The organism is Nocardioides pini, from assembly GCF_026712185.1.
GTDB classification, from domain to species: domain Bacteria; phylum Actinomycetota; class Actinomycetes; order Propionibacteriales; family Nocardioidaceae; genus Nocardioides; species Nocardioides pini.
Window position 1 is genome coordinate 678,985 of sequence record NZ_JAPPUX010000004.1, and the last position, 48,110, is coordinate 727,094.

Sequence of the window (48,110 nt, forward strand, 5' to 3'; positions counted from 1 at the left end):
GATCGCGAAGCCGGCGCGGTCCAGCGCCTTGGACACCGCGGCCAGCTGGGTGACGACGTCCTCGCAGTCGCGGCCCTCCTCCAGCAGGCGGAGCACACCGGCGAGCTGACCCTGCGCGCGCTTGATGCGGTTGACGACGGGCGTCATCTGGTCGGGATCGAGCTGCATCCAGTCCTCCTCGGGGCCGGTCCGGGGCGGCGGGCACCGCGATCACCAGCATACCCCCCGGGGTGTTTTGCGTTCTCCCCGGATACCCCCTAGGGTATTCACAGACGCCAGCACAGCGAGCACGAGAGGATCGCCATGACCCACCCGACGACCGACCTGACGGTCCTCGTGATCGACACCCCGACGCTCGGCGACCGCAGCTACCTCGTGCACGACGGCGAGGTCGCGTTCGTGGTCGACCCCCAGCGCGACATCGACCGCGTCCTGGCCCTCCTCGACGAGCACGGCGTGCGACTCACGCACGTCTTCGAGACCCACATCCACAACGACTACGTCACCGGCGGCCTCGCCCTCGCCGAGCGCACCGGTGCCCAGTACCTCGTCAACGGCGAGGACGACGTCTCCTTCTCCCGCACCCCCGTAGCGAACGGAGACGTCGTCGAGGTGGGTGGACGTATGCGCGTCACTGCGCTGGCGACCCCCGGCCACACGTTCACCCACCTCTCCTACGTGATCACCGACGCCGCGGCCGACGGCGACCAGCAGGTCGGCGTCTTCTCGGGCGGATCACTGCTCTACGGGGCGACCGGTCGCCCGGACCTGCTCGGGCCCGAGCACACCCACGACCTCGTGCACCACCAGCACGCGTCGGCACACCGGCTCGCCGACCTCCTCCCCGACGAGGCGGAGGTCTATCCCACCCACGGCTTCGGCTCCTTCTGCTCCGCGACCCAGTCCGACGCGTCGTCGTCGACGATCGGCCGCGAGAAGCAGTCCAACCCCGTCCTCACCCAGGACGAGCAGACCTACGTCGAGGAGCTGCTGGCCGGGCTCGGCCCCTGGCCGGCCTACTACGCCCACATGGCCCCGGCCAACGCCGCCGGCCCCTCCGAGCCCGACCTGTCACCTCCCGCCGTCGCCGACGCGACCGAGCTGCGGCGCCGCATCGAGGCCGGCGAGTGGGTCGTCGACCTGCGCAACCGCACGGCCTTCGCCGCCGGGCACGCCCCGGGGACGCTCAACTTCGGACTCGACGGCGGCTTCGCCACCTACCTGGGCTGGCTCATCTCCTGGGGCACCCCGCTGACGCTGCTCGGCGAGACCGCCGATGACGTCGCCGAAGCCCAGCGCGAGCTGGTCCGCATCGGCATCGACCGCCCCGCAGCACACGCCACCGGCGGGCCCGAGGACTGGAGCGACCGCCCGCTCAGCTCCTTCGCCACCGCGACCTTCGCCGACCTCGCCCAGGTGCGGCACCACCGCGAGGTCGTCGTCCTCGACGTACGACGCGCCGACGAGCACGACGCCGCTCGCATCGCCGGTGCCGTCAACATCCCGCTCCACGAGCTGTGGGACCGCCTGGCCGAGGTGCCGGCCGGCGAGGTCTGGGTGCACTGCGCCGGTGGCTACCGCGCGTCCGTCGCCGCCTCCGTGCTCGACGCGGCCGGTCGCTCCCTCGTCGCCATCGACGACTCCTTCGACAACGCCGAGCCGGTGGGTCTCCACCTCGTGGGGCCGGCGGCGTGATCGAGATCGTCCTCGCCGTCGTGGCCGGCGCGCTCATCGGGCTCAGCCTCGGGGCGCTCGGTGGCGGTGGCTCGATCCTGGCCGTCCCGGTGCTGCTCGCCCTCGGCCAGTCAGCCACCCAGGCCACGACCGGCTCGCTGGTCGTCGTCGGGGTCACCTCGCTCGCCGGGGCCGTCACCGCGCGGCGTGCGGGCACCGTGCTGCTGGCGCGAGGGGCCGCCTTCGGCGCCGTCGCCATCGGCGGTGCCGTCGCCGGTGCGCACCTGTCCGCGACGGTGCCCGAACCGGTCCTGCTGGCCGCCTTCTCCGCCCTGATGCTCCTCGTCGCCGGCCTGATGGCGGCGCGGCAGCTGCGGAGCCGACGCGCGGCCGGTCCCTTGGACCCGGCCGTCGAGCGTCCCGGGCTCGACGACCCGATCATCACCTTCAGCCCCACCTTCATGTGCCAGTGCCCGCGCGCGCTCAAGGTCGTGGTGACCGCGACCGTCGTGGGCCTGCTGACCGGCTTCCTCGGCGTCGGTGGCGGCTTCCTCGTCGTGCCCGCGTTGGTCCTCGCTCTGGCCCTGCCGATGCGCTACGCCGCCGGCACCTCGCTGGTCGTCATCACCATCACCAGCGCGGCCGCTCTCGCCACCCGGGCCGGAGCGGGCATCGCCCCGGACTGGGGCCTCGTCGTCGCCCTCACGCTGACCTCCATCGTCGGCTCCGTCGTCGGCGCGCGGGTCGCGGCGCGGGCCGACACCGCGCGCCTGTCCGCCGCGTTCACCGGGCTGGTCCTCGCCGTGGCGGCGTACGTCGCGGTGCAGGCGTTGCCCGCCCTCGTCTGATTCCCTCCCACCACCCACTGCAACAGAAGGAGCCCTCCATGTGCCGACCGACCACCTGCAAGACCTGCGGCAAGACCACCTGGGCCGGCTGCGGCCAGCACGTCGCCCAGGTCAAGGCCGGCGTGCCCGCCCAGCAGTGGTGCAACGGCCAGCACAGCGCGGCCGAGAAGGAGGCCAGCGGCTCCAGCGGCGGCCTCCTGTCCCGGCTGTTCGGCCGCTGACGCTCACGGGTGGTACGCCGCCCGGTGCGGTCGCGGCGTCGCGAGCAGCACCGGGCACACGGCCTCCCTGAGCACGCCGCGGGCGACCGGGCCGATGTGCGACCCGATGGGCACCAGCGGGTCGTGGCGACCGATCACGAGCAGCTCGGCCTCGGCAGATGCCTGCACCAGCACGTCGGCGGCCCGGCCCTGCTCGACCACCACCTCGGCCTCGGTGGCGGCGGAGAGGTCGCCGACCCGGTCGAGAGCGGCGCAGACATCGGCCCGGGCGCTGTTCGACCACCGTCGGACGTCCTCGGCGGCGAACGTGCCCTCGTAGGCCTGCGGGAGCTGCCACGAGTGGACGAGCCGCAGCCCGGCGCCGCGGCCGTGGGCCTCGGCGAGCGCGGCACGCAGCACCTCGTCGGAGCGGTCCGGCACGTCGATGCCGGCGACGACCACGTGCTGCCGCCCGTCCGGCCGCCACCCGCTCGGCACGGCGACCACCGGCACCCGCAGGTGCGCGGCCACCCCGCCGGCGACGGTGCGGTTCACGATCCGTGACAGGCGGGTCAGGTGCCGGTGCTCCAGCACCACCATCCGCGCGGACCGGCCGACCTCGACGAGCGCGCCCACCGGGGTGCCCCGGACGAGGTCGTGGGTGACGGGGACCGCGCCGTCGACCAGCTCGTCGGCGATCTTGACCGCCTCGGCGATCCGGCCGGCGCCCCAGGCCTCCATGTCGACCGACGGCAGCAGGACGTGGTCGGCCGCCATCGGGGTCAGGTCGACGGCGTGCACCAGGTGCAGCCCGCACCCGGCACGGACGGCCTCGGCCGCCGCGAAGGCGAGCGCCGACTCCACCTCTTCTGGTCCGACCCCGACCACGATCCGGGGTCCGTGTGCGGTGGTGCGCTGCTCGCTCATGACGTCCTCCTCGGCTGGACCTGCACCTCCACTCTTCGCCTGGGGAGACGTCGTACGAAGGGTCGTTGGACCCCGCGAGGGACGGCAAAGGGCCCTGCTCCGGCGCCGTCGTCCGGGGCAGGCTGGAGGTGAGCCCGAGGAGGTCGAGATGCGCGCACTGCGCCTGAACCAGTGGAAGAGCGAGCCCGTGCTCGAGGAGGTCCCGGTCCCCGAGCCCGGGCCGGGAGAGGTCCTGGTGCAGGTGGGCGCCGCGGGGGCGTGCCACTCCGACCTGCACCTGATGCACGAGTTCGAGCCGGGCACCCTGCCCTACGACCCGCCGTTCACCCTCGGGCACGAGAACGCCGGCTGGGTGCACACCCTGGGCCAGGGGGTCACCGGTCTCGACGTCGGTCAGCCGGTGGCCGTCGTCGGCGCGTGGGGCTGCGGCACCTGTGACCACTGCCTCGACGGCCTCGAGACGTACTGCGAACGCCCCGACCTCGCCCCGGTGCCCGGTGGCGGTGGCGGGCTGGGCCTCGATGGCGGCATGGCCGACTTCATGCTCGTGCCGTCCGTACGCCACCTGGTGCCCCTCCCCGACGGCCTCGAGGTCGTCGACGCGGCCCCGCTGACCGACGCGGCGCTCACGCCCTACCACGCCGTACGCCGCTCGCTGGGCAAGCTGGGTCCCGGCACGACCGCGGTCGTGATCGGCGTCGGCGGCCTGGGCCACCTCGGCCTGCAGGTCCTCCGGGCGCTGACCGCGGCGCGGGTCATCGCGGTCGACGGACGCGAGAGCGCCCGGGACCAGGCCTCGGACCTCGGTGCCGACCTGGTCCTCGACCCCGGACCCGACACGGTGGAGCGCATCCGGGAGGCCACCGGGGGCCGTGGCGCCGACGTGGTGCTGGACTTCGTCGGCTCCGACGAGACCCTGGCCACTGCGGCCGCCAGCGTGCGGCAGGTCGGCGACATCACCATCGTGGGGATCGCCGGCGGCACCCTGCCGGTCTCGTTCTTCGGCGTCCCCTACGAGGCCAGCGTCCAGACGACCTACTGGGGCAATCGGCGCGAGCTCGTCGAGGTGCTCGACCTCGCGAGCCGCGGCCTCCTCCACGCCGCGACGACGATCTACCCGCTCGAGGACGCCGTCTCCGCCTACCAGGACCTGGCCCACGGCGAGGTCACCGGGCGGGCGGTGGTCGTGCCCAACGACACGTTCACCCCGTGACGCCGGTGTCGCACCGGGGCCGACGGCCGCGAGGGTCTACGTTGGCTCGGTGAACCCGGCCAGGAACAGCTATGACGTGGTGGTCGTCGGCGGCGGCCACAACGCCCTCGTGAGCGCCGCCTACCTCGCCCGTGCCGGGCTCTCCGTGGTGGTCCTCGAGCGCCTCCCCCACACCGGCGGTGCCGCGGTGTCGGTCGAGCCCTTCGCCGGGCAGCCCGCCCGGCTGTCCCGCTACTCCTACCTCGTCAGCCTGATGCCCGAGCAGCTGATGGCCGACCTGGACCTCGACGTCCGGCTCGCGTCGCGCACCACCGCGTCGTACACGCCCTGGACGCGCGGCGGTCGCCTCGGCGGGCTGCTGGTGGAGAGGCCGGAGGGTGAGGCGACGCGGGCGTCGTTCCACGACCTCACCGGCAGCGATGACGAGTACGCCGCCTGGGAGGCGTTCTACGGCGAGGTCGGCCGGCTCGCGGAGGCCGTGGCGCCGACGCTGATGCGGCCGCTCCCCCTCGAGCGCGACGTGCGCGCCCTGGTCGACGAGCGCACCTGGACCGACGTCGTCGAGGAGCCGCTCGGCCGCGCGATCACCCGTCGCTTCGCCGACGACACCGTGCGCGGCGTCGTCGCGACCGACGCCCTCATCGGCACCTTCGCCTCGATGGACGACCCCTCGCTCGTGCAGAACCGGTGCTTCCTCTACCACCTGATCGGCAACGGCACCGGGGAGTGGCGGGTGCCGATCGGGGGCATGGGAGCGGTCACCGACGCACTCGCCCGGGCAGCAGTCGACGCGGGGGCGGAGATCGTCACGGGGGCCGGGGTCGGCGCCATCAGGCCGGGGCCGGACGGTGCCGAGGTCGTCTGGCACGACGGCGAGCGCGAGCACTCGGTGACCGGCCGCCGCGTGCTGTCGGGCGTCGCGCCCTGGGTGCTCCGGATCCTGCTCGGCGAGGGCGAGGACCCGGACACCAAGCCGGCCGGCTCGCAGCTCAAGATCAACTTCCTGCTCGACCGGCTCCCCGCGCTGCGCTCGGGCGCCGACCCCGCCGTCGCCTTCGCCGGCACCCTCCACCTCGCCGAGGACTACTCGACCATCGAGCGGGCGTACGCCGCCGCGGCCGGCGGTGCGGTGCCCGACCCGGTGCCGGGCGAGGTCTACTGCCACAGCCTCACCGACCCCTCGATCCTCGGCGACCGTGCCGGTTCGGCCCACACGCTGACCTACTTCGGCCTCCACACGCCGGCCGGGCTCTTCGACGCCGACCCCGGCGCGAAGGACGTCGCGGTCCAGCGCGCGCTGGCCTCGCTCGACGCGGTCCTCGCCGAGCCGCTCGCCGACTGCCTCGCCACCGACGCCGACGGCCGGCCCTGCATCGAGGCGAAGATCCCGCAGGACGTCGAGAAGGACCTGGCGATGCCGGGCGGCCACATCTTCCACGGCGACCTCGACTGGCCGTGGGCGCCCAACCGGTCGCGCCTCGAGACCCCGGCCCAGCAGTGGGGGGTCCAGACCGACCACGACGCGGTGCTGCTGTGCGGCTCCGGGGCGCGGCGCGGCGGCGCGGTCTCAGGTCTCGGCGGCCACAACGCGGCGCAGGCCGTGCTGGCCGAGGTCTAGCAGCCGCGCCGGCGGCACCTCGATTTCGCCTGCCGATCACGAAGCGGTAGAGTTCTACTCGCTTCACCGCACGCGCCATTAGCTCAATTGGCAGAGCAGCTGACTCTTAATCAGCGGGTTCGGGGTTCGAGTCCCTGATGGCGTACAGAAGAGAAGGGCCGGTCCTCACGGACCGGCCCTTCGTCGTTCTCCCGCAGGGTCTGCTACGTGAACAGGCTGACTCCGCCGGGGCCGACGAGCAGCCCGACGATGATGAGCACGATGCCCCAGAGCACCTGACCCCTGATCAACGAGACGATGCCGGACACCACGAGGATGACGGCGAGGATCCACAGCAGTAACGCCATTGCATGCTCCCTTCGGTTGAACCCTCAACCTAGCCTTCACGGTTGCGGGAGCGGTAGCCACACACACCCGCATGGGCGTGTCGCGAGCCCTCAGGTCCGGTCCTCCTCCCGCAGCCGCGGCGGCGTGAACCCCTCGGGGTTGAAGCCGGTCTTGTCGGCGTAGAAGTCGCGCAGCACGTCCATGGCCGCGCCCACGTCGCCCGTCGGGTGGAAGGTCGGGCCCCAGCCGACGGTCCGCGACGGCACGTCGAGGAAGGCCAGGGTGATCGGGAGACCGGTCTGGCGGGCGATGCGGTAGAAGCCCGACTTCCAGTAGTCACCGCGCGAACGCGTGCCCTCGGCCGCGATGCCGATCAGCCACGGATCGCCGCCGTCGGCCTCGGCCAGCAGCTCCTTGATGGTCGCCGCCGGGTTCTTTCGGTCCAGCTCGACGGCGCCCGTGCGGCGCAGCAGCCAGCCCAGCGGTCCGACGAAGAGCTCCTTCTTGACCAGCAGCCGGATCGTGATGCCGTAGCGCCAGGCCAGGAGCATGGTGAGGACCCAGTCCCAGTTGGACGTGTGGGGCGCGCCGACCAGGACGCCGCGCTGGGGCACCTCGCCGACGGCCCGCCACCGCGCTGCCCCGAGGAGGACGCGGGCGAGTGTGCGCCGCACTCCCCCGCCGCGCGGCGCCGGTGCCGGCTCGGCCGCGGGCGCGGGGGCCCGGGTCGCCGCCCGCTCGCGGCCGGCCTTCAGCTCGCGGTCGAGGTCCCACAGGTAGTGGTCGAAGTCGACCTCCATGGTGTGCCGCGGGGAGGCGTAGAACTGCTTCGTGTCCCGCCGGTGCTCAGCCGCCATCTGGCGTCGTACGACGTCGCCCGCGGGCGGCACGTAGCGACCGGCCAGCGTCTCGGCGACCCACGCCGACTGCGCCTCGGCGATCGGCATCACCGCACCGATGGCCTGCACGAGGCCGATGAAGTAGAGGCCGGGGAGGTCGGGGTGGACCGTGCGCTTCCACAGCGGCAGGTCGTTGTCCTGCGCCGACACGAGCTCGGGCTTGAAGAACGGGAACGTCACGCGGTAGCCGGTGGCCCAGACGATGAGGTCCGCCGGCGCCGTGGTGCCGTCGACGAAGACGACCCGGTCACCGTCGAGCCGCTCGATCCCCGGCCGTGCTGTCACCGCGCCGGCGTCGAGGCGCTCGCGGATCTGGTCGGACTGCACGGGGTGCGACTGACCGGGCTTGTGCGCCGGCGCCGGCAGGCCGTACTTCGTCATGCTGCCGGCGTACGTCGCCCCGATGCGCAGCCGGGCGGCGGTCACCCACCAGGGCAGCCAGCCCGGCAGGGCGACCTGGTCGCTGGGCTTGCCGAGGAGGAACTTCCGCAGCACCCACTCGGTGCGGCGCACGGACCACGTCGTCGTGCGCGCCACGCGGGACGACTCGACCGCGATGTCCATCGCCGAGTTGCCGGCGCCGACCACGACGACGTCGCGACCGGCGAGCTGGTCACCGGAGCGGTAGTCGTGGGCGTGGATCTGCTCGCCGTCGAAGGTGCCCGGGTAGGCCGGCTCGGGCCAGCGCGGGTCCCAGTGGTGGCCGTTGGCGACGAGCACCGCGTCGTAGGTGCGGGTCTCGGTGCCGTCGGGACCGGTGATCCGCACGTCCCAGCGGCCGTCCGCGGCACGGGAGACGTCCTCCACCGTGGTGTCGAAGGTGATGGTGTGGCGGAAGCCGAAGTGGTCGACGTACTGCTCGAAGTAGGCGCGCACCTGGTCGTGCCGGGCGTAGGGAGGGTAGTCCGCGGGCATCGGGAAGTCGGAGTAGGCCATCCGCGGGCAGGACGTGTTGATCTCGAGGGTGTCGTAGCAGGCGGACTGGCCGTTGGAGTTGTCGAGGACCCACGTCCCCCCGATGTCGCTGCCCTTCTCGAAGCAGTCGAAACCGATGCCGGCGAGGTAGAGCTGCTTGGCGGCCGCGATGCCCGAGGACCCGGCGCCGATCACGCAGGCGCGGGGCAACGACTCGTCGACGGGCACCGGTGAGGTCACCGCCGGCGCGCGGTCCGACTGCTTGACGAGGTAGGCCATGGGCGAAGCCTAGGACCGACCCCCAGCACCGACCTCCGCGGCCGGTCTCAGAGGTAGAGGCCGGTGGATCCGCCCTCGAGACGCTCGGCGGCGACGGCGTGCACGTCGCGCTCCCGCATGACGACGTAGACCTCGCCCTGGACCTCGACCTCGGCCTTGTCCTCGGGGTCGAAGAGGACCCGGTCGCCCACCTCGACCGCGCGGGCGTGCGGGCCGACCGCGATCACCCGCGACCAGGCGAGGCGGCGGGCGCCCATGGCCGCGGTGGCGGGGATGACGATGCCCCCGCTCGAACGGCGCTCGCCCGCCTCCTGGTCGACCTCGACGAGAAGGCGGTCGTGCAGCATCTTGATCGGGGCAGACCCGGGGTCAGCACCCCCGGTCGCCCTGCTGCTGGCGGACACGCTCAGCCCGCGACCTTGCGGACGAGGGCGAACAGGACGACGGCTCCGACGACGGCACCGGCCGCCTTGAGGATGTTGTCCGTGCGGGGGGCACCCGTGTCGAGGTCGACGAAGCGGGACTTCACGACCGTCACCTGCCGGCCGACGATCGTCTTGGGGTGGGCGCGGTAGGCGAGCTGGTCGATCGTCGAGGCGAGCCGCTCGCGCGTCTCCTCGATCTCGCGCTCGAGCGCGCTCATGTCCTGGGTCACCCGGGAAGGCTATCAATGCGCCGTGGGTCGAAACCCCAGGGCAGCTCGAGCCTGTGGGCGGCCATCAGCTCGTCGTCGGTGAGGACGTCGAAGGTCGGCCGGTCGGCGACGAGGACCCCCTCGCTGAGCACGACGCTGCGCGGGCAGAGCTCCAGCGCGTAGGGCAGGTCGTGGGTGACCATCAGCACCGTGACGTCGAGGCTGCGGAGGATCTCGGCGAGCTCGCGTCGCGAAGCGGGGTCGAGGTTGGACGACGGCTCGTCGAGCACCAGGACCTCCGGCTCCATCGCCAGCACGGTGGCGACCGCCACCCGGCGGCGCTGGCCGTAGGAGAGGTGGTGCGGCGGGCGGTCGACGTAGTCGGCCATCCCGACCCGCTCGAGCGCATCCATCACGCGGCGCTCCAGCGCCGGCCCCCTGAGCCCCAGGTTGGCGGGACCGAAGGCGACGTCCTGGCGGACGGTGCCGAGGAACAGCTGGTCGTCGGGGTCCTGGAAGACGATGCCGACGCGGCGGCGGATCTCGCGGAGGTGCTCCTTGGCGACCGGGAGGCCACTGACCGCGACGGATCCGCGGCCCGCGGTGAGGATGCCGTTGAGGTGGAGCACCAGCGTGGTCTTGCCGGCCCCGTTGGGCCCGAGCAGCGCCACCCGCTCGCCTCGGTGCACGTGGAGGTCGACCCCGAACAGCGCCTGGTGCCCGTCGGGGTAGGCGAACGCGAGGCCGCGCACGTCCAGCACGGGTGTGCTCATCGGGTCTCCCCCGTCTGCGGCAGGCGGCCGTCGTAGCCCCGCGACAGCATGGCGAGGTGGACGCGCTCGCCGCGCTCGTAGGACCGGATGAACAGGGCGCCGAGCGAGCGGGCCAGCACCGGCCAGTGCCGCGGCGAGCGCGGGTCGCAGCCGCGCGAGCGCAGCGCCGTCAACATCCGGCCGAGCTCGGCCGTGACCACGTCGAGGTAGCGGATCATGAAGCCCATGATCTGCACGACCAGGTCGGGCGTGCGCAGCCGCTGGAGCCCGCGCAGGAGGTCCTGCGGCTCGGTGGTGGCGGCCAGCGTGAGCGAGGCGAGGACGCCGATGGTGCCCTTGACGAGCAGGGCGACGCCCGCGACCAGGCCGGGCTCGGACACGCTCACCCCCAGCACCTCGGTGCGAGGTCCGTGGGCGATGAACGGCATCAGCACCGCGAAGACGACGAACGGCACCTCCACGACCATGCGCGGCAGCAGGTAGCGCAGCGGCACACGCGAGAGCGCGACGACGCCCAGCAGGACGGCGGCCTCGAGGGCGAGGAGCGGGTACGCCTGGCGTGGCGTCGCGACGACCACCAGCATGAACCCCACAAGGGCCAGGACCTTGAGGTGCGCGGGCGCGCGGTGCACCGGGCTGTGGCCGTGGAAGTGGAGCCGGTGCCCATGGCCGGCCCCCATCAGGCCTCCGACTGGTGGACGTGCTCGGGCTGGGAGTGCTCGGGCTGGGAGTGCTCGGGCTGGGAGTGCTCCGCGCGGGCGTCGTGCGGCTGGCGGCGTCGTACGACCCAGAACAGGCCGGTGCTGAGCACGAGCATCACGACGACGCCGATCACCCCGGCGAGGCCGCCGCTGATGCGGGCGTCGTCGACGCCGGAGGTCTCGTAGTCGGCCAGCGGGCTGTCGGCCGTCGCGGAGTCCTCGGCGGCGTCGATGAAGCCGGTCTGCTCGGCGACGTACTCGAGGCCGTCGGGGTGCGAGCTGGCGTAGTAGCTGGCGACGCCTGCGACGAGCAGGCTGACGACGAGGGCGACGGCGAAGAGGCGTCGGGTGCTCAACGGACCGCTCCCGTGCGCACCTCGAGCTCGCGCTCGAAGAGGAGGGGCCGGGCGCCGTGGACGAGGTCGGGCCGCGTGGCCACCACGGTGGCGACGACCAGGCCCGTGACGACCGCCTCACCGATGCCGATCACGGTGTGCCACCCGAGCATCGCGGTCAGGACGGCGCCGAGGTCGACCGAGACGTTGCCGCCGACCGAGAAGAGCGCGGTGAAGACGAGGGCAGCGACGGGGACGCTGATCAGGGCGCCGACCGCGGCAGCGGGAGCCACCATGCTCAATCGCCTGGGCAGCACCCGGCGCAGGGCGACGAAGACGGTCCAGCCCACGGCGACGGTGACGATGCCGATCAGGGTGATGTTGGTGCCGAGCGCGGTGATCCCGCCGTCGGCCATCAGCAGGGCCTGCACGACGAGCACGACGGACACGCAGAGGACCGCAGTCCACGGACCGACGAGGACGGCGGCGAGCGCTCCGCCCATCAGGTGTCCGCTCGTGCCCGCACCCACGGGGAAGTTGATCATCTGCGCGGCGAAGACGAAGGTCGCCACCAGGCCGGCCGCGGGCGCCGTACGGTCGTCGAGCTCGCGACGCGCGCCGCGCAACGACAGGGCCACCGCGGCCACCGCCACTGCCCCCGTGGCCGCCGAGGTGGGGGCGTCGAGGAAGCCGTCGGGCACGTGCACGTGGTCGCTCCTGCTCGCGGGTGGGCTGGTTGGATGTCTGGTGGCCGGCGCGGATCCCCCGATGCCGTGCCGGCACGCCTTCGACCTTATTGCAAACCTCTTGCAACAACCAACCGGACCGCCGTCCGGACCAACCGCGCACAGGAGTCCCCATGTCCGACCGCCTCGCCGCCGGCGACACCGCCCCCGACTTCACCCTGACCAGCGACACCGAGGAGCAGGTCTCCCTCGCGGACCTGCGCGGCAAGAAGGTGATCGTCTACTTCTACCCCGCCGCGATGACACCGGGGTGCACCACGCAGGCCTGCGACTTCTCCGAGTCCCTGGACTCGCTGCGCGGCGCGGGCTACGAGGTGCTCGGCGTCTCCAAGGACAAGCCGGCCAAGCTCGCGAAGTTCCGTGAGCGCGACGCGCTCACCCTCACCCTGTTGTCCGACGAGGACCTCGCCGTGCACCGGGCCTACGGCGCGTACGGCACCAAGAAGCTCTACGGCAAGGAGGTCGAGGGCGTGATCCGCTCGACCTTCGTGATCGGCGAGGACGGCACCGTCGAGCTCGCGCAGTACAACGTCAAGGCCACCGGCCACGTCGCCAAGCTGCGTCGGGACCTGGGCCTCGACTGACTGTCGTACCCCTTGCCTAGCGTCCCGCCATGGGCACGCGACGCAAGTACACCGAGGAGATCCTCACCGCGGCGGTGCGCGAGTCGACCTCGATCGCGGGCGTGTTGAGGCACCTCGGACTGAGACCGACTGGCGGCGCGCACGCCCACATCAGCCGGACGGTCAAGGCGTTCGGAATCGACACCTCGCACTTCCGTCTGTATTCACCGGCATCTCACTCCAACCGTCGATTGCTCCCAGAGCAGGTCCTCGTGCGCCTTCCGGCTGCCCGCCAGCGCACCCGGCCTCCATTGCTGACCCGAGCCCTCATCGAGTCCGGAGTTCCGTACGCGTGCGCCGCCTGTGGGTGTGACGGCACGTGGCTGGGCATGCCGCTGACCCTGGAGGTGGACCACATCGATGGTGACTACCTGAACAACTTGCAGTCGAACCTTCGCTTCCTCTGCCCCAACTGTCACCGGCAGACGGACAACTTCGCCGGCCGGAGCAAGGGCAAGTACTCCGGGCACGTCACTGCTGCGAGGGCCAGGAAGGCCACTTCGTAGACTCTCGACCTCACCGCCGAAGTGGTGGAACGGCAGACACGCGGCGCTTAGGACGCCGTGCCTCAGGGCGTGCGGGTTCGAATCCCGCCTTCGGCACCCACTGAGAAGTTGCTCGCAGCACCTACGAGCGGACTTCGACCTAAGTACACGTCTGCCGCCCATCCCTCCCCCTGTGACGCCCGTCACCACTAGGGTCCGCGCATGGATTCCGCGCTGACCACCGTCGGACTGCCGCTCGCCCTCGCCATCATCATGTTCGGCCTCGGGCTGGACCTGACGGTGGGCGACTTCAGGCGCGTGGGCACGGCGCCGAAGGCCGTGGTCGTCGCGCTCGCCTGCCAGATCCTGCTGCTGCCGGCGATCTGCTTCGGGCTGGTGGTGCTCTTCGACCTCCCCGCCCTGCTCGGCATCGGCATGCTGCTGCTCGCCGCCTCGCCGGGCGGCACGACCGCCAACCTGTTCAGCCACCTCTTCCGCGGCGACGTCGCCCTCAACATCACGCTCACGGCGATCAACACCGTCATCGCCGTCGTCACGCTGCCGCTCATCACCGGGCTCGCCATCGCCTGGTACGACCGGCAGGACGACGTGTCGATGCCGCTCGTGGAGATCGTCAAGGTGTTCGCCCTGATCCTGCTGCCCGTCGGCATCGGCATGCTGGTCAACGCCCGGGCCCCCGGCTTCGCCCGGCGGATGGACAAGCCGGTCCGGATCGGCTCGGCGGTGATCCTCGCCGTGCTGGTGCTGGGCATCCTCCTCGACCAGCGCGAGAACGTCGCCGACTACCTCGCCGACGTCGGCCTCATCACGGCTCTCTTCTGCGCGATCAGCCTCGTCGTCGGCTACTACGTGCCCAAGGCGGCCGGGGTCACCGGCCCGCAGGCGATCGCCTCCTCGATGGAGGTCGGGGTCCACAACGCGACCCTGGCGATCTTCGTGGCGGTCGAGGTGCTCGACGAGGTCGAGATCTCGGTGCCGGCGGCGGTCTACTCGCTCGTGATGTTCCTCTTCGCCGCGCTGTGGGGTGCGTGGGTCAGCAGGCAGGTCGGCGCCCGCGAGGACGTGTCAGTCGGCTGACAGGTCCGCCGCGACCTGCGGCGCCAGGGCGCGCAGCGCTCGGCCGCGGTGCGAGATCCGGTCCTTCTCCCCCGGCTCGAGCTCGGCGGAGGTCAGGTCCTCGGCGTCGTGCTCGACCGCGACGAACACCACGTCGTACCCGAACCCGCCGCTGCCGCGCACCTCGCGGATGATGCGCCCGTCCATCCGCCCCTCGACGACGTGCTCGCGCCCGTCGGGCATCACCCACGCCACGGCGCAGGCGAAGTGCGCGCCGCGGCGCTCGTCCGGCACGTCGTGCAGCTGGTCGAGCAGGAGCTCGTTGTTGCGCTGGTCGCTCTTCGGCTGCCCCGACCACCGGGCCGACAGCACCCCCGGCATCCCGTTGAGCGCGTCGACGCACAGCCCGCTGTCGTCCGCCACCGACGGCAGCCCCGTGGCCGCGACGCCGGCGCGCGCCTTGAGCAGGGCGTTGCCCTCGAAGGTCGGCTGGTCCTCGACCGGCTCGACGTAGCCCTCCACGTCGGCGATGCCGAGCACCTCGATGCCCGGCACGTGCTCGGCGAGGATGCGTTGCATCTCGAGGACCTTCTTGGTGTTGCCCGAGGCGAGGAGGATCTTCACCGCGCCAGCGCCTCCTGCTGCAGGCGCGTCAGGTCGGCGCAGCCCTTCTCGGCCAGGGACAGCAGCGCGTCGAGCTCGGTGCGGTCGAACGCGGCGCCCTCGGCCGTTCCCTGCACCTCGACGAACTTCCCGTCACCCGTCATCACGACGTTCATGTCCGTCTCGGCCCGCACGTCCTCGACGTAGGGCAGGTCGAGGCGCGGCGCGCCGTCGATGATGCCGACGCTCACCGCCGCGACCGAGCCCGTCAGCGGCTCGCCCGTGAGCGCCCCGCTCGAGCGCAGGTGCGCGACGGCGTCGGCCAGGGCGACGTACGCCCCGGTGATGGCGGCAGTGCGGGTGCCGCCGTCGGCCTGCAGGACGTCGCAGTCCAGGACGATCGTGTTCTCCCCGAGCGCCTTGTAGTCGATGACGGCGCGCAGCGAGCGGCCGATCAACCGCGAGATCTCGTGGGTCCGGCCACCGATGCGGCCCTTGACCGACTCGCGGTCCGAGCGGGTGTTGGTCGCCGCCGGGAGCATGGCGTACTCCGCGGTGACCCACCCCAGGCCCGAGCCCTTGCGCCAGCGCGGCACGCCCTCCGAGGCGGAGGCGGCGCAGAGCACGCGGGTCCCACCGAACTCGACGAGCACCGACCCGGCGGCGTGGTCGAGCCAGTTGCGGGTGATCGTGATCGGGCGGAGCTCGTCGTCGGCGCGGCCGTCGGCCCGAGGAGCCGGAGTCGGGGCAGAAGTCATGGGCACGACCCTAGACGTGGCTGAGGCGGGTCCGGTCACCCCCGTGTGTCACCGGACCCGCCTCGAAGCCCCTTCCCCAGCGGGACCGTCCACTCGTGCGCGGCCCCACGCCGCGCAGCTCCCTCCACGCGGTTGGTGACACCACCGTGCGCCTGCTGGCAGGCCTTGCGCATCAGTCCTCGGGCCATGGCCGTGCGACCAAAGTAGGAATTCGCCTCGTTACCCTGAGCGCCGTGGACCCGCGACCCGACACCCAGCCGGAGCTGACGTGGGTCTCGCACGCGTGGCGCTACGCGCTGTGCGTCCTGTTCTCGGCGGTGGTCTGGCAGACCGCCGCGGCGGCGGAGTGGCGCGACCACCGCCTGCTCTTCGTCGTCGAGGTCGTGCTGGGCGTCGCCGCGTTCGTGCTGGTGCACTTCCGGCGCCGGGCGCCCAAGCGGGTGGCCCTGGTGATCGCCGCGATGAGCGCCTTCTCCGGGATCGCGGCCGGTCCGGCGACCCTCGCCGCGGTCTCCGTCGCGACCCGGCGACGCTGGAGCGAGGTGGTGCTGGTCGGCACCGCCAACTTCGCGGCCGCCATGACCTGGACGTCGATCGCGCCGATCGAGGACAGCGACTTCCTGGTCACCACGCTGGTCAACCTCGTCGTCAACGCCGGGATGATGGGCTGGGGCCTCTACATCGGCTCGCGGCGCGAGCTGCTCTGGAACCTCCGCAACCGCGCCGAGCGCGCCGAGCTCGAGCAGGAGCTGCGGCTGACCCAGGCCCGCTCGACCGAGCGCGCCCGCATCGCCGGGGAGATGCACGACGTCGTCGCCCACCGCATCACGCAGGTGTCCATGCAGGCGGGGGCGCTGGCGTTCCGCGAGGACCTCGACGGCGACCGCCTCCGCGAGGGGCTCGGACAGATCCAGCGCCAGGCCAACGACGCCCTCCACGAGCTGCGCGGCGTGCTCGGGGTGCTGCGCGAGGACGACCCGAGCCCGCCCACGGCGCGACCGCAGCCGACGTACGACGACATCTCGGCGCTGGTCGACGAGGCGCGGTCGCTCGGCCTCGACATCGACTGGACCGACCACGTCGACGGTGAGGCGTCGGTGCCGCCCGCGACGGGTCGCACGGTCTACCGGATCGTGCAGGAGGCCATCACCAACGTCCGCAAGCACGCGCCCGGCGCCGGGATGCAGATCCGGTCCTCGGGCGACGAGCACGGCGGCATCACCGTCGTGATCAGCAACCCGCTGCGCGACCGGCCGAGCGCCGCTCCCGGGGCCGGGCTCGGTCTGGTCGGGCTGCGCGAGCGCACCGAGCTGCGGGGCGGCCGGCTGCGCCAGCGCACGGAGGGGTCGAGGTTCGTGCTGGAGGCTTGGCTACCGTGGACCGCGTGATCCGCGTGCTGCTCGTCGACGACGACCCGCTGGTCCGTTCCGCGCTGACCCTGATGCTCGGCGGGCAGCCCGACATCGAGGTGGTGGGCGAGGCCCCCAACGGCGAGGCCGGCCTCGCCCAGGTCGCGGAGCACCGGCCCGACGTCGTGCTGATGGACATCCGGATGCCGGTGATGGACGGTCTCGAGGCCACGCGCGTCCTGCACTCGCGCCCGTCCCCGCCGGCCGTCGTGGTGCTCACCACGTTCGACGCCGACGACCACGTGCTGCGGGCGGTGGCGTCGGGCGCCGACGGGTTCCTCCTCAAGGACACCCCGCCCGGGGACATCGTCAGCGCGATCCGCACCGTCGCGGCGGGCGACGCGATGCTGTCGCCGTCGGCGACCCGCAGCCTGGTCTCGCGGCTGCGCAACACCTCGCCGACCGACCGCAGCACGACCGCGGCCGACCGGCTGACCGTCCTCACCGAGCGCGAGCTCGAGGTCGCGGTGTGCGTCGGGCGCGGGCTCAGCAACTCCGAGATCGCCTCGGAGCTCTACCTCTCGATCCCCACCGTGAAGTCGCACGTCTCCCGGCTGCTGACCAAGCTCGACGCCAGCAACCGCGTGCAGGTGGCGATGGTCGTGCACGACGCGGGCCTGGTCTGACCGGCCCTGCGCCGGCCGGAGCGGCCCGCCTAGACGTCGTACGTCGCGCCGGCGCGGGCCAGCTCGACCGGACCCGACCACTCCGCACGGGCCTCGGCCTCCGCGTCGGCCGGCTCGTGCCACGGCGGGACGTGGGTCAGGACCAGGCGCCCGGCTCCGGCCCGCGACGCCGTGCGCCCGCAGTCGGCGCCGGTCATGTGGAGCTCGGGGGGGTTGTCGTCGCCGCTGCGGAACGACGCCTCCGCCAGCAGCAGGTCGGCCCCGACGGCCACCTCGTCGAGCTGCGGGCACGGACCCGTGTCCCCGGAGTAGACGAGCGTCCGGCCTCCGGCCGTGACCCGCAGCGCGTAGGCGGCGACCGGGTGGACCACCCGCCGCGCCTCGACGTGGAACGGGCCGACCTGCACGACCCCGCCGTCGTCGCCGTAGCTGCGGAAGTCGAACTCCTCGGTCATGCCGGGCTCGAGCGGCAGGTCGTAGGCCCGCGCCATCCGCTCGGCGGTGCCGGCCGGCCCCCAGACTGGGATCCGCGGCTGGGCACCCGTGGGGTGGTACTTGCGCATGACGTAGTAGCCGCAGAGGTCGAGGCAGTGGTCGGCGTGGAGGTGGCTGAGGAGGACTGCGTCGATCCCGAGGGGGTCGGCGTAGTGGTGCAGCTGACCGAGCGCGCCGTTGCCGAGGTCGAGCAGGATCCGCCACGTGCGGCCATGCTCCTCGGCCTCGAGGAGGTAGCAGCTCGCGGGCGACTCGGGGCCGGGGTAGGACCCCGAGCACCCGACGACCGTCATCCGCATCGGGTGGCTCATGCGCGGCCCCCGGCGAACTGCGTCGCCCCGAGCAGCTCCGAGCCGAGGAAGCGGCGCCCGATCGTGGCGAAGTCGTCGGGGCTGCCGGTGGTGGAGAAGGTGTAGGTGGGCTCGCCGTCGGGGCGCATCAGGCCGGTGCCGGCCAGCATCTTGTAGACGTCCTTCGCGCACTCCTCGGCCGAGCTGACCAGGGTGACCTGGTCGCCCATCACGTAGGAGATGACGCCGGTGAGCAGCGGGTAGTGGGTGCACCCGAGGATCAGGGTGTCGACCCCGGCCTCGGCCAGCGGGTCGAGGTACTCGTGGGCGGCGGCCAGCAGCTCCTCGCCCCCGGTGACGCCCTGCTCGACGAAGTCGACGAAGCGCGGGCAGGCCCGGATGTGCAGGTCGAGGTGCGGCGCGGCGGCGAAGGCGTCGTCGTACGCCATCGAGCTGGCGGTGGCGCGCGTGCAGATCACCCCGACCCGCTGGTTGCGCGTCGCCGCGGCGGCACGCCGGGCTGCGGGGAGGATCACCTCGACGACGGGGACGTCGTAGCGCTCGCGGGCGTCGCGAAGCATCGCGGCGCTGGCGGAGTTGCAGGCGATGACGAGCGCCTTCACGCCGCGCTCGTAGAGGTGGTCGAGGCACTCGAGGGCGTACTCGCGGACCTCGCCGATCGGCTTCTGGCCGTAGGGCTGGCGTGCGGTGTCGCCGAGGTAGACGACCGACTCGTGCGGGAGCTGGTCGATGACGGAGCGCGCGACGGTCAGCCCACCGAAGCCGGAGTCGAAGATGCCGATCGGGGCGTCGGCGGTCTCTCTCGGCATGGACGTCGGCACAGGCAGCAGGCTAGGCGGTCGGGTGGTCGCGGGTCACGCGGTCGCGTGCGTCGGCCCCGTCACACCGCCCTCGCCGGGTTAGGGTCGCCGCGTGACCATGCGTACCGCGCTCGCCTCCCTGCTCGCCTGCTCCGCGATCGGACTGTGCCCCGCCTCCGCGCCGGCCCAGGTGCCGTCCGGCGACCCGCTGCCGGGCGCCTCGCGCGTCTCGGCCGACAACCCCATCGACTCCGTCGTGGCCATCTCCGTCGACGGGCTCAACACCGACGCCCTCGCCAGGCTCGGCGCCGCGCGCACCCCCCACCTGCACGACCTCATGGAGTCGGGCGCGTCGACCCTCAACGCGCGCACCGAGCACGAGCTGACGATCACCCTGCCCAACCACACCGGGATGGTGACCGGTCGGCGCATCGAGGCCGCGACGGGTGGCCACGGCGTGACCTGGAACGACGACCGGCGCCGCCCGGCGACCGTCCAGGCGGCGGCCGGGCAGCGCGTCGAGTCGGTCTTCACGCAGGTCAGCGCCGCCGGCGGGTCGACCGCCCTCTTCGCCAGCAAGACCAAGTTCTCCCTCTGGAAGCGCAGCTGGCCCCTCTCGATCGACACCACCCGCATCCAGCTCGACAACGCGCGCCTGGCCCGCTCGGTGCGCCGCGACCTCCGCGACCAGGAGCGCGCGTTCCGGTTCGTCCACCTGTCGCTCCCCGACGCCGCCGGGCACGAGTACGGCTTCATGTCGCCGCGCTACCTGAAGGCGGTCCAGCAGGTCGACACCCTCGTCGGGTCGATCGTCGACGCGGTCCGCAACGACCCCGGGCTCGTCGGCCGGACCGCGATCATCCTCACCAGCGACCACGGCGGCCTCGGCGCGGACCACTCGGACGCGCGGCGCCTGGCCAACTACCGCGTCGCCTTCATGGTGGCCGGACCCGGCATCCCGGCCGGTGCGGACCTCTACGCCCTCAACGCCGACGACTACCGCGACCCGGGCACGCGGCGCACGACCTACGGCCAGTCCCCGCAGCCGGTCCGCAACGGCGACCTGGCCAACCTCGCCCTCGACCTCCTCGACCTCGCTGCCGTCCCGGGAAGTGAGCACAACTCCGGCCTCGACCTCGACGTCTCACCTCCGCCTGCCTGACCCACCGCCCGGACGCCCGGACGCCCTGCCGAGGAGACACATGCCGCTGTTGAAGAAGATCTCCGTCGCGACCGCCCTCGCCGTCGCGGCGTCGACCGTGGTGCTCTCCCCCGCAGCCGGGCGGGCGCCCGCGCCGGCCGAGCGGGCCACCGCAGACGTCGGCTGGCCGCCGGCCCCGCCGACCCAGCTGGTCATCGACACGGCCGGCGCGGCGATCGGGCGCGACGACTACGTCCCCGGCACCGTCACCCTCGACGGGGTCACCCGGGTGACCGAGGTGCGCGGGCGCGGCAACTCGACGTGGGGCTGGGCGAAGAAGCCCTACAAGCTCAAGCTGGAGGAGGACGCCGCCCTCGTCGGCCCCGGGGCGTACGACGAGTGGGTCCTCCTCGCCGGCTACGCCGACCGCAGCTCGCTGCGGACCGCCGCGGCGTTCGCCGTCGCAGCCCAGACCCGGCTCCGGTGGACGCCGCACTTCCGCTTCGTCGAGGTGGTCCTCAACGGCCAGTCGCAGGGCCTCTACCTGCTCACCGAGCAGGTCGAGGAGGGCGAGGGACGCGTCGACCTCCCCGACGACGGCTACCTCCTGGAGGTCAACCAGCGCTACCTCCGCGACGACGAGCCCGGCTTCCGCACGCGTCGCGGGACGCCCGTGGCCTTCAAGGACCCCGACGAGGTCACCAAGAAGCAGCGACGCGAGGTCAAGCGCGCGGTGACGCGCTTCGAGAACGTGCTCTACGGCCCCGGCTTCGACGACCCCGAGACCGGCTACGCGGCGTACGTCGACGTCCGCAAGCTCATCGACTGGTACCTCGTCGAGGAGCTGTTCGCCAACCAGGACTCCAACTTCCAGTCGAGCGTGCATCTAAGCTGGGTGCCAGGCAAGCGGTTCGTCTTCGGGCCCGTCTGGGACTTCGACCTCAGCGCCGGCAGCCGGTGGAAGGCCTCCTCGCGACCGGACACCTGGCTCACCCGCGTGGGGCGCCACTGGGTCGCCCGGATGCTGGAGGACCCGGCCTTCTCCGCGCGGGTGAAGAGCCGCTGGGCGCGGCTGAAGCCGATCGCGCGGCAGGTGGTCTCCGAGATCCCGTCCGCGGCGGCGACGCTGGCGCCCCTCGCCGAGGCCGACTGGGCGCAGTGGCACGCGTCGGGCGACCTCGAGTGGACGCACCACGGCCGCGACCGCCAGGGCGAGGTGGACTTCCTCGCGGACTGGCTCACCCAGCGGATCCAGTGGCTGAGCAGCAACGAGGTGCGGCTCGGTGGCCTCCGTCAGCGCACCGAGGAGCGCGCCCGCACGGTGTGGGTGCCCGTCCGGCTGCAGTCGCCCGCGAGCGCGGCCGTCGACGTGTCCTGGACCGTGCAGGGCGGCACCGCCACCGCGGGCGAGGACTTCGTCGCCGGCACCGGCCAGGTGACCTTCGCCGCCGGGCAGGCCGAGCGCTACGTCCCGGTCCAGGTCCTCGACGACCGGGTGACCGAGGGACGCGAGACGGTCCTGGTCAGCATCACCGGCGCGTCGAGCAACGTCGTCGTCGGCTCCCCGTCGACCACCACCGTGGCCATCGCCGCCAACAAGCGGTGACGGTCAGCGTCGCCTGACGGCCGCGGCCTCGCGGGGCAGCGGCCACGGGTTGAACCGGCACCCGCCGGTGCCCTTGGACTGCTGCATCATCACCGGCGCCCGGCCGCGTCCGTGGCACGAGGCGTGACCACGCCCCAGCCAGTGGCCGGTCTCGTGGTTGACGACCAGGTGCCGGTAGTCCCGCAGCGACCGCCCGGCCCGGTTCCAGGCCGGCGACGCCCTCGTCCACCGCAGCTGGTTGATCACGACGTGCCGCCCGACGCGGCACGACCACTGCACCGAGCACCCGGACGAGAACGACGGCAGGGTGCCGGCCGCGGCGAGCACGAGAGTGAAGTCGCCGCCCCGCCGCACCCGGCGGAACTGCACGCCGGCCGCGCGCCAGCCGCGCGGGTGGTCGAAGGTCTGCTGGGCCTGGCGCCGGAACACCTTCATCGACGCCGTCACCCGCCCCCGGGTGGTGACGGAGTAGGTGACGCGCCGGGTCACCGGGACGGCGTACGCCTCCACGGTCGGCTGCGTCGGCGTGGGGGTCGCGCGCCGGTGGTCGCCGGCGTCCTCCCCCGTCGCGTGCGACGGGGCGGCCGCCAGTGTCACGACGAGCGCGACCAGTGCGACCAGGAGTCGCAGGAGGAGTCGCACGAGGAGTCGCACGGGGCGGGGCGCTCGGTCCACCGCACCAGCCTAGGACGAAGGGCGGCCCCTAGGCCCAGAGCTGCCCGTCGAGCCTGTCCTCCGCCTCGTCGATCGTGCCTTCGTAGGCTCCGGTCGAGAGGTACTTCCACCCGCCGTCGCACACGACGAACGCGATGTCGGCGCGCTCGCCCGCCTTGACCGCCTTGGCGGCCTGCCCGAGCGCGGCGTGCAGGATCGCGCCGGTCGAGATGCCGGCGAAGATCCCCTCGAGCTCGAGCAGCTCACGCACCCGGCGGACGGCGTCACGCGGGCCGACGCTGAAGCGCGAGTCGATGAGCGAGGCGTCGTAGAGCTCGGGCACGAAGCCCTCGTCGAGGTTGCGCAGGCCGTAGACCAGCTCGCCGTAGCGCGGCTCCGCGGCCACGATCCGCACGTCGGGCTTCGCGCCGCGGAAGAAGCGCGAGACGCCCATCAGCGTGCCGGTCGTGCCGAGCCCGGCGACGAAGTGGGTGATGCCGGGGAGGTCGGCGAGGATCTCCGGGCCGGTGCCCTCCTCGTGCGCGAGGGCGTTGGCCTCGTTGCCGTACTGGTAGAGCATCACCCAGTCGGGGTGCTCCCCCGCGACCTGCTTGGCGACGCGCACCGCCTCGTTGGAGCCGCCGGCGGCGGGCGAGGAGAGGATCTCGGCGCCCCACATCCGCAGCAGCTGGCGGCGTTCCTCGGAGGTGTTCTCCGGCATCACGCAGACGATGCGGTAGCCCTTGAGCTTGGCGGCCATCGCCAGCGAGATGCCGGTGTTGCCGCTGGTCGGCTCGAGGATGGTGCACCCCGGCCGGAGGACGCCGTCCTTCTCGGCCTGCTCGATCATCCGCAGGGCCGGGCGGTCCTTGATGGAGCCCGTCGGGTTGCGGTCCTCGAGCTTGGCCCAGAGGCGTACGTCCGGGCTCGGCGATAGTCGCGGCAGCCCGACCAGCGGGGTGGTGCCGACGGAGGCGAGCAGGTCGTCGTAGCGCGTCACGGGATCAGGCCGGGGCTCACCCGCCGGCGACGGCGGGGAGGACGACGACCTGGTCGCCGTCGGCGAGCTCGGCGTCGAGGCCGCCGATGAAGCGGACGTCCTCGTCGTTGATGTAGACGTTGACGAATCGGCGCAGGTCGATCGACCCGGACTTGTCCTCGACGAGGCGGTCCTTGATCCCGGGGTGGTTGCCCTCGAGGTCGTCGATCAGGGCGGACAGGGTGCCGCCCGCGCCCTCGACGGCCTTGGCGCCGTCGGTGTAGGTGCGCAGGATGGTGGGGATCCGGACCTCGATGGCCATCAGGGGGTGCTCGCTTCCTCGGTCTGCTGGGGGTTCGTCAGGGGGACGATCGTGACCTCTTCCTCGGTCACGACTCCGTCGATGATTCTGTATGACCTGAACTCCACCGGGCCCTCGCTATTCCCGTGCTCCCGTGTGCTCACCAGCACGTAGTGGGCGTTGGGCTCGCTCGCGAGGCCGATGTCGGTGCGGCTCGGGTAGGCCTCGGTGGCCGTGTGGGAGTGGTAGACGACCACCGGCTCCTCGTCGCGCGCGTCCATCTCCTTGTAGAGCCGCAGCAGCTCGGTCGAGTCGAACTCGTAGAACGTCGGGCTGCCGGCGGCGTTCACCATCGGGATGAAGCGCTCGGGACGATCGCTGCCCTCGGGGCCCGCGACGACGCCGCACGCCTCGTCGGGGTGGTCGCGCTTGGCGTGCGCCACGATGGCGTGGAAGATCTCCTGGGCGATGGTCAGCACCCGTCAAGGGTAGGCAGACCCTCGATGCGACCCGGACACGTCTCACCACATAGTCTTGACGTCGAGAGACTTTGGAGGGGAGACACATGTCGACGTCGCAGGCGCAGGCACCACTGACCCGTCGCGGCATCCCCCTCGAGCGCGACCTGCGCGTCCTGGCCCTCGGCTCGTTCGCGAACCGGTTCGGCGCCGGCGCGGTGATGACGACCAGCGCCCTCTACTTCACCCGCCAGGTGGGCTTCTCGGCCGCCGAGGTGGCCTTCGCCCTCGCGGTCGCGGCGGTTGTCGGCATCGTCGTGCAGGTCCCGGCCGGCCACCTCGGCGACAGCCACGGCCCGCGCCGGGTGCTCACGTGGTGCATGGTCGGCGCCGCGCTGACGAGCGCGCTGCCCGTGCTCGCGCGTACGCCGTGGCAGCTCGCGCTGCTCCTCGGCCTGCTCGCCCTCTTCGAGCGCTCGGCGGGGTCGGTCCAGCAGGGGGTCATCGCGCAGCTGGCCACGGGCGGGCGCGGCGTGCAGTTCAAGGCGTACCTCCGCGCCGTCACCAACACCGCGCTCGGCATGGGCTCGGTCTTCGGCGGCGCCGCCCTGGTCGTCGACCAGACCTGGGCCTACGTCTCGGTCTTCCTCCTCAACGCCGTCTTCACCGGCTTCGCCGCCTGGAACTCCACCCGCCTCCCCGAGCTGCCGGCCTACGTCCGCGTCGAGGGCGAGCCGCGGCTCGCGGTGCTGCGCGACTGGCCCTACGTCGTCATCGTGGCCATCACCGGTCTGTTCTCGCTCCACTTCTTCGTCATGGAGCTCGGCCTGGCGCTCTACATCTCCGAGCGCACCGCCGCACCGCCGGTGATGGTGGCCGTGCTGCTGATCCTCAACACCGCGTGCGTGGCGCTCTTCCAGGTACGCCTCTCGCGCCGCGCCGACTCGGTGGAGGCGGGCGCCCGGGCACTGGTGCGCGGCGCGGTGTGGATCGCCTGCGGCTTCGCCATCGTCGCGCTCGCCGACCGCGGCGACGCCACCTTCGCCGTCGCGGTCCTGGTCGTCGGGTCGCTCGTCCACGTGGTCGGGGAGATGATCGGCTCCGGCGGCCAGTGGGGCCTCCAGATGGGCCTCGCCCCGCACGAGCGCCAGGGCCAGTACCAGGGCTTCGCCGGCCTGGGCTTCAGCGTGATCGCCGTCGTCGGACCGCCCGTGGTGACGCTGTTCTGCGTCGAGATGGGCGAGACCGGCTGGCTCGTGCTCGCCGCCCTGATGCTCGCGGTGGCCCTCGTCTCGGTGCCCGCGGCGCGGTGGGCGCTCGCCTCGCGCGAGCGCTACGGGGTGCTCACCCACTCCGGCTGACCGTCCGAAGGCCGCCGGGACACGTGTCCGAGGAGCGGCCCTCAGACCCAGATCGCCGCCGGGATCCCGTCGGAGAAGACCTCCGGCACCTCGGGGAACGACTCCGAGACCCCCAGCGCGTGGCGCACGGCCGTCCACGCCACCGCGCACGCGTCGAGCAGGTCGTCCTCGCCGAACCCGGCCCCGCGGAACCACGCCGGCGCCACCACGCCGTGGGCGGCGAGCGCCTCGCGGCGGGCGTGGACCCCCTCCGCGTCCTTCTTGCGCGCCAGCACGGGCGCGCCGGCCATCCGGGCGAAGCTCACCTCCGGGTGCACCTCGATCACGCGGGTGCCGGGCCGTCCCCGCACCCACGCGTCGACCTGCAGGACCTTCTCGCGCAGGGCGTACGCCTGGGCGCTGACGCTGGTGCGACCACCGGTCGCGGCGAGGTTGGCCGCCCGGGCCGCCTCGTAGGTGCCGGCCTCGACTGCGGCGCGCACGGGGGTGGAGAACACCGAGGAGGTCTTCCCGACGAGCGCACTGCGGGCCTCGGCGTCGGCGCGCCGCCCGGTGGTGTCGGGCAGCCCGATCGGGATGTCGACCGCGACGACGGCCACGTCGTGGCGCTCGCGGACGAGCTCGACGAGGCCGGTGATGTCGGGTGCCACGAAGACCGAGGTGCGGCGCTGCGGGTCGATCACCACGCCGACCCATCCCGCCGGGCAGGCGTCCACCCCGAGCACGGGCGCCGGGGGCGCGAGGACCGGCGGGGGCTCGTCGTCGTCGGCTCCCGCCGGGGCGACGAACCGTGCCGCGGCCTCACCGCTGGTCGCGGCTGCGATGCGCGCGGTCATGACCTCGCTCATCGGCGGCAGCGCCGACAGCGGCCACCACCGCACCTCGCTCGACTCGTCGTCGGCCACGTGGGCCTCGCCCTCGACCCAGGTGCAGGCGAAGGTCAGGTCGAGGTACGTCGCCCGGTCGCCGTTGGCGTGGACGACCTCGCCGTGGACCCCCGTCGAGGCCAGGCGGTCGACCCGGATCCGCACGCCGGTCTCCTCCAGCGTCTCGCGAGCCGCGGCGACCGCCGGCTCCTCGCCCGGGTCGGGGATCCCCGTGACCGGCGTCCAGCTGCCGTCGTCCGCGCGCCGCACGAGCAGCACCTGGTCGGCGCGTCGTACGACCGCCGTGACGCCCGGCAGCCACAGCGGGTCGTGGCCGATCCTGTCCCGCAGGGCCAGGACGAAGTCGGGGACCGGGGTCATCCGGCGGTCAGCGCCTCGACCACGGTCTCCTGCAGGTAGCCCACCCACTCGTAGATGTCGTGCGCCTGCGCGCGGGGGTCGTCGTCGGGCAGCGAGTGCCAGTAGTGCTCGTCCCCGGCCTCCACGCCGAGACGCGTCGCGAGCGCGAGCCGGATGTCGGTGAACGCCCGCATCCAGGTCTCCGCCTCGCCCCGGGTGAGCTCGACGTCGATGACGAGGCCGTCCTCGGTCAGCTCGGGCGGGAGGCCGGCGTCCTCGAGGGTGTCGATGATCGCCCCGGCGGCTGCGGCCTTGCCGTCGCGCAGCCCGCCCTCGGTGAAGCGGCGGAAGTCGGCGGCCGACTCCTCGTCGTCGGGGTAGGCGGTCGGGAAGAGCCGTGCGAGCACGGGGTCCTCGGGGATCGTGGTGGCGCCGGAGAACTCGGCCATCATCGCGTCGAACGTGTCGCCGGTGGGCGCCGCCGGCTCGGCGCGCTCGTTGCGGAGGAGCTCGACCATCTGCGAGGCGAGCGAGCGCAGCAGGTCGGCCTCGAAGCCGCTGAAGGTGGCGATCACCCGGCCGGACCTGCGGTGTCGTTCGAAGCCGCTCACCTCAGGATGCCTTCTCCATCGTCGCCCAGAGTCCGTACTCGTGCATGGCCTGCACGTCGCGCTCCATCTCCTCGCGCGTGCCGGTCGAGACCACCGACTTTCCCTCGGTGTGCACCTCGAGCATGAGCTTCTCGGCCTTGGCCTTGTCGTAGCCGAAGTACTTCTGGAACACGTAGGAGACGTAGGACATCAGGTTGACCGGGTCGTCCCACACGAGGGTCACCCACGGCTTGGCCAGGAAGGTGATCTCGTCGGGCGTGAGGGTCGGCTCGACCTCTACGGGACTGGCGGCTGACACGAGGCCCATCGTGGCACAGTGTGGGTCGTGACGAGCTCACCCCTTGCGTCATCCGCGCTCCTGACCGACCACTACGAGCTGACGATGGTCCAGGCGGCACGGCAGTCCGGAACGGCGGATCGCAGGGCGGTCTTCGAGTTGTTCCCGCGCAGGCTCCCGCCGGGTCGTCGGTACGGCGTCGTGGCCGGCGTCGGGCGCGCGCTGGACGCGATCGAGGACTTCCGCTTCGACCCCGCCGCGCTGACCGCGCTCGAGGGCGTCGTCGACCCCGACATGCTCGAGTGGCTCGGCTCCTACCGCTTCTCCGGCGACGTGTGGGGCTACGCCGAGGGCGAGGCCTACTTCCCCTACTCCCCGCTGCTGGTGGTGGAGGGCACCTTCGCCGAGGCCGTGCTCCTCGAGACCGTCCTGCTCTCCGTCTACAACCACGACTCCGCGATCGCCTCCGCGGCGTCCCGGATGACGCTGGCGGCCGGTGACCGCCCGTGCATCGAGATGGGCTCGCGCCGCACGCACGAGCAGGCCGCGGTCGCGGCGGCGCGGGCGGCCTACGTCGCCGGCTTCGACGCCAGCAGCAACCTGGCCGCCCGGGCCCGGTACGGCGTGCCGTCCACCGGCACCGCTGCCCACTCGTTCACCCTCCTCCACGACGCCGAGGCCGACGCCTTCCGCGCCCAGGTCCAGACCCTCGGGGTGGGCACGACGCTGCTGGTGGACACCTACGACGTCGCCGAGGCCGTACGCCTCGCGGTCGAGGTGGCCGGCACCGGCCTCGGGGCGGTCCGCCTGGACTCCGGCGACCTCGGCGAGGTCGCCCGCGAGGTGCGGGCCCAGCTCGACGGCCTCGGCGCGAGCAGCACCCGCATCGTCGTGACCAGCGACCTCGACGAGCACGCCATCGCTGCCCTCGCGGCGGCGCCGGTCGACGCCTACGGCGTGGGGACGCAGCTGGTCACCGGCTCGGGCCACCCGACGTGCGGCTTCGTCTACAAGCTGGTGGCCCGCGAGGACGACGCCGGCGAGCTGGTGTCGGTGGCGAAGAGGTCGACGGACAAGCAGTCCATCGGCGGGCGGAAGTACGCCCTGCGCCGGCGAGGCCCCAGGGGTGTCGCCGAGGCCGAGGTGGTCGGGATCGGCGCGCCGCCGGAGGACGACGGCGACGACCGTCCGCTGCTCGCGCCCCTCGTGCGGGACGGCGAGGTCGTGGGCCGCGCGACCCTCGAGGAGGCCCGTGCCCGCCACCGTGCGTCGATCGCCGAGCTGCCCCGCGCGATCACGATGATGTCGGCGGGTGAGCCGGTGATCCCGACGGTGCACCTGGGCCCCTGACCGGCGGGGGGTACTTTTTCCCGGTGCCCGACGGGCCCCGCGGCTGCCATCATGCCGACATGGGTCTCGTCGCGCGCGACGCCGAGCTCGCGATGATCGCCGAGGTGCTCGACCGCGAGCCGACCTCGGTGCGCGCCCTGGTGCTCGAGGGTGAGCCCGGCGTCGGGAAGACCAGCCTGTGGGAGCAGGGCCTGGCCGGTGGTCGTGACCGTGGGATGCGGGTGCTGGTGTCGCGGGCCAGCGCGTCCGAGACGGGGCTCCCCTTCGCGGGGCTGATCGACCTGCTCGACGAGGTCGCTGTCGACGAGCTCGCGTCGGTGCCGCCGCCGCAGCTCCACGCGCTGGAGGTCGCGCTCTACCGCGCGGAGCCGGGCGAGCAGCCGCCCACCGAGCAGGTGGTGTCGCTCGCGCTGCTCTCGGCGCTGCGCTCCCTCTCCCGCGAGCGGCACCTCCTCGTCGCCGTCGACGACCTGCAGTGGCTGGACCCGTCGTCGCAGGCCGCCCTCGCCTATGCCGCACGCCGGCTGCAGGACCGGGTGACGGTGCTCCTCGCCCGTCGCCCCGGCCCCCGCAGCGCCCTGGAGGGCGCCTTCGGCGACGAGCGGGTCGACCGTCTCGTGGTGCGCTCGACCACCCTCGGCGGCACGCGGCAGATCCTCGCGAGCCGGCTCGGCCTCCGACTCCCCCACCACCTGCTCCGCCGCGTCTACGACACGACGCTGGGCAACCCGCTCTTCGCCCTCGAGGTCGGCCGGATGCTGGTGAGCACGGACCTGGCGACGGTGGGCGACGAGCTGCCCGTCCCGGATGCCGTCGAGGACCTGCTCGGCCTCCGGGTGGCCGACCTCGACCCGACCGCCCGCCGGCTGCTCCTCGCGCTGGCGCTCGACGCCGACCTGCGAGCCCCGCAGCTGCGCGAGCTCGCCGGGCAGGAGGCGCTGGACCACGCGACCGCCACCGGTGTCGTCGACCTGGACGGGGAGCGGGTGCGGCCGGCCCACCCGCTGCTGGCCGAGGCCGCCCGGCGCGCGGCGTCGCCGGACGACGTACGACGCCTGCACGCCGACATCGCCGACGTGGTCACCGACGCCCAGCGCCGGGTGCTGCACCTGGCCCTGGCCGCGACCGAGCCCGACCGCGGCCTCGCCGCCCGTCTCGACGGGGCGGTCGCGCGGGCCACGGCCCGGGGTGCGATCCGGCTGGCCGCCGACCTCGCCGGCCATGCCCTGCGCCTCACCCCGCCCGGCGACGCCGACGCGGGGCGGGTGATGCTGCTGGCCAAGCTGCTGCAGATGGCCGGTGAGAAGCAACGCCTCACCGACCTGCTCACGCCCCGCGCCGCGAGCCTCCCCGACCGGGCCGACCGGGTGCGCGCCCACGTGCTCCTCACCGGCGGCGTCGTGCACGGCAACGACGACATCCTCGCGCTCCTGCAGCGCGCCCTCGACGAGGCCGGCGACGACCACGCCCTGCGCCTGCGGGTGCTGTGCCACCTCGCCGAGAACGAGGCGGTGATCGAGGTCCGCAACGTGGCCGTCGCCGACGCCCGAGCCGCCGAGGCGGTGGTCGCGTCGGCCTCCGGGTCGGCGGGCGGCCAGCGGCTGGCGCTGTACACCCGGGTCTGGACCTCGGCGTTGCGCGGCCGGCCCCTCGACGACCTCCTCGAGCGCTACGACGCCATCGCGTGCGACTCGACCTACCTGGCCCGCACGCCCGGACGCGTCGTGGGCCAGCAGCACGTGTGGCGCGGGGAGCCGGGACCCGCGCGCGAGCGGTTCGAGGCGTACCGCTCGCTCGCCGCCGACCGGGGCGAGCCGAACCCCTACGCGCTCGCCCGGCTCCACCTGTGCGAGCTCGAGCTGCGCCTGGGCCGGTGGGACGACGCCGAGGCGCTGCTCGACGAGTGGGCGACCTCGATCGACAGCAGCCTGCTGCACTGGCCGATGTACGAGCGGTGCCGCAGCCTCCTCGCCGCCGGCCGCGGGGACGCGACCGGCGCCCGCGAGTGGGGCGAGCGCGCCGTCGCGCAGGCCGAGGAGACCGGGATCCGCTGGGACTGGCTCGAGGCGACCCGCGCGCTCGGCGTCGCCGAGCTCCTCGACCACCACCCCGAGGAGGCGGTCGGTCACCTGCGCGCCGTGTGGGCGCACACGAGGGAGCAGGGGGTGCTCGACCCCGGGGCCTTCCCCGCTGCACCCGACCTCGTCGAGGCCCTGGTCGACACCGGGGCGCCGGACGACCTCGACGACGCCTGCGCGGTGGTCGACGCGCTGCGCGAGGCCGCCGACCTGCAGGACCACGCGTGGGCCCGGCTCTCCGCCGGTCGCGGCGCCTCGACCGTCTCGCTCGCGGGCGCGTGGTCCGACCACGAGGCACAGGCGCTGGCCGGCGTCGCCAGCGCGTACGACGAGCGCGGGCTCGCGGCCGAGGCGGCCAGGACCTGGCTCGCGCTGGGTCGCGCGCAGCGGCGCGCGCGCAAGTGGGGCGGCGCGCGTGACTCCCTCGAGCGAGCGGTGCGCCTCTTCGAGGAGCAGGGCGCGCCCGGCTGGGCGTCCACCGCCCGCGCCGACCTCGAGCGGGTGGGCGCGCGGCGCCCGGGCACCCCCGGGCGCCTCACCACCACCGAGCGGCGCGTGGCCGACCTCGCGGTGCAGGGACTGGCCAACAAGGAGATCGCGCGGACGCTCGTGGTCACCGTCAGCACGGTGGAGTTCCACCTCCGCAACGCCTACACCAAGCTCGGGATCCGCTCGCGGATGGAGCTCGCCCCACGCCTCGAGGAGCTCGACGGCTCGACCCCCTGAGCCACCACCGGCGGCGGACCCGGGCTGTCAACTGGGGTTGTTCCCGGGGTCATTTCCTCGGGTGATCCGCAGTTTCGGCGCCCCCACCCGGGCGAGCACCGTGGAGACATGGCCGAGTACCTCGTCGAGCTCTACGTCGCACAGGGCGACCCCACCGTCGCGCAGCACCACGTCGCGGTGGCGGAGCGGGCCGGCGCCGACCTGACCCGCGAGGGCCGGGCGGTGCGCTACCTGCAGTCGTTCTTCGTCCCCGAGGACGAGACGTGCTTCCTGCTCTACGAGGCCGACTCGGCCGACCTGGTCACCGAGGCGGTGGGGCGGGCCGGACTCCGGCTCGAGCACGTCTCGGCGGCCACCACGTCCGTCGCCGGCGCACAGGAGTCGCCGGACGGCACCACGAAAGGAACCAGCATGACCAGCACCACCACCAGCACCACCACCGGTCCCGACCTCTCCGAGCTGCGCGACAAGCAGCAGAAGGTGTGGAGCAGCGGCGACTACAACAAGATCGCCGCCCTCACGGTCCCGGTGTCCGAGCACCTGGTCGACCACGTAGGGGTCAGTCCGACCGACCGCGTGCTCGACGTCGCGACCGGCACGGGCCACGTCGCCCTCGCCGCCGCGCGCCGATCGGCCGAGTCGGTCGGCATCGACTACGTGCCCGGGCTCCTCGAGATCGCCCGCCGCCGCGCGGAGGCGGAGGACCTGGTCGTCGAGCTCACCGAGGCCGACGCCGAGCACCTCCCCCACGAGGACGCCTCCTTCGACGTCGTGCTCTCCGCGATCGGCGTCATGTTCGCCGCCGACCACGACGCGGCCGCGCGCGAGCTGGTCCGGGTGACCCGCCCGGGCGGGCGCATCGGGCTCGCGAGCTGGACGCCGGAGGGGTTCGTGGGCGGCATCCTCCGCACGGTGGGCGCGCACGTCTCGCCCCCTCCGGGTGCGCAGCCCGCCACGAGGTGGGGCACGGAGGAGGTCGTCGCCGGACTGCTCGGCGACGGCGTCACCGACGTCCGGTCGGTGACTTCGACGGTGACGCAGCGCTTCACCGACGGCGCCGGGTTCGCCGACCTGTTCCTCACCTACTACGGACCCACGTTCGCGGCGGCGAGCCGGCTGGACGACCAGGGGCGCGCCGCGCTCCGGGCCGACCTCATCGCGCTCGCCGAGTCGCACGACCGTGGCGAGGGTGACGGCCTGGTCTGCGACTGGGAGTACCGGATCGTGACCGCGACCCGTCGCTGACGCCGGGGCCCGGGGTTCCCCGGCAGCAGCCCTCCCCTCACCCCCTGCGGGTGACGGGAGGGCTGCTCACGCGTCCGCGGTCCCGCTAGCCTCGGGGAATGGCTCGTGCCCTGATCGTCGTCGACGTCCAGAACGACTTCTGCGAGGGCGGCTCGCTGCCCGTCCAGGGCGGCGCCCTGGTGGCGGCGGGCATCAACGACCTGCTGCACCGATGGCACTCACGGGCCGACGACGCGCCGTCGTACGACGTCGTGGTCGCCACCAAGGACCACCACGTCGACCCGGGGGCGCACTGGTCGGTGAAGCCGGACTTCGTCGACTCGTGGCCGGTGCACTGCAAGGTCGGCACCGAGGGTGCGGCGTTCCACCCCAACCTCGACCCGCAGCCCTTCGACGAGGTGTTCTACAAGGGCGAGCACGAGGCCGCCTACAGCGGCTTCGAGGGGCGTACGTCGTCGGGCGACCCGCTCGCCGACTGGCTGCGCTCGCGTCGGGTGGAGGAGGTCGACGTGTGCGGCATCGCCACGGACCACTGCGTCCGCGCGACCGCGCTCGACAGCGCGCGGGGGGGCTTCACCACCCGGGTGCTGACCGCGCTGTGCGCCGGCGTGGCCGAGGAGTCCACGGCCGCGGCGATCACCGAGCTGGCCGGGGCCGGCGTCGAGATCGCCTGAGCCGCCCGCTGGTGCTCAGCACCACTTCTCGGTGACGGTGCGCAGCACCTTCACCGTGCGCGCGGTGCCCTTCCCGAGCGCCGCGACCTCCTTCGACGCCAAGAGCTTCGAGGTGTGGATGTTGCCCTCGAGCAGGACGTAGGCGGCACGGCCGTCGACCACGATGGTCTCCCCCTCGTGCTCGAGCGCGTGGGCGGCCGCGACGGCCGACGCGGTCGGGGCGGCGGAGTAGAGGGTGACGTAGTGCTGGCCCGACGGGTCGTGCTGGGCGTGCAGCTCCTCGGCCCGGGCGGTCAGCGCGGCGAGGTCCTTCGTGGTGAAGACGACCGTGGGGACCTCGAAGCCGGCCGCCGCGGCGTACGCCTCCTCCAGCGCTGCCCGCACCTTGGCCACCGAGCGTGCCGAGTGGGTCAGCCGGACGTTGCCGGTGTTGATGTAGGTCTCCACGTCCCGGCCGCCCGCGGCCTCGGTCGCAGCCTTGATGGCGTCCTTGGGGAACTTCCGCGTCGCACCGAGGTTGATGGCGCGGAGGAAGGCGACGTAGGTGGGCACACCCGGAGTATGCCCACGCGAGTCCCAGGTCACACCCGGTCTAGGCTGGCCCGCATGAAGACTCGAGCCCTCGCGACCGGTATCGCCGTCGCCTTGACCCTCGCTGCTGCGGGGTGCGCCAAGGACGACACCAGCACGACCACGGAGTCGGGCATCACGCTCGTCAAGGACGGCACCCTGACGATCTGCACCCACCTGCCCTACGAGCCGTTCGAGTACACGGACGGCGGCAAGACCGTGGGCTTCGACCCCGACGTGCTCAAGATCGCGGCCGACGCCAACGACCTGCAGACCTCTGTCATCGACATCTCGTGGGAGACCATCGTCTCGGGCGAGGCGCTCAACACCGGCAAGTGCGACGTCGCAGCCGGCGCCATGACGATCACCGACGAGCGCGCGGCCGTCATGGACTTCAGCGACCCCTACTTCGAGGCGACCCAGGCCCTCATGACCAAGACCGGTTCGGGCATCACCTCGCTCGACCAGCTGTCCGGCAAGACCATCGCCGTGCAGGACGCCACGACCGGCGCCGACTACGTCAAGGAGAACGCACCCGAGGACGCCAAGATCGTCTCCTTCGAGGACTCGGCCCTGATGGAGGCAGCCGTCAAGACCGGCAAGGCCGACGCCGGCGTCAACGACAACGGCCTGCTCGCCTACTACGTCAGCCAGAACGACGACGTGGAGATCACCACCGAGTTCAAGACCGGTGAGGAGTACGGCTTCTCGGTCAAGAAGGGCGGCAACCAGGCCCTCCTCGACGCGATCAACGAGGGCATCGCGAGCCCGGAGTACGACGAGGTCTACAAGAAGTGGTTCGGCGACGCACCCACCAGCTGACCTGCGACCGAGAGAAGGGTTGACCTGAGATGGCGAGTCCCCGACAGCGTGCCGCGCGGATGCGCGTCGTCCAGTACGTCGTGCTGGTGGCGCTGCTGCTCGCAGTGCTGCTGCTGGCGGACTGGGGCGAGCTCAAGAGGGCGATGTTCGACCCGGACATCGTCCGTGAGCAGTTCCCCGACGTCATCACGATCGCCCTCAAGAACACCCTGATCTACACCGCGTGCGGCTTCACGTTCGGCCTGGCGCTCGGCCTCGTCCTGGCGCTCATGCGCCTGTCGAGCGTGGGGCCGTACCGGTGGATCGCCACAGGCATCATCGAGCTCTTCCGCGGCCTGCCCGCGCTCGTGGTCTTCCTCGCCCTCTCGGTCGGCGTGCCGCTGGCGTTCCCCGACCGCGAGATCCCGTTCGGCAACCTCGGCACCGTCACGCTGGCGCTCGGCCTCGTCGGCGGCGCCTACATGGCCGAGACGATCCGCGCCGGCATCCAGGCCGTGCCGAAGGGCCAGATGGAGGCGGCGCGCACGCTCGGCATGTCGCACTCGCGGGCGATGATCAGCGTCGTCATCCCGCAGGCGTTCCGGATCATCCTGCCGCCGCTGACCAACGAGCTGATCCTCCTGACCAAGGACTCCTCGCTGGTCTACATCCTGGGTCTTTCGTACAACGAGTACGAGCTGACCAAGTTCGGTCGCGAGGGGATGAACACCTCCGCCAACCTGACCCCGATCATCGTCATCGGCCTGTGCTACCTGCTGATCACGGTGCCGCTGTCGATCGTCGTACGCCGCATGGAGAGCCGCGCGGAGAGGGCCCGCTGATGACCGAGACCACCCCGTCCACCGATCCCGACCGCTCCACCGCGGCGATCGACGTCCAGGACCTGCACAAGTACTTCGGCGACAACGAGGTGCTCAAGGGCATCGACTTCCACGTCGCCCACGGTCAGGTCGTCTGCGTGATCGGCCCGTCCGGGTCGGGCAAGTCCACGCTGCTGCGCTGCGTCAACATGCTCGAGACGCCCACCAGCGGCAGGATCTTCGTCGAGGGCGCGGAGATCACCGACCCCGACGCCGACGTCGACAAGCTGCGCGCCCGGATCGGCATGGTCTTCCAGCAGTTCAACCTGTTCCCGCACATGACCGTGCTGCGCAACCTCACCATCGCGCAGGAGAAGGTCAAGGGGCGCAAGAAGGACCAGGCCGTCGAGATCGCACGTGCCAACCTGGCCAAGGTCGGCCTCTCGGAGAAGGAGTCGGCCTACCCCGCGCACCTCTCCGGCGGCCAGGCACAACGCGTGGCCATCGCCCGCGCGCTCTCGATGGACCCCGACATGATGCTGTTCGACGAGCCGACGTCCGCGCTCGACCCGGAGCTGGTCGGCGACGTGCTCGCGGTCATGAAGGACCTGGCCTCCGAGGGCATGACGATGATGGTGGTCACCCACGAGATGGGCTTCGCCCGCGAGGTCGGCGACAACCTCGTCTTCATGGACGACGGCGTCATCATGGAAGAGGGTGACCCGCGCGAGGTGCTCGCCGACCCGCGCCACGAGCGGACGCGGTCGTTCCTGTCGAAGGTGCTCTAGGCCGGTGTCCCCGGGCTAGGCCCGCTTGCACTGGCTGGGCGGGGTGGTGGCCGGGTCGAAGACGTACTTCGGCGGCGTGATGCTCGTGCCGTCCGGCGACTCCTTCATCGTCATCGCCCACCAGCCCGCCTTGCGGGTGTCGATCGCGGCGAGCTCCTCCTCGGGGAGCGCGTTCCACATGTTCTGGACGTCGACGCCCACCTCGATCAGGTGGCCGTGCGGGGTGACCACGGCCCTGGCCTCGGTGTCCTCGAGCGCCGCCGGCACCGACGGGAACAGCCCGCGGGGCATGCCGGTCAGCACCGCCGTGGCGGGCACGCCCACGGCGACGCCGTCCCCGGCGAGCTTGACCGCCCGCGCCGAGGTGACGGGCCACGTCGGGTCGAGGTCGGTGGGCAGCGCCCAGCTGCGCCCCTCCTCGTCGTCGGTGATGTCGGCCCAGCAGTCCGCGGCGTTGGGGCCCCAGACCTCGCTGTTGAAGTAGGTGCGGCCCGCGACGACGAGGTAGTCGACCTGCTGGACGTCGCCACCGATCGCGGAGTCCATGGACAGCTCGCTGTAGCCGGTGGAGGGGCTGTAGCGACCGTCGAGGTCGAAGATGCGCTTGCCCCCGTTGTCGGGGTTCTTGGTGAGCAGCTGGCCGTGCCACTCCACGATGCCCATCGCGTCGACCTGGCCGTTGATGGCGTCGAGCTTCTCGCCCTCGAGCATGAAGTCGTCGCCCTTGGTGGCGGCGGCCTCGCCGGACCCGCCGCAGGCGCCGAGGGTGAGCACGAGCCCGACGCCGAGGGCGGAGGCCCACGCTGCGTTTCGACGACGTGCCACTGGGTCTCCCCGATCAGGTCGTGACGAGCTCCGTGCTCGATCTCGCTCGGAGCCTAGGACCGGGTCCGGGGGCTGTCAGGGGAATCACGAGATCTTGTCCGAGCGGGCCATCCGCCGGCTCAGCCGGCCATCCACCCGCGTGCGGCGCCCACGACCGCGTCGGTGAGGTCGTCCACCAGCGCGGACCCGAGCCGCCAGTGCTGCCAGAAGAGCGGCACCTCGGGCCGGCGCCCCGGCACCAGCTCGACGAGGTCGCCACGGTCGAGCTCGAGGACGACGTCGGACTCCGGGAGGAGACCCCACCCCATGCCCACCCGGATCGCCCGGTCGAACTCGCGCACCGACGGCAGGTAGGTCACCGGCGGCGCCAGGTGGCGCCGCGTCACGCGTCGGACGAAGTCGTGCTGGAGCGAGTCGCTGCGGTCGAACGCCACGATCGGCGCCTCCGCCAGCGTGGCCGACCCGACGCCGTCGGCGAAGTGGGTGGCGTGGAAGTCGCGCGTGGCGACCGCGGCGTACCGGAGCCGCCCGAGGCGCACCACCCGGCAGCCGGGCACGGGCTTGGGCTCGCCGGTGATGGCTGCCACCACCTCCCCGCGCCGGAGCCGCTCCGCGGTGCGGGTGTGGTCCTCACGCACCACCTCGAAGACCACGCGGTGCCGCGACTGCACCTCGGCCAGGGCGTCGACGAACCACCCGTAGAGCGCGTCCGCGTTGACCGCGATCGGGAGGGAGGCGTACGCCGTCCCGCTCGCGTCGGCCTCCTCGACGAGCTCGGCGACGGCCTCCCGCTCGAGGAGCTCGGTCTGCGTGGCCAGGCGCACGAGCACGAGGCCGGCCTCGGTGGGCTCCAACGGCTTGACCCGGTGCAGCAGCACGCGGCCGATCCGGGTCTCGAGCGCCTTGATGCGCTGGCTCACCGCCGAGGGCGTCACGTGCAGCTCGCGGGCGGCCGCCTCGAACGTGCCGAGCCGCACCGCGACGGCCAGTGTGCGCAGGGCCACAGGGTCGAGCTGGGTGATGTCTTTCATACCAAGACATCCTAATGATTCCTCAAAATCCTTCGCTGGATTGAATGCCCTCCGCGACCTAGCGTTGTCCTCATGTTCCAGGTTGCTCTCACCGGTCTGCTCACCGGACTCGCCCTCATCGTCGCCATCGGCGCGCAGAACGCATTCCTCCTGCGCCAGGGCATCCGCGGCGAGCACGTGCTGCCGATCGTGCTGACCTGCCTGGTCTCGGACGTCGTCGCGATCACCGCCGGAGTGGCCGGCCTCGGGGTCGTGCTGGAGCGATGGCCTGCGGTCCTGCCGGTCGCCCAGCTGCTCGGCGGCCTCTACCTGATCGCCTTCGGCGTGCACGCCGCGATGCGGGCGTGGCGTCCGGCTGCGCTCGAGGCGGGCGAGTCGACCTCGCTCACCGCCGGTCGCGCGGTGCTGCTGACGCTGGCCCTCACCTGGCTCAACCCGCACTTCTACCTCGACGCCGTGCTCATGCTCGGCACCGTGGCCAACAGCTTCGGCACCGACCGCTGGTGGTTCCTCGCCGGCACCCTCGTCGCCAGCCTCCTCTGGTTCTTCGGCCTCGGCTACGGCGCCCGCCTGCTGCGCGGCCTCTTCGCCCGTCCCGGCGCCTGGCGCGTCCTGGACACGGGCATCGCGGTCGTCATGGGCACGCTCGGCGTGGGGCTCATCGCGCACTGATCGATGGCGCTCGCTCCGCTCGCGCGTGCTGCGGGGTGTGACGCGTCCCTCAGGCCCCGGCGTGGATTTACATAGCCTTCCTATGTAACCATCGAGGAGTGAGCCCCGACCCCACCTTCCACAACCTCGCGAGCGACCTCGTGGTGCTCTCGGCGCGGCTGACGCGCGCGGTGCGTCGCGAGGTCGAGCACCCCGCGGGAGCCCGCGCGCTGTCGATCCTCGACGAGCTCGGGCCCGCCGGCGTCACCGCGCTCGCCGTGGCCGACCGGTGCAGCCAGCCGACCATGACCGCGACGGTCAAGGGCCTGGAGGAGCAGGGTCTGGTGAGCCGGCGCCCCCACCCGACCGACGGCCGGGCGCAGGTCGTCGACCTCACCGACGCCGGCCACGCCGAGCTCGCGCGCATCCGCCGGCTCAACGCCGAGCTGGTCACCGCCCGGCTCGCCGACACCGACCACACCGCCGAGGAGGTCGCCACCGCAGTCGCGGTCATGCGCGACATCCTCCGCCCGAACCCCCAGGAGGACACCCTGTGAGCAGCCCCTCGATCCTTCGCCAGCCGCGCGCCGTGTGGGCCGTGGCCTTCGCGTGCGTCATCGCCTTCATGGGCATCGGCCTCGTCGACCCGATCCTCAAGGAGATCGCCGCGCAGCTCGAGGCCACGCCCAGCCAGGTCTCGCTGCTCTTCACCAGCTACATGGCCGTCATGGGCGTCTCCATGCTGGTCACCGGCGTGGTCTCCAGCCGGATCGGGCCCAAGCGCACCCTCCTCGCCGGCCTCGCCCTCATCATCGTCTCCGCCGCCCTGGCCGGCCTCTCCGACAGCGTCGGCGCGGTGATCGGCTTCCGGGCGGGGTGGGGCCTGGGCAACGCTCTCTTCGTCGCCACCGCCCTGGCGACCATCGTCAGCGCGTCCGCCGGCCCGGTCGGCCAGGCCATCATCCTGTTCGAGGCCGCGCTGGGGCTGGGCATCGCGTCCGGCCCGCTCATCGGCGGGCTCCTCGGCGAGGTGTCGTGGCGCGGGCCCTTCTTCGGCGTCTCCGCCCTCATGACGGTCGCGCTCGTCGCGACCGCGTTCTTCCTCCCCTCCACTCCCCCGGCCGGACGGCGCACGTCGCTGCTCGACCCGTTCCGGGCGCTGCGGCACCGGGCGCTCCTCCTGCTCGCCCTCGTCGCGATCTTGTACAACCTCGGCTTCTTCACCCTCATGGCCGCGGGCCCGTTCGCGCTGCCGACGTACTCGATCATGGGCATCGGCTGGACCTTCTTCGGGTGGGGCCTGCTGCTGGCGGTCACGTCGGTGTGGCTCGCCCCGGTGCTGCAGCGACGCTTCGGCACCCTGCCCACGCTCACCGCCGTCCTCGCGCTCTTCTCGCTCGACCTGGCCGCGATGGCCCTCGGTGCGGGCAACGAGACGGTGGTGACCGCCGGCATCGTGGTCGCCGGGGCCTTCCTCGGCGTGACCAACACCCTGGTGACCGAGGCCGTCATGGGAGCCGCTCCCGTCGAGCGGCCGGTGGCCTCCGCCGCCTACTCCTTCGTCCGGTTCACCGGCGGCGCCGTCGGGCCCTTCGTCGCGCTCAAGCTCGCGGAGCGGGTCGACCTGCACGCACCGTTCTGGTTCGGCGCCGCCGCCGTCGCCGTCGGGGTGGTCGTGGTGGCTGCCGGCTCGCGCACCATCGCCGCGGCCCTCGGGTCCGAGCCGACGCACCACGGGGTCGTCGAGGCGGAGAGCGAGCTCGTCGGCGACCTCGCCTGAGGCGGCGCGAGCGCGTCTCCCCCACGGCGCGGGCGCGGCGTACTAGCGTCGCGCCCATGCCGTGCGACTACTGCGGGGAAGAGTTCGACCCCATCTCGACCCGCTGGCTGTGCCCGCACTGCCACATGAAGGCCAACTGCTGCGACGGAGCGCCGCTCTAGCCGTCGTCGGCGAGCCCGCTCCCCTGTTCGGCCAGCGCCTCGCCGAGCCGGACGATCGCGATCGGCCCGACGCCGTGCATCGCGGCCAGCTGCTCCGCGGAGTACGACGCCACCTGCTCGAGCGTCGTCACCCCGGCCTCGCGCAGGGCGCGGGTGGCGGGTGCGCCGATGTTGCGCGGCAGGGGCGTCCCCTGCTCGCGCGGCGCGCGCACCCGGGGGGCCGGGAGGCCGGCGTCGACCACGGCCTCGCCGCGCGGTGAGAGCAGGTAGCCGATCGCCAGCGACTCGGTGAGGCCGAGCTCCTTGAGCTTGCGGACGTCCTTCTTGAAGTCCTGCGTCTCCCGGCCCACCTGCGCCGCCAGGTCGGGCGCGCGAACGGTGGGGTTGCGGTCGATGAGGTCGAGCGTCGCCCGCGTCCACGCGCCGTGGGACGACGCCGCGTCGAGACGGTCGAGCCGGGCGTTGATCGCCGCGAGCTCGTCGGCGTCCGGGACCGTGGCCCGCAAGGCCTCGCGGGGGTCGGGACCGGCGTACGCCAGCCCGATCCGCCAGGCGGGGTCCTCCGAGCGGGCCGCGAGCCCCTGCTTGAGCGCCGCCAGTGACGGCGCGCCGGCCCGGCGGGCATCCTCCGCCCGCAGGGCCGAGACGCTGACCTGCTCGAGGCTGGTCACCTCGACCACCCCGACGGCCGTGCGCATGCGGGTGCCGACGACCACCCGCGGCTTCGCCCACCGGCGGAACGCCAGGTCGATCGTGCCCGCCTTGATCGCGGCCAGCTCGGCCGGTCGGATCATCATGCGCCTCAGCCTAGGGCCCGGCCGGAGCGGTGCCCCAGCCACATTTCGCGCGCGTCGGAGGTGGCCCAGGCACCGCTCGGACGACGACACGCCACACAGACGGCCCGAGCGGTGGCCCACCCACATTCGGCGCGTATGGAATGTGGGCGGGCCACCGCTCGGGTGAGGGAGGCGACGGTCAGAGGTTGCCGCGGGCGTCCTGCTCGCGCTCGATGGCCTCGAACAGCGCCTTGAAGTTGCCCTTGCCGAAGCCGAGGGAGCCGTGGCGCTCGATGAGCTCGAAGAACACCGTGGGCCGGTCGCCGAGGGGCTTGGTGAAGATCTGCAGCAGGTAGCCGTCCTCGTCGCGGTCGACGAGGATGCCGCGCTTCTGCAGCTCCTCGATCGGCACGCGCACCTCGCCGATGCGGGCGCGCAGCTCGGGGTCCTCGTAGTAGGAGTCGGGGGTGTTGAGGAACTCCACGCCGTTGGCACGCAGGGCATCGACGGTGGCGAGGATGTCACCCGTGGCCAGGGCGAGGTGCTGGGCGCCGGGGCCGTTGTAGAACTCGAGGTACTCGTCGATCTGCGACTTCTTCTTCGCGACCGCCGGCTCGTTGAGCGGGAACTTCACGCGGTGGTTGCCGTTGGCGACGACCTTGGACATGAGCGCGGAGTAGTCGGTGGCGATGTCGTCACCGATGAACTCGGCCATGTTCACGAAGCCCATCACCTTGTTGTAGAAGGTGACCCACTCGTCCATCCGGCCGAGCTCGACGTTGCCGACGATGTGGTCGAGGGCCTGGAACAGGCGCTTGGGCTGGTCGGCCTTCTTCTCCCAGCGCGGCTCGACGGCCACGTAGCCGGGGAGGTACGGCCCGGCGTACGTCTCGCCGTCGACGGTGCGCTGCACGAGGGTGTGGCGGGTCTCGCCGTAGGTCGCGATCGCAGCGACGCGGACCTTCCCGTGCTCGTCGGCCACGGTCTCCGGCTCGACGAGGACCGTCGCGCCGGCCTTGCGGGCCTGCGCGATGCACTGGTCGACGTCGGGGACCTCGAGGGCGATGTCGACGACGCCGTCACCGTGCTTGGCGTGGTGGGCGATGAGGTCGCTGTCGGGCGCGACGGCACCACTGAGGACGAACTTGATGGAGCCGGACTTGAGCACGTACGACTTGTGGTCGCGGTTGCCGTTCTCCGGGCCGGAGTAGGCGATGAGGTCCATCCCCCACGCCGAGGCGTAGTAGTGGGCCGCCTGCGTGGCGTTGCCGACCACGAAGCAGATCGCGTCCCACCCGGTCACGGGGAACGGGTCCGCGTCGGCGTCGTACTCCACGAGGCCGACGAGCTGGCGCAGCTGCTCGAGGGAGAGGTCGGCCTTCATCTCGTCCACGGTCAGGGCGCCACCGGTCGAGGCGATGTCAGTCGTCATGGGCCGAACCCTGCCCAGTTGCGGCAACGTGTGCAACAGTACGTCGAAACGTCGGACACATTGCACAGCCGAGGAGCCCGGATGGACGAGATCGACGGCAAGGTGATCGACCTCTTCGCCAGCGAGCCGCGGCTGGGCGTCCTCGAGGCGAGCCGACGGCTCGGCATCGCCCGCGGCACGGTCCAGGCGCGGCTGGACAAGCTCGTGGCGGCCGGCGTGATCACCGGGTGGGGACCCGACCTCTCACCCGAGGCGATCGGCTTCCCCGTCACGGCCTTCCTCACCCTCGAGATCCGCCAGGGCTCGGCCGACCGCGGTGGCCACGACGCCGTCGCCGCCCACCTGGCCGGCATCCCGGAGGTGCTCGAGGCCTACACGATCACCGGAGCCGGCGACATGTGGGCGCGCGTCGTCGCCCGCTCGAACGCCGACCTCCAGCGGGTGATCGACCTCGTCCTCACCGAGCCGGGCATCGACCGGTCGACCACCGTCATCGCGCTGGCCACGCAGATCCCCTACCGGGTGGTGCCGCTGGCCCGTGCGGCCGTCAGTCCCCCGCCCGCATGATCATGCAGGTCGACGTCGCGTGCGCGACCAGTCGGCCGGCCTCGTCCGTCAGCTGCGCCTGGGCCAGCGCCGTACGACGACCGCGCTGGATGACCGTGCCCTCGCAGGTCAACAGCCCCGAGTCGACGGTGACCGGGCGCAGGAACTTCACGGTCAGGTCGACGGAGGTGTAGAGCTCGCCGACGGCGAGCGTGGTGTGCACGGCGCAGGCCGCCGCGGTGTCGAGCAACGTGGAGATCACGCCGCCGTGCACGGTGCCGAGCGGGTTGTAGTGGAAGTCGGCCGCGGGCATCTCCACCACGACCCGCCCGGGCTCGGGACGCATGTCGGTGAAGCCGAGCGTGTCCATGATCGGCGGACGCGGCAGCTCGCCGTCCCGCATCGCCTGCAGCTGCTGCAGCCCGTCGAGCCCGAGCAGCCGGTCGAGGTCGGCCTGGCCGGGCGAGGCCCAGGTGACGGTGCGGCTCTCGGTCCTGAACTGCTGGGTCTGCGTCATGGATCCAGCCTCGCACCAGTTGCTGAGTCTGTCAACGAGACCTAGGGTGGGGGTCATGAGCACCTCACCCGCCGCCCTCCAGTGGTCCACCGACAACTGCACGGTCGGCCGGACGATGGAGGTGCTCGGCGAGCGCTGGACCATGGTCGTGCTGCGCGAGGTCTTCAACGGCGTACGCCGCTTCGACGACATGCGACGTCACTCCGGCATCCCCCGCCAGGTGCTCACCAACCGGCTCGCGCTGCTCGTGGACGCGGGGATCCTGCGACGCGAGCCCTACCGCGAGCCGGGCCAGCGCGAGCGCCACGAGTACCGCCCGACCGAGAAGGGCTTCGACCTCTACCCCGTGCTCGTCGCCGTGCGGGCGTGGGGCGACCGCTACCTCGCCGACCCGGAGGGCTCGCCGGTCGAGTTCGAGCACGTCGGCTGCGGCGCCGAGGTCGAGGTGGTGCTGCGCTGCGCCGAGGGCCACGAGGTCACCGGCCGCCGCGACGTCGCCACGCGGCCCGGACCGGGCATCAAGCCGTTCGCCTGAGCCCGGTCTGACGCGGCGGGGACACCGTCAGCGCAGCCGCTCGGCGACGGCCGCCGCGGCCGCGATCACCTGGGGCGCCACGACGTCCTCGTCGATCGCGCCGTCGAGCGTCACGATGCCGACGCTGGCGCGGAGCCCCTCGACGCCCCTGACGGGGGCGGCCAGGCCGCGGGCGCCGGTCTGCAGCTCGCCGCTCGTGACGGCGTACGACGTCTCGTCCTCGTCGACGAGCCCGATGGCCTTGCCGGCCGCGCCCTGCGTGAGCGGGTGGCGGGCGCCGACGCGGTAGGAGACGTGGAAGTCGGTCCACGACGGCTCCACGACGGCCAGCGCGAGCGCCTCCTCGCCGTCGGCCACCGTGAGGTGCGCGGTCGAGCCCAGCGACTCCGCGAGCCCGCGCAGCACCGGCATGGCGAGGTCGCGGAGCAGCGGTTGCACGCCGCTCGCCAGGTGCAGCACGCCGAGGCCGACGAAGAGCCGGGAGCGCGCGTCGCGGCGGACCAGGCCGTGCTGCTCGAGGGTGCTGATGAGCCGGTGGACGACGGTGCGGTTCACCTCGAGCCGGTGGGAGACCTCGGTGACCGTCAGGCCCTCCGGGCTCTCGGCGAGCACGCGGAGGACCCGCAGGCCGCGGTCGAGCGTCTGCGAGGTCTCGGTGGGCACGACGCCACTATGGCAGTCGGGCGCCGGCGAGGCCGCTCAGGAGGTCTTGCGCACGGCCCACTCGCGGATCCGGTTGATCCGCTCGTGCAGCTGCTCGGCGTTGGCGACGGCCGCCGGCGGCCCGCCGCACTCCTTGCGGAGCGCGTTGTGGGTGATGCCGTGGGCCTGACCGGTCCGGTGGTGCCACGCCGCGACGAGTCCGTTGAGCTCGCGCCGCAGCACACCGAGCTGCTGGTGGGTGCTGAGCTCCTGCACCGAGTCGACCACGCGGTCGACGACCCCGTCGGACTTCTGCTTGCGGGCGCGCTCGCTCTGCCGCGAGTGCAGCAGCTCGCGCACCTGGTCGGGCTCGAGCAGGCCGGGGATGCCGAGGAAGTCCATCTCCTCCTCCGAGCCGACGTGCACCTCGCCCGAGTGGCCGAACTGGGCGCCCTCGTAGAGCACGTGGTCGAACGACGCGGTGGACCCGAGCGCCTCCCACGACATCTCGAGGTCGTCTGAGGCCCCGTCCTCGGCGTTGGCCGCGGCGAGGAGGTCCTCCTCGGCGGCGAAGATGTCGTCCTCGTCGGTGACGCGGCGGCCGAGCACGTGGTCGCGCTGCGCCTCCATGTCGGAGGCGAACCCGAGCAGGTGCGGCACCGACGGCAGGAACACCGACGCGGTCTCGCCGCGCGACCGGGCGCGCACGAAGCGGCCCACGGCCTGGGCGAAGAACAGCGGGGTGGACACCGTGGTGGCCCAGACCCCGACGGCGAGGCGTGGCACGTCGACGCCCTCCGAGACCATCCGCACCGCGACCATCCAGCGGTCCTCGGACGCGGTGAACTTCTCGATCTTCCTCGAGGAGCCCTTCTCGTCCGAGAGCACCACCGTGGGCGACTCGCCGCTGATCTTCTTCAGCAGCGCGGCGTAGGCGCGCGCGGACTCCTGGTCACCGGCGATGACGAGTCCGCCCGCGTCGGGCACGTGGCGGCGTACCTCCGAGAGGCGCCGGTCGGCCGCCGCGAGCACCGCCGGGATCCACGACCCGCGGGGGTCGAGGGCCGTGCGCAGCGCCTGCGCGTGCATGTCCTTGGTGAGCGGCTCCCCCAGCCGGGCGACGACCTCGTCGCCGGCGCGGGTGCGCCACTGCATCTCGCCGGAGTAGGCCATGAAGAGCACCGGCCGGACGACGTGGTCGGCGAGCGCGTGGGCGTAGCCGTAGGTGAAGTCGGCCGCCGAGGTCGGGATGCCGTCGTCACCGGGGGCGTAGGTGACGAACGGGATGGGGTTGATGTCGGAGCGGAACGGCGTGCCGGTCAGCGCCAGGCGACGGGTGGCGGGGTCGAACGCCTCGCGCACGCCCTCGCCCCACGACAGCGCGTCACCGGCGTGGTGGATCTCGTCGAGGATCACCAGCGTCTTGAAGCGCTCGGTGCGGATCCGCATGGCGAGCGGGTTGACGGCGACACCGGCGTACGTCACCGCGATCCCGACGTAGTCGTCGGACGTCCGTCCCTTGCCGGCGGAGTAGGCGGGGTCGATGGGGATGCCGGCGCGCGCGGCGGCCTCCGCCCACTGGGTCTTGAGGTGCTCCGTGGGCGCGACGACGGTGATGCGGTCGACGACGCGGCGGCTGAGCAGGTCGGCGGCGACGGTCAGGGCGAACGTCGTCTTGCCGGCGCCGGGGGTCGCCACCGCGAGGAAGTCGCGCGGCTGCCCGGCCTGGTACTTGTCCATCGCCGCCTGCTGCCAGGCGCGGAGGGAGGGCGCGGTGCCCCAGGCGGCCCGGTCGGGCCACGCGGGGGGCAGCGGCGCGTCAGGCCGCCCCGTCACGCCTCGGGACCCGAACCGTCGGAGCCGTCGCCACCGGACTTGCCGGGGTTCATCGACTCCCAGATCTCCTTGCACTCCGGGCACACCGGGTACTTCTCGGGGGCACGCGAGGGCACCCACACCTTGCCGCACAACGCGATCACGGGCGTGCCCATCACCATCGCCTCGGTGAGCTTGTCCTTGGGCACGTAGTGCGAGAACCGCTCGTGGTCACCCTCGTCCGTCGGGACGGTCTGACGCTCTTCGACCGTCTGGGTGCCCGGCGAGAATCCGATGGTGCTCATGATGGGCAAGACTAACGCGAGACCTAGTTGTAGTTCCCACAGAGGTTGTGAACGAGAAGTCGTAGACGAGTAGCGAGGACCTCCAGTACGGAGGGGGTTACCACACCAACCCACCTACTGGAGGTCCTCGTGACTCACGCTAATGCCCCGC

The 48,110-nt window shown here is 72.6% G+C and carries 55 protein-coding genes and 2 tRNA genes (1 of these 57 running past the window's edge); 27 read left to right on the forward strand and 30 right to left on the reverse strand.

Features of this window, described 5'->3' with window-relative positions:
- A protein-coding gene (locus NYO98_RS16565) for a metal-sensitive transcriptional regulator (RefSeq protein WP_268112832.1) crosses the window boundary here: on the reverse strand, positions 1 to 168 show its 5' portion. Its footprint begins 99 nt before the window's first position; only the first 168 of its 267 coding nucleotides appear in the window; the start codon lies at positions 166 to 168; its stop codon lies off the left edge, out of view.
- Between the two features lie 135 nt (positions 169 to 303).
- Here NYO98_RS16565 and NYO98_RS16570 point away from each other — a divergent pair, with 135 nt between their 5' ends.
- The 3 genes from NYO98_RS16570 to NYO98_RS16580 are packed head-to-tail and all read left to right on the forward strand — an operon-like array spanning position 304 to position 2,743.
- The gene (locus NYO98_RS16570; protein ID WP_268112833.1) at positions 304 to 1,695 is read left to right on the forward strand and encodes an MBL fold metallo-hydrolase; all 1,392 of its coding nucleotides are present in this window, start codon (positions 304 to 306) and stop codon (positions 1,693 to 1,695) included.
- Positions 1,692 to 2,522, forward strand: coding sequence for a sulfite exporter TauE/SafE family protein (locus NYO98_RS16575; protein ID WP_268112834.1), 831 nt, complete (start codon positions 1,692 to 1,694; stop codon positions 2,520 to 2,522). The genes NYO98_RS16570 and NYO98_RS16575 overlap by 4 nt, the downstream gene beginning before the upstream one ends.
- Positions 2,523 to 2,560: 38 nt before the next feature.
- Positions 2,561 to 2,743 carry a hypothetical protein gene (locus tag NYO98_RS16580; protein WP_268112835.1) on the forward strand — a complete coding sequence of 61 codons (183 nt, stop codon included), beginning with the start codon at positions 2,561 to 2,563 and terminating at the stop codon, positions 2,741 to 2,743.
- A gap of 3 nt (positions 2,744 to 2,746) precedes the next feature.
- Here the strand turns inward: NYO98_RS16580 and NYO98_RS16585 are convergent, their stop codons facing one another.
- Positions 2,747 to 3,649 (reverse strand): universal stress protein, encoded by a 903-nt coding sequence (locus NYO98_RS16585; protein WP_268112836.1) that lies wholly within the window; start codon positions 3,647 to 3,649, stop codon positions 2,747 to 2,749.
- A gap of 148 nt (positions 3,650 to 3,797) precedes the next feature.
- On the opposite strand from NYO98_RS16585, the gene NYO98_RS16590 reads away from it, so the two are divergent.
- The 3 genes from NYO98_RS16590 to NYO98_RS16600 all read left to right on the forward strand — a co-directional run bounded on the left by NYO98_RS16590 (position 3,798) and on the right by NYO98_RS16600 (position 6,625).
- Entirely contained in the window at positions 3,798 to 4,862 is a 1,065-nt protein-coding gene (locus NYO98_RS16590; RefSeq protein ID WP_268112837.1) for an NAD(P)-dependent alcohol dehydrogenase, read from the forward strand.
- 49 nt (positions 4,863 to 4,911) lie between these two features.
- Positions 4,912 to 6,480: a phytoene desaturase family protein gene (locus tag NYO98_RS16595; protein WP_268112838.1), complete on the forward strand. Its 1,569-nt coding sequence runs from the start codon at positions 4,912 to 4,914 to the stop codon at positions 6,478 to 6,480.
- 72 nt (positions 6,481 to 6,552) lie between these two features.
- A tRNA-Lys gene (locus tag NYO98_RS16600) sits at positions 6,553 to 6,625 on the forward strand.
- Positions 6,626 to 6,683: 58 nt separating this feature from the next.
- Here the strand turns inward: NYO98_RS16600 and NYO98_RS16605 are convergent.
- The 8 genes from NYO98_RS16605 to NYO98_RS16640 form a co-directional block, all read right to left on the reverse strand.
- A complete protein-coding gene (locus NYO98_RS16605; RefSeq protein WP_268112839.1) occupies positions 6,684 to 6,827 on the reverse strand; it encodes a GPGG-motif small membrane protein in 144 nt (47 codons plus the stop codon).
- A 90-nt stretch (positions 6,828 to 6,917) separates the two neighbouring features.
- Entirely contained in the window at positions 6,918 to 8,900 is a 1,983-nt protein-coding gene (locus tag NYO98_RS16610) for an NAD(P)-binding domain-containing protein (protein WP_268112840.1), read from the reverse strand.
- 47 nt (positions 8,901 to 8,947) lie between these two features.
- Entirely contained in the window at positions 8,948 to 9,247 is a 300-nt protein-coding gene (locus NYO98_RS16615) for a GroES family chaperonin (RefSeq protein WP_268112841.1), read from the reverse strand.
- Positions 9,248 to 9,306: 59 nt separating this feature from the next.
- Positions 9,307 to 9,555 carry a DUF3618 domain-containing protein gene (locus NYO98_RS16620; protein WP_268112842.1) on the reverse strand — a complete coding sequence of 83 codons (249 nt, stop codon included), beginning with the start codon at positions 9,553 to 9,555 and terminating at the stop codon, positions 9,307 to 9,309.
- Positions 9,552 to 10,307, reverse strand: coding sequence for an energy-coupling factor ABC transporter ATP-binding protein (locus tag NYO98_RS16625; protein ID WP_268112843.1), 756 nt, complete (start codon positions 10,305 to 10,307; stop codon positions 9,552 to 9,554). Before NYO98_RS16625 ends, NYO98_RS16620 begins: the two co-directional genes overlap by 4 nt.
- On the reverse strand, positions 10,304 to 10,987 hold the full coding sequence (gene cbiQ / locus NYO98_RS16630; RefSeq protein WP_268112844.1) for a cobalt ECF transporter T component CbiQ: 684 nt from the start codon (positions 10,985 to 10,987) through the stop codon (positions 10,304 to 10,306). The genes NYO98_RS16625 and cbiQ overlap by 4 nt, the downstream gene beginning before the upstream one ends.
- The gene (locus tag NYO98_RS16635) at positions 10,987 to 11,364 is read right to left on the reverse strand and encodes a PDGLE domain-containing protein (RefSeq protein WP_268112845.1); all 378 of its coding nucleotides are present in this window, start codon (positions 11,362 to 11,364) and stop codon (positions 10,987 to 10,989) included. The genes cbiQ and NYO98_RS16635 overlap by 1 nt, the downstream gene beginning before the upstream one ends.
- Positions 11,361 to 12,050, reverse strand: a complete 690-nt coding sequence (locus NYO98_RS16640) for an energy-coupling factor ABC transporter permease (protein WP_268112846.1) — start codon at positions 12,048 to 12,050, stop codon at positions 11,361 to 11,363. Before NYO98_RS16640 ends, NYO98_RS16635 begins: the two co-directional genes overlap by 4 nt.
- A gap of 152 nt (positions 12,051 to 12,202) precedes the next feature.
- On the opposite strand from NYO98_RS16640, the gene bcp reads away from it, so the two are divergent.
- The 4 genes from bcp (at position 12,203) to NYO98_RS16660 (ending at position 14,295) form a co-directional block, all read left to right on the forward strand.
- On the forward strand, positions 12,203 to 12,673 hold the full coding sequence (gene bcp, locus NYO98_RS16645) for a thioredoxin-dependent thiol peroxidase (RefSeq protein ID WP_268112847.1): 471 nt from the start codon (positions 12,203 to 12,205) through the stop codon (positions 12,671 to 12,673).
- 29 nt (positions 12,674 to 12,702) lie between these two features.
- A complete protein-coding gene (locus tag NYO98_RS16650; RefSeq protein ID WP_268112848.1) occupies positions 12,703 to 13,218 on the forward strand; it encodes an HNH endonuclease signature motif containing protein in 516 nt (171 codons plus the stop codon).
- Positions 13,219 to 13,233: 15 nt separating this feature from the next.
- Positions 13,234 to 13,314: transfer RNA gene (locus NYO98_RS16655), tRNA-Leu, on the forward strand.
- A 105-nt stretch (positions 13,315 to 13,419) separates the two neighbouring features.
- On the forward strand, positions 13,420 to 14,295 hold the full coding sequence (locus NYO98_RS16660) for a bile acid:sodium symporter family protein (protein WP_268112849.1): 876 nt from the start codon (positions 13,420 to 13,422) through the stop codon (positions 14,293 to 14,295).
- On the opposite strand, the gene rdgB is transcribed toward NYO98_RS16660, so the two are convergent.
- On the reverse strand, positions 14,284 to 14,898 hold the full coding sequence (rdgB, locus tag NYO98_RS16665; protein ID WP_268112850.1) for an RdgB/HAM1 family non-canonical purine NTP pyrophosphatase: 615 nt from the start codon (positions 14,896 to 14,898) through the stop codon (positions 14,284 to 14,286). The two genes, NYO98_RS16660 and rdgB, sit on opposite strands and share 12 nt — an antisense overlap.
- The gene (rph, locus tag NYO98_RS16670) at positions 14,895 to 15,635 is read right to left on the reverse strand and encodes a ribonuclease PH (RefSeq protein WP_268112851.1); all 741 of its coding nucleotides are present in this window, start codon (positions 15,633 to 15,635) and stop codon (positions 14,895 to 14,897) included. The genes rdgB and rph overlap by 4 nt, the downstream gene beginning before the upstream one ends.
- 233 nt (positions 15,636 to 15,868) lie before the next feature.
- Between rph and NYO98_RS16675 the strand changes: the two genes are divergently transcribed.
- Both NYO98_RS16675 and NYO98_RS16680 read left to right on the forward strand, forming a co-directional pair.
- Positions 15,869 to 17,023: a sensor histidine kinase gene (locus NYO98_RS16675; RefSeq protein ID WP_268112852.1), complete on the forward strand. Its 1,155-nt coding sequence runs from the start codon at positions 15,869 to 15,871 to the stop codon at positions 17,021 to 17,023.
- Positions 17,011 to 17,670, forward strand: a complete 660-nt coding sequence (locus tag NYO98_RS16680; protein WP_326494450.1) for a response regulator transcription factor — start codon at positions 17,011 to 17,013, stop codon at positions 17,668 to 17,670. Before NYO98_RS16675 ends, NYO98_RS16680 begins: the two co-directional genes overlap by 13 nt.
- A gap of 29 nt (positions 17,671 to 17,699) precedes the next feature.
- Here the strand turns inward: NYO98_RS16680 and NYO98_RS16685 are convergent, their stop codons facing one another.
- Complete coding sequence (locus tag NYO98_RS16685; protein ID WP_268112853.1) at positions 17,700 to 18,476, reverse strand: MBL fold metallo-hydrolase; 777 nt, start codon at positions 18,474 to 18,476, stop codon at positions 17,700 to 17,702.
- Positions 18,473 to 19,285 carry a glutamate racemase gene (gene murI / locus NYO98_RS16690; RefSeq protein ID WP_268112904.1) on the reverse strand — a complete coding sequence of 271 codons (813 nt, stop codon included), beginning with the start codon at positions 19,283 to 19,285 and terminating at the stop codon, positions 18,473 to 18,475. The genes NYO98_RS16685 and murI overlap by 4 nt, the downstream gene beginning before the upstream one ends.
- A gap of 109 nt (positions 19,286 to 19,394) precedes the next feature.
- On the opposite strand from murI, the gene NYO98_RS16695 reads away from it, so the two are divergent.
- Together NYO98_RS16695 and NYO98_RS16700 are read left to right on the forward strand one after the other, a co-directional pair.
- Positions 19,395 to 20,438 (forward strand): alkaline phosphatase family protein, encoded by a 1,044-nt coding sequence (locus NYO98_RS16695; RefSeq protein ID WP_268112905.1) that lies wholly within the window; start codon positions 19,395 to 19,397, stop codon positions 20,436 to 20,438.
- Positions 20,439 to 20,478: 40 nt separating this feature from the next.
- Positions 20,479 to 22,023, forward strand: coding sequence for a CotH kinase family protein (locus NYO98_RS16700; protein WP_268112854.1), 1,545 nt, complete (start codon positions 20,479 to 20,481; stop codon positions 22,021 to 22,023).
- 3 nt (positions 22,024 to 22,026) lie between these two features.
- Here NYO98_RS16700 and NYO98_RS16705 read toward each other — a convergent pair whose 3' ends face one another.
- Genes NYO98_RS16705 through NYO98_RS16720 form a run of 4 tightly spaced genes read right to left on the reverse strand, consistent with a single transcriptional unit; the run spans position 22,027 to position 24,436 of the window.
- Complete coding sequence (locus NYO98_RS16705; RefSeq protein WP_268112855.1) at positions 22,027 to 22,698, reverse strand: DUF3152 domain-containing protein; 672 nt, start codon at positions 22,696 to 22,698, stop codon at positions 22,027 to 22,029.
- A 28-nt stretch (positions 22,699 to 22,726) separates the two neighbouring features.
- Positions 22,727 to 23,677: a PLP-dependent cysteine synthase family protein gene (locus tag NYO98_RS16710; RefSeq protein WP_268112856.1), complete on the reverse strand. Its 951-nt coding sequence runs from the start codon at positions 23,675 to 23,677 to the stop codon at positions 22,727 to 22,729.
- 16 nt (positions 23,678 to 23,693) lie between these two features.
- Positions 23,694 to 23,978, reverse strand: a complete 285-nt coding sequence (locus NYO98_RS16715) for a MoaD/ThiS family protein (protein WP_268112857.1) — start codon at positions 23,976 to 23,978, stop codon at positions 23,694 to 23,696.
- Positions 23,978 to 24,436, reverse strand: a complete 459-nt coding sequence (locus NYO98_RS16720) for a M67 family metallopeptidase (RefSeq protein ID WP_268112858.1) — start codon at positions 24,434 to 24,436, stop codon at positions 23,978 to 23,980. Before NYO98_RS16720 ends, NYO98_RS16715 begins: the two co-directional genes overlap by 1 nt.
- Before the next feature lie 86 nt (positions 24,437 to 24,522).
- Here NYO98_RS16720 and NYO98_RS16725 point away from each other — a divergent pair, with 86 nt between their 5' ends.
- On the forward strand, positions 24,523 to 25,776 hold the full coding sequence (locus NYO98_RS16725) for an MFS transporter (RefSeq protein WP_268112859.1): 1,254 nt from the start codon (positions 24,523 to 24,525) through the stop codon (positions 25,774 to 25,776).
- A gap of 41 nt (positions 25,777 to 25,817) precedes the next feature.
- On the opposite strand, the gene NYO98_RS16730 is transcribed toward NYO98_RS16725, so the two are convergent.
- The 3 genes from NYO98_RS16730 to clpS are packed head-to-tail and all read right to left on the reverse strand — an operon-like array spanning position 25,818 to position 27,911.
- A complete protein-coding gene (locus NYO98_RS16730; protein WP_268112860.1) occupies positions 25,818 to 27,023 on the reverse strand; it encodes a DUF429 domain-containing protein in 1,206 nt (401 codons plus the stop codon).
- Positions 27,020 to 27,613, reverse strand: coding sequence for a DUF2017 domain-containing protein (locus tag NYO98_RS16735; protein WP_268112861.1), 594 nt, complete (start codon positions 27,611 to 27,613; stop codon positions 27,020 to 27,022). The genes NYO98_RS16730 and NYO98_RS16735 overlap by 4 nt, the downstream gene beginning before the upstream one ends.
- 1 nt (position 27,614) lies before the next feature.
- A complete protein-coding gene (gene clpS, locus NYO98_RS16740; protein WP_407673939.1) occupies positions 27,615 to 27,911 on the reverse strand; it encodes an ATP-dependent Clp protease adapter ClpS in 297 nt (98 codons plus the stop codon).
- Positions 27,912 to 27,938: 27 nt separating this feature from the next.
- Between clpS and NYO98_RS16745 the strand changes: the two genes are divergently transcribed.
- From NYO98_RS16745 to NYO98_RS16760, 4 genes are all read left to right on the forward strand, one after another.
- Complete coding sequence (locus tag NYO98_RS16745; protein ID WP_268112863.1) at positions 27,939 to 29,240, forward strand: nicotinate phosphoribosyltransferase; 1,302 nt, start codon at positions 27,939 to 27,941, stop codon at positions 29,238 to 29,240.
- 59 nt (positions 29,241 to 29,299) lie between these two features.
- Positions 29,300 to 32,044, forward strand: a complete 2,745-nt coding sequence (locus NYO98_RS16750) for a helix-turn-helix transcriptional regulator (RefSeq protein ID WP_268112864.1) — start codon at positions 29,300 to 29,302, stop codon at positions 32,042 to 32,044.
- A 108-nt stretch (positions 32,045 to 32,152) separates the two neighbouring features.
- Positions 32,153 to 33,289, forward strand: coding sequence for a methyltransferase domain-containing protein (locus NYO98_RS16755; RefSeq protein ID WP_268112865.1), 1,137 nt, complete (start codon positions 32,153 to 32,155; stop codon positions 33,287 to 33,289).
- Positions 33,290 to 33,387: 98 nt separating this feature from the next.
- Positions 33,388 to 33,963 (forward strand): nicotinamidase, encoded by a 576-nt coding sequence (locus NYO98_RS16760; RefSeq protein WP_268112866.1) that lies wholly within the window; start codon positions 33,388 to 33,390, stop codon positions 33,961 to 33,963.
- A 15-nt stretch (positions 33,964 to 33,978) separates the two neighbouring features.
- On the opposite strand, the gene NYO98_RS16765 is transcribed toward NYO98_RS16760, so the two are convergent.
- Entirely contained in the window at positions 33,979 to 34,515 is a 537-nt protein-coding gene (locus NYO98_RS16765; protein WP_268112867.1) for a DUF1697 domain-containing protein, read from the reverse strand.
- Between the two features lie 54 nt (positions 34,516 to 34,569).
- Between NYO98_RS16765 and NYO98_RS16770 the strand changes: the two genes are divergently transcribed.
- The 3 genes from NYO98_RS16770 to NYO98_RS16780 are packed head-to-tail and all read left to right on the forward strand — an operon-like array spanning position 34,570 to position 36,943.
- Positions 34,570 to 35,355: a transporter substrate-binding domain-containing protein gene (locus NYO98_RS16770; protein ID WP_268112868.1), complete on the forward strand. Its 786-nt coding sequence runs from the start codon at positions 34,570 to 34,572 to the stop codon at positions 35,353 to 35,355.
- A 29-nt stretch (positions 35,356 to 35,384) separates the two neighbouring features.
- Entirely contained in the window at positions 35,385 to 36,176 is a 792-nt protein-coding gene (locus tag NYO98_RS16775) for an amino acid ABC transporter permease (protein ID WP_268112869.1), read from the forward strand.
- The gene (locus NYO98_RS16780) at positions 36,176 to 36,943 is read left to right on the forward strand and encodes an amino acid ABC transporter ATP-binding protein (RefSeq protein WP_268112870.1); all 768 of its coding nucleotides are present in this window, start codon (positions 36,176 to 36,178) and stop codon (positions 36,941 to 36,943) included. The genes NYO98_RS16775 and NYO98_RS16780 overlap by 1 nt, the downstream gene beginning before the upstream one ends.
- Positions 36,944 to 36,958: 15 nt before the next feature.
- On the opposite strand, the gene NYO98_RS16785 is transcribed toward NYO98_RS16780, so the two are convergent.
- Together NYO98_RS16785 and NYO98_RS16790 are read right to left on the reverse strand one after the other, a co-directional pair.
- A complete protein-coding gene (locus tag NYO98_RS16785) occupies positions 36,959 to 37,768 on the reverse strand; it encodes a hypothetical protein (RefSeq protein ID WP_268112871.1) in 810 nt (269 codons plus the stop codon).
- A 119-nt stretch (positions 37,769 to 37,887) separates the two neighbouring features.
- On the reverse strand, positions 37,888 to 38,799 hold the full coding sequence (locus NYO98_RS16790) for a LysR family transcriptional regulator ArgP (protein WP_268112872.1): 912 nt from the start codon (positions 38,797 to 38,799) through the stop codon (positions 37,888 to 37,890).
- A gap of 72 nt (positions 38,800 to 38,871) precedes the next feature.
- Here NYO98_RS16790 and NYO98_RS16795 point away from each other — a divergent pair, with 72 nt between their 5' ends.
- From NYO98_RS16795 to NYO98_RS16805, 3 genes are all read left to right on the forward strand, one after another.
- Positions 38,872 to 39,471, forward strand: a complete 600-nt coding sequence (locus NYO98_RS16795) for a LysE/ArgO family amino acid transporter (RefSeq protein ID WP_268112873.1) — start codon at positions 38,872 to 38,874, stop codon at positions 39,469 to 39,471.
- 98 nt (positions 39,472 to 39,569) lie between these two features.
- The gene (locus tag NYO98_RS16800) at positions 39,570 to 40,007 is read left to right on the forward strand and encodes a MarR family winged helix-turn-helix transcriptional regulator (protein WP_268112874.1); all 438 of its coding nucleotides are present in this window, start codon (positions 39,570 to 39,572) and stop codon (positions 40,005 to 40,007) included.
- Positions 40,004 to 41,230 (forward strand): MFS transporter, encoded by a 1,227-nt coding sequence (locus NYO98_RS16805; protein WP_268112875.1) that lies wholly within the window; start codon positions 40,004 to 40,006, stop codon positions 41,228 to 41,230. The genes NYO98_RS16800 and NYO98_RS16805 overlap by 4 nt, the downstream gene beginning before the upstream one ends.
- Positions 41,231 to 41,387: 157 nt before the next feature.
- On the opposite strand, the gene NYO98_RS16810 is transcribed toward NYO98_RS16805, so the two are convergent.
- A complete protein-coding gene (locus NYO98_RS16810) occupies positions 41,388 to 42,188 on the reverse strand; it encodes a hypothetical protein (protein WP_268112876.1) in 801 nt (266 codons plus the stop codon).
- A 178-nt stretch (positions 42,189 to 42,366) separates the two neighbouring features.
- The gene (gene hppD / locus NYO98_RS16815; protein WP_268112877.1) at positions 42,367 to 43,599 is read right to left on the reverse strand and encodes a 4-hydroxyphenylpyruvate dioxygenase; all 1,233 of its coding nucleotides are present in this window, start codon (positions 43,597 to 43,599) and stop codon (positions 42,367 to 42,369) included.
- Between the two features lie 81 nt (positions 43,600 to 43,680).
- Here hppD and NYO98_RS16820 point away from each other — a divergent pair, with 81 nt between their 5' ends.
- Complete coding sequence (locus tag NYO98_RS16820) at positions 43,681 to 44,166, forward strand: Lrp/AsnC family transcriptional regulator (protein ID WP_268112878.1); 486 nt, start codon at positions 43,681 to 43,683, stop codon at positions 44,164 to 44,166.
- On the opposite strand, the gene NYO98_RS16825 is transcribed toward NYO98_RS16820, so the two are convergent.
- Complete coding sequence (locus NYO98_RS16825) at positions 44,147 to 44,806, reverse strand: PaaI family thioesterase (protein WP_326494451.1); 660 nt, start codon at positions 44,804 to 44,806, stop codon at positions 44,147 to 44,149. The two genes, NYO98_RS16820 and NYO98_RS16825, sit on opposite strands and share 20 nt — an antisense overlap.
- Between NYO98_RS16825 and NYO98_RS16830 the strand changes: the two genes are divergently transcribed.
- Positions 44,718 to 45,197, forward strand: coding sequence for a winged helix-turn-helix transcriptional regulator (locus NYO98_RS16830; protein WP_268112880.1), 480 nt, complete (start codon positions 44,718 to 44,720; stop codon positions 45,195 to 45,197). The genes NYO98_RS16825 and NYO98_RS16830 overlap by 89 nt on opposite strands.
- A 27-nt stretch (positions 45,198 to 45,224) precedes the next feature.
- On the opposite strand, the gene NYO98_RS16835 is transcribed toward NYO98_RS16830, so the two are convergent.
- From NYO98_RS16835 to NYO98_RS16845, 3 genes are read right to left on the reverse strand one after another with little or no spacing between them, the layout of a single operon-like run.
- Complete coding sequence (locus NYO98_RS16835) at positions 45,225 to 45,860, reverse strand: IclR family transcriptional regulator (RefSeq protein ID WP_268112881.1); 636 nt, start codon at positions 45,858 to 45,860, stop codon at positions 45,225 to 45,227.
- Positions 45,861 to 45,896: 36 nt separating this feature from the next.
- Complete coding sequence (locus tag NYO98_RS16840; protein ID WP_268112882.1) at positions 45,897 to 47,675, reverse strand: DEAD/DEAH box helicase; 1,779 nt, start codon at positions 47,673 to 47,675, stop codon at positions 45,897 to 45,899.
- On the reverse strand, positions 47,672 to 47,959 hold the full coding sequence (locus NYO98_RS16845; protein ID WP_268112883.1) for a DUF3039 domain-containing protein: 288 nt from the start codon (positions 47,957 to 47,959) through the stop codon (positions 47,672 to 47,674). Before NYO98_RS16845 ends, NYO98_RS16840 begins: the two co-directional genes overlap by 4 nt.
- Positions 47,960 to 48,110 lie beyond the last annotated feature (151 nt).

Excerpts from the sequence above, each read along its gene's own strand:
- NYO98_RS16570 (WP_268112833.1), top strand. The coding sequence starts at position 304 with ATGACCCACCCGACGACCGACCTGACGGTCCTCGTGATCGACACCCCG.
- NYO98_RS16580 (WP_268112835.1), top strand. The coding sequence starts at position 2,561 with ATGTGCCGACCGACCACCTGCAAGACCTGCGGCAAGACCACCTGGGCC.
- NYO98_RS16585 (WP_268112836.1), bottom strand. The coding sequence starts at position 3,649 with ATGAGCGAGCAGCGCACCACCGCACACGGACCCCGGATCGTGGTCGGG.
- NYO98_RS16590 (WP_268112837.1), top strand. The coding sequence starts at position 3,798 with ATGCGCGCACTGCGCCTGAACCAGTGGAAGAGCGAGCCCGTGCTCGAG.
- NYO98_RS16605 (WP_268112839.1), bottom strand. The coding sequence starts at position 6,827 with ATGGCGTTACTGCTGTGGATCCTCGCCGTCATCCTCGTGGTGTCCGGC.
- NYO98_RS16610 (WP_268112840.1), bottom strand. The coding sequence starts at position 8,900 with ATGGCCTACCTCGTCAAGCAGTCGGACCGCGCGCCGGCGGTGACCTCA.
- NYO98_RS16615 (WP_268112841.1), bottom strand. The coding sequence starts at position 9,247 with ATGCTGCACGACCGCCTTCTCGTCGAGGTCGACCAGGAGGCGGGCGAG.
- NYO98_RS16625 (WP_268112843.1), bottom strand. The coding sequence starts at position 10,307 with ATGAGCACACCCGTGCTGGACGTGCGCGGCCTCGCGTTCGCCTACCCC.
- cbiQ (WP_268112844.1), bottom strand. The coding sequence starts at position 10,987 with ATGGGGGCCGGCCATGGGCACCGGCTCCACTTCCACGGCCACAGCCCG.
- bcp (WP_268112847.1), top strand. The coding sequence starts at position 12,203 with ATGTCCGACCGCCTCGCCGCCGGCGACACCGCCCCCGACTTCACCCTG.
- NYO98_RS16650 (WP_268112848.1), top strand. The coding sequence starts at position 12,703 with ATGGGCACGCGACGCAAGTACACCGAGGAGATCCTCACCGCGGCGGTG.
- NYO98_RS16660 (WP_268112849.1), top strand. The coding sequence starts at position 13,420 with ATGGATTCCGCGCTGACCACCGTCGGACTGCCGCTCGCCCTCGCCATC.
- rph (WP_268112851.1), bottom strand. The coding sequence starts at position 15,635 with ATGACTTCTGCCCCGACTCCGGCTCCTCGGGCCGACGGCCGCGCCGAC.
- NYO98_RS16685 (WP_268112853.1), bottom strand. The coding sequence starts at position 18,476 with ATGAGCCACCCGATGCGGATGACGGTCGTCGGGTGCTCGGGGTCCTAC.
- murI (WP_268112904.1), bottom strand. The coding sequence starts at position 19,285 with ATGCCGAGAGAGACCGCCGACGCCCCGATCGGCATCTTCGACTCCGGC.
- NYO98_RS16695 (WP_268112905.1), top strand. The coding sequence starts at position 19,395 with ATGCGTACCGCGCTCGCCTCCCTGCTCGCCTGCTCCGCGATCGGACTG.
- NYO98_RS16700 (WP_268112854.1), top strand. The coding sequence starts at position 20,479 with ATGCCGCTGTTGAAGAAGATCTCCGTCGCGACCGCCCTCGCCGTCGCG.
- NYO98_RS16715 (WP_268112857.1), bottom strand. The coding sequence starts at position 23,978 with ATGGCCATCGAGGTCCGGATCCCCACCATCCTGCGCACCTACACCGAC.
- NYO98_RS16725 (WP_268112859.1), top strand. The coding sequence starts at position 24,523 with ATGTCGACGTCGCAGGCGCAGGCACCACTGACCCGTCGCGGCATCCCC.
- NYO98_RS16730 (WP_268112860.1), bottom strand. The coding sequence starts at position 27,023 with ATGACCCCGGTCCCCGACTTCGTCCTGGCCCTGCGGGACAGGATCGGC.
- NYO98_RS16750 (WP_268112864.1), top strand. The coding sequence starts at position 29,300 with ATGGGTCTCGTCGCGCGCGACGCCGAGCTCGCGATGATCGCCGAGGTG.
- NYO98_RS16755 (WP_268112865.1), top strand. The coding sequence starts at position 32,153 with ATGGCCGAGTACCTCGTCGAGCTCTACGTCGCACAGGGCGACCCCACC.
- NYO98_RS16760 (WP_268112866.1), top strand. The coding sequence starts at position 33,388 with ATGGCTCGTGCCCTGATCGTCGTCGACGTCCAGAACGACTTCTGCGAG.
- NYO98_RS16770 (WP_268112868.1), top strand. The coding sequence starts at position 34,570 with ATGAAGACTCGAGCCCTCGCGACCGGTATCGCCGTCGCCTTGACCCTC.
- NYO98_RS16775 (WP_268112869.1), top strand. The coding sequence starts at position 35,385 with ATGGCGAGTCCCCGACAGCGTGCCGCGCGGATGCGCGTCGTCCAGTAC.
- NYO98_RS16780 (WP_268112870.1), top strand. The coding sequence starts at position 36,176 with ATGACCGAGACCACCCCGTCCACCGATCCCGACCGCTCCACCGCGGCG.
- NYO98_RS16790 (WP_268112872.1), bottom strand. The coding sequence starts at position 38,799 with ATGAAAGACATCACCCAGCTCGACCCTGTGGCCCTGCGCACACTGGCC.
- NYO98_RS16795 (WP_268112873.1), top strand. The coding sequence starts at position 38,872 with ATGTTCCAGGTTGCTCTCACCGGTCTGCTCACCGGACTCGCCCTCATC.
- NYO98_RS16810 (WP_268112876.1), bottom strand. The coding sequence starts at position 42,188 with ATGATGATCCGACCGGCCGAGCTGGCCGCGATCAAGGCGGGCACGATC.
- hppD (WP_268112877.1), bottom strand. The coding sequence starts at position 43,599 with ATGACGACTGACATCGCCTCGACCGGTGGCGCCCTGACCGTGGACGAG.
- NYO98_RS16820 (WP_268112878.1), top strand. The coding sequence starts at position 43,681 with ATGGACGAGATCGACGGCAAGGTGATCGACCTCTTCGCCAGCGAGCCG.
- NYO98_RS16830 (WP_268112880.1), top strand. The coding sequence starts at position 44,718 with ATGAGCACCTCACCCGCCGCCCTCCAGTGGTCCACCGACAACTGCACG.
- NYO98_RS16825 (WP_326494451.1), bottom strand. The coding sequence starts at position 44,806 with ATGGTCCAGCGCTCGCCGAGCACCTCCATCGTCCGGCCGACCGTGCAG.
- NYO98_RS16845 (WP_268112883.1), bottom strand. The coding sequence starts at position 47,959 with ATGAGCACCATCGGATTCTCGCCGGGCACCCAGACGGTCGAAGAGCGT.